This window comes from Aquimarina spongiae, assembly GCF_900141785.1.
Taxonomy (GTDB): domain Bacteria; phylum Bacteroidota; class Bacteroidia; order Flavobacteriales; family Flavobacteriaceae; genus Aquimarina; species Aquimarina spongiae.
Window position 1 is genome coordinate 1 of sequence record NZ_FQYP01000010.1, and the last position, 57,671, is coordinate 57,671.

48 protein-coding genes (1 of these 48 running past the window's edge) are annotated in these 57,671 nt (G+C 35.8%); 35 read left to right on the top strand and 13 right to left on the bottom strand.

Annotation, left to right across the window (positions count from 1 at the left end):
• Positions 1–357 precede the first annotated feature (357 nt).
• The 11 genes from thrS (at position 358) to BUE24_RS20180 (ending at position 13,311) form a co-directional block, all read left to right on the top strand.
• Positions 358–2,304: a threonine--tRNA ligase gene (thrS, locus tag BUE24_RS20130; RefSeq protein WP_073320313.1), complete on the top strand. Its 1,947-nt coding sequence runs from the start codon at positions 358–360 to the stop codon at positions 2,302–2,304.
• Between the two features lie 74 nt (positions 2,305–2,378).
• Complete coding sequence (infC, locus tag BUE24_RS20135; RefSeq protein WP_073320316.1) at positions 2,379–2,888, top strand: translation initiation factor IF-3; 510 nt, start codon at positions 2,379–2,381, stop codon at positions 2,886–2,888.
• Positions 2,889–2,952: 64 nt separating this feature from the next.
• Complete coding sequence (rpmI, locus tag BUE24_RS20140) at positions 2,953–3,150, top strand: 50S ribosomal protein L35 (RefSeq protein ID WP_027394180.1); 198 nt, start codon at positions 2,953–2,955, stop codon at positions 3,148–3,150.
• Between the two features lie 134 nt (positions 3,151–3,284).
• A complete protein-coding gene (gene rplT, locus BUE24_RS20145) occupies positions 3,285–3,629 on the top strand; it encodes a 50S ribosomal protein L20 (RefSeq protein WP_073320319.1) in 345 nt (114 codons plus the stop codon).
• Between the two features lie 176 nt (positions 3,630–3,805).
• Positions 3,806–4,210: a hypothetical protein gene (locus BUE24_RS20150; protein ID WP_073320322.1), complete on the top strand. Its 405-nt coding sequence runs from the start codon at positions 3,806–3,808 to the stop codon at positions 4,208–4,210.
• Between the two features lie 6 nt (positions 4,211–4,216).
• Positions 4,217–6,988 (top strand): ATP-binding protein, encoded by a 2,772-nt coding sequence (locus tag BUE24_RS20155; protein ID WP_073320325.1) that lies wholly within the window; start codon positions 4,217–4,219, stop codon positions 6,986–6,988.
• 38 nt (positions 6,989–7,026) lie between these two features.
• Positions 7,027–7,833, top strand: a complete 807-nt coding sequence (locus tag BUE24_RS20160; protein WP_073320327.1) for a TrmH family RNA methyltransferase — start codon at positions 7,027–7,029, stop codon at positions 7,831–7,833.
• Between the two features lie 99 nt (positions 7,834–7,932).
• Complete coding sequence (locus tag BUE24_RS20165) at positions 7,933–9,165, top strand: M48 family metallopeptidase (RefSeq protein WP_073320329.1); 1,233 nt, start codon at positions 7,933–7,935, stop codon at positions 9,163–9,165.
• Between the two features lie 172 nt (positions 9,166–9,337).
• Positions 9,338–11,542 (top strand): RelA/SpoT family protein, encoded by a 2,205-nt coding sequence (locus tag BUE24_RS20170; protein ID WP_073320331.1) that lies wholly within the window; start codon positions 9,338–9,340, stop codon positions 11,540–11,542.
• 30 nt (positions 11,543–11,572) lie between these two features.
• On the top strand, positions 11,573–12,040 hold the full coding sequence (locus tag BUE24_RS20175; RefSeq protein WP_073320333.1) for a Fur family transcriptional regulator: 468 nt from the start codon (positions 11,573–11,575) through the stop codon (positions 12,038–12,040).
• Positions 12,040–13,311: an adenylosuccinate synthase gene (locus BUE24_RS20180; RefSeq protein ID WP_073320335.1), complete on the top strand. Its 1,272-nt coding sequence runs from the start codon at positions 12,040–12,042 to the stop codon at positions 13,309–13,311. The genes BUE24_RS20175 and BUE24_RS20180 overlap by 1 nt, the downstream gene beginning before the upstream one ends.
• A gap of 76 nt (positions 13,312–13,387) precedes the next feature.
• Here the strand turns inward: BUE24_RS20180 and BUE24_RS20185 are convergent, their stop codons facing one another.
• Positions 13,388–14,536: a TolB family protein gene (locus BUE24_RS20185; protein ID WP_073320337.1), complete on the bottom strand. Its 1,149-nt coding sequence runs from the start codon at positions 14,534–14,536 to the stop codon at positions 13,388–13,390.
• A gap of 434 nt (positions 14,537–14,970) precedes the next feature.
• On the opposite strand from BUE24_RS20185, the gene BUE24_RS20190 reads away from it, so the two are divergent.
• The 9 genes from BUE24_RS20190 to BUE24_RS20230 all read left to right on the top strand — a co-directional run bounded on the left by BUE24_RS20190 (position 14,971) and on the right by BUE24_RS20230 (position 29,021).
• Positions 14,971–16,848 carry an OstA-like protein gene (locus tag BUE24_RS20190; protein ID WP_073320806.1) on the top strand — a complete coding sequence of 626 codons (1,878 nt, stop codon included), beginning with the start codon at positions 14,971–14,973 and terminating at the stop codon, positions 16,846–16,848.
• A gap of 17 nt (positions 16,849–16,865) precedes the next feature.
• Positions 16,866–18,068, top strand: coding sequence for an aspartate aminotransferase family protein (locus BUE24_RS20195; protein ID WP_073320338.1), 1,203 nt, complete (start codon positions 16,866–16,868; stop codon positions 18,066–18,068).
• Positions 18,069–18,384: 316 nt separating this feature from the next.
• The gene (locus BUE24_RS20200) at positions 18,385–19,776 is read left to right on the top strand and encodes a tetratricopeptide repeat protein (protein ID WP_073320340.1); all 1,392 of its coding nucleotides are present in this window, start codon (positions 18,385–18,387) and stop codon (positions 19,774–19,776) included.
• An 81-nt stretch (positions 19,777–19,857) separates the two neighbouring features.
• Complete coding sequence (locus tag BUE24_RS20205) at positions 19,858–20,823, top strand: DUF368 domain-containing protein (RefSeq protein ID WP_073320342.1); 966 nt, start codon at positions 19,858–19,860, stop codon at positions 20,821–20,823.
• 3 nt (positions 20,824–20,826) lie between these two features.
• On the top strand, positions 20,827–21,852 hold the full coding sequence (locus tag BUE24_RS20210; protein ID WP_073320344.1) for a DUF368 domain-containing protein: 1,026 nt from the start codon (positions 20,827–20,829) through the stop codon (positions 21,850–21,852).
• Entirely contained in the window at positions 21,849–22,580 is a 732-nt protein-coding gene (locus tag BUE24_RS20215) for a shikimate dehydrogenase family protein (RefSeq protein ID WP_073320347.1), read from the top strand. The genes BUE24_RS20210 and BUE24_RS20215 overlap by 4 nt, the downstream gene beginning before the upstream one ends.
• A 135-nt stretch (positions 22,581–22,715) precedes the next feature.
• Positions 22,716–24,749 (top strand): DUF349 domain-containing protein, encoded by a 2,034-nt coding sequence (locus BUE24_RS20220; RefSeq protein WP_084549635.1) that lies wholly within the window; start codon positions 22,716–22,718, stop codon positions 24,747–24,749.
• A 1-nt stretch (position 24,750) separates the two neighbouring features.
• Entirely contained in the window at positions 24,751–25,377 is a 627-nt protein-coding gene (locus tag BUE24_RS20225; RefSeq protein WP_073320352.1) for a class I SAM-dependent methyltransferase, read from the top strand.
• Positions 25,378–25,583: 206 nt separating this feature from the next.
• Complete coding sequence (locus tag BUE24_RS20230) at positions 25,584–29,021, top strand: starch-binding protein (protein ID WP_073320355.1); 3,438 nt, start codon at positions 25,584–25,586, stop codon at positions 29,019–29,021.
• Between the two features lie 89 nt (positions 29,022–29,110).
• On the opposite strand, the gene mazG is transcribed toward BUE24_RS20230, so the two are convergent.
• The 9 genes from mazG to ruvX form a co-directional block, all read right to left on the bottom strand.
• Positions 29,111–29,884, bottom strand: a complete 774-nt coding sequence (gene mazG / locus BUE24_RS20235; protein ID WP_073320358.1) for a nucleoside triphosphate pyrophosphohydrolase — start codon at positions 29,882–29,884, stop codon at positions 29,111–29,113.
• 8 nt (positions 29,885–29,892) lie between these two features.
• A complete protein-coding gene (locus tag BUE24_RS20240) occupies positions 29,893–30,837 on the bottom strand; it encodes an NAD(P)H-dependent flavin oxidoreductase (RefSeq protein ID WP_073320361.1) in 945 nt (314 codons plus the stop codon).
• Between the two features lie 79 nt (positions 30,838–30,916).
• Positions 30,917–32,104: a tRNA 2-thiouridine(34) synthase MnmA gene (mnmA, locus tag BUE24_RS20245; protein WP_073320364.1), complete on the bottom strand. Its 1,188-nt coding sequence runs from the start codon at positions 32,102–32,104 to the stop codon at positions 30,917–30,919.
• A gap of 140 nt (positions 32,105–32,244) precedes the next feature.
• Positions 32,245–32,928 carry a toxin-antitoxin system YwqK family antitoxin gene (locus BUE24_RS20250; RefSeq protein ID WP_073320367.1) on the bottom strand — a complete coding sequence of 228 codons (684 nt, stop codon included), beginning with the start codon at positions 32,926–32,928 and terminating at the stop codon, positions 32,245–32,247.
• 144 nt (positions 32,929–33,072) lie between these two features.
• A complete protein-coding gene (yidC, locus tag BUE24_RS20255; protein ID WP_073320370.1) occupies positions 33,073–34,971 on the bottom strand; it encodes a membrane protein insertase YidC in 1,899 nt (632 codons plus the stop codon).
• 98 nt (positions 34,972–35,069) lie between these two features.
• Positions 35,070–36,710 carry a CTP synthase gene (locus BUE24_RS20260; protein WP_073320373.1) on the bottom strand — a complete coding sequence of 547 codons (1,641 nt, stop codon included), beginning with the start codon at positions 36,708–36,710 and terminating at the stop codon, positions 35,070–35,072.
• Positions 36,711–36,911: 201 nt separating this feature from the next.
• Positions 36,912–37,334: a DUF5606 family protein gene (locus tag BUE24_RS20265; RefSeq protein ID WP_073320376.1), complete on the bottom strand. Its 423-nt coding sequence runs from the start codon at positions 37,332–37,334 to the stop codon at positions 36,912–36,914.
• 75 nt (positions 37,335–37,409) lie between these two features.
• The gene (gene def / locus BUE24_RS20270; protein ID WP_073320379.1) at positions 37,410–38,000 is read right to left on the bottom strand and encodes a peptide deformylase; all 591 of its coding nucleotides are present in this window, start codon (positions 37,998–38,000) and stop codon (positions 37,410–37,412) included.
• 22 nt (positions 38,001–38,022) lie between these two features.
• The gene (gene ruvX, locus BUE24_RS20275) at positions 38,023–38,433 is read right to left on the bottom strand and encodes a Holliday junction resolvase RuvX (protein WP_073320382.1); all 411 of its coding nucleotides are present in this window, start codon (positions 38,431–38,433) and stop codon (positions 38,023–38,025) included.
• A gap of 122 nt (positions 38,434–38,555) precedes the next feature.
• On the opposite strand from ruvX, the gene BUE24_RS20280 reads away from it, so the two are divergent.
• From BUE24_RS20280 to BUE24_RS20290, 3 genes are all read left to right on the top strand, one after another.
• Positions 38,556–39,371, top strand: a complete 816-nt coding sequence (locus BUE24_RS20280) for a 2,3,4,5-tetrahydropyridine-2,6-dicarboxylate N-succinyltransferase (RefSeq protein WP_073320385.1) — start codon at positions 38,556–38,558, stop codon at positions 39,369–39,371.
• Positions 39,372–39,440: 69 nt separating this feature from the next.
• A complete protein-coding gene (locus BUE24_RS20285) occupies positions 39,441–40,520 on the top strand; it encodes a glycosyltransferase family 9 protein (RefSeq protein ID WP_073320388.1) in 1,080 nt (359 codons plus the stop codon).
• Positions 40,521–40,622: 102 nt separating this feature from the next.
• Positions 40,623–41,390, top strand: a complete 768-nt coding sequence (locus tag BUE24_RS20290; protein WP_073320391.1) for a glycosyltransferase family 2 protein — start codon at positions 40,623–40,625, stop codon at positions 41,388–41,390.
• On the opposite strand, the gene BUE24_RS20295 is transcribed toward BUE24_RS20290, so the two are convergent.
• A complete protein-coding gene (locus BUE24_RS20295) occupies positions 41,365–42,162 on the bottom strand; it encodes a lipopolysaccharide kinase InaA family protein (RefSeq protein ID WP_073320394.1) in 798 nt (265 codons plus the stop codon). The genes BUE24_RS20290 and BUE24_RS20295 overlap by 26 nt on opposite strands.
• A 102-nt stretch (positions 42,163–42,264) precedes the next feature.
• Between BUE24_RS20295 and BUE24_RS20300 the strand changes: the two genes are divergently transcribed.
• Positions 42,265–43,059 carry a glycosyltransferase family 2 protein gene (locus BUE24_RS20300; RefSeq protein ID WP_073320397.1) on the top strand — a complete coding sequence of 265 codons (795 nt, stop codon included), beginning with the start codon at positions 42,265–42,267 and terminating at the stop codon, positions 43,057–43,059.
• 1 nt (position 43,060) lies between these two features.
• On the opposite strand, the gene BUE24_RS20305 is transcribed toward BUE24_RS20300, so the two are convergent.
• Positions 43,061–44,164 carry a glycosyltransferase gene (locus BUE24_RS20305; RefSeq protein ID WP_073320400.1) on the bottom strand — a complete coding sequence of 368 codons (1,104 nt, stop codon included), beginning with the start codon at positions 44,162–44,164 and terminating at the stop codon, positions 43,061–43,063.
• 70 nt (positions 44,165–44,234) lie between these two features.
• Here BUE24_RS20305 and BUE24_RS20310 point away from each other — a divergent pair, with 70 nt between their 5' ends.
• The 7 genes from BUE24_RS20310 (at position 44,235) to BUE24_RS20340 (ending at position 51,314) form a co-directional block, all read left to right on the top strand.
• Positions 44,235–44,804, top strand: a complete 570-nt coding sequence (locus tag BUE24_RS20310) for an L-threonylcarbamoyladenylate synthase (protein WP_073320403.1) — start codon at positions 44,235–44,237, stop codon at positions 44,802–44,804.
• Between the two features lie 8 nt (positions 44,805–44,812).
• Positions 44,813–46,237: a CCA tRNA nucleotidyltransferase gene (locus tag BUE24_RS20315; RefSeq protein ID WP_073320406.1), complete on the top strand. Its 1,425-nt coding sequence runs from the start codon at positions 44,813–44,815 to the stop codon at positions 46,235–46,237.
• A 47-nt stretch (positions 46,238–46,284) separates the two neighbouring features.
• Entirely contained in the window at positions 46,285–47,319 is a 1,035-nt protein-coding gene (locus BUE24_RS20320) for a COX15/CtaA family protein (RefSeq protein WP_073320408.1), read from the top strand.
• A gap of 70 nt (positions 47,320–47,389) precedes the next feature.
• Positions 47,390–47,908, top strand: coding sequence for an IS1096 element passenger TnpR family protein (locus tag BUE24_RS20325; protein WP_073320411.1), 519 nt, complete (start codon positions 47,390–47,392; stop codon positions 47,906–47,908).
• 28 nt (positions 47,909–47,936) lie between these two features.
• Entirely contained in the window at positions 47,937–48,995 is a 1,059-nt protein-coding gene (locus BUE24_RS20330) for a nucleoid-associated protein (protein WP_073320414.1), read from the top strand.
• A gap of 6 nt (positions 48,996–49,001) precedes the next feature.
• Positions 49,002–49,775 (top strand): sulfite exporter TauE/SafE family protein, encoded by a 774-nt coding sequence (locus tag BUE24_RS20335; RefSeq protein ID WP_073320417.1) that lies wholly within the window; start codon positions 49,002–49,004, stop codon positions 49,773–49,775.
• Between the two features lie 150 nt (positions 49,776–49,925).
• On the top strand, positions 49,926–51,314 hold the full coding sequence (locus BUE24_RS20340) for a tail fiber protein (RefSeq protein ID WP_073320420.1): 1,389 nt from the start codon (positions 49,926–49,928) through the stop codon (positions 51,312–51,314).
• 66 nt (positions 51,315–51,380) lie between these two features.
• Here the strand turns inward: BUE24_RS20340 and BUE24_RS20345 are convergent, their stop codons facing one another.
• Positions 51,381–52,448 carry a hypothetical protein gene (locus tag BUE24_RS20345; RefSeq protein ID WP_073320812.1) on the bottom strand — a complete coding sequence of 356 codons (1,068 nt, stop codon included), beginning with the start codon at positions 52,446–52,448 and terminating at the stop codon, positions 51,381–51,383.
• 137 nt (positions 52,449–52,585) lie between these two features.
• On the opposite strand from BUE24_RS20345, the gene BUE24_RS20350 reads away from it, so the two are divergent.
• From BUE24_RS20350 to BUE24_RS20365, 4 genes are all read left to right on the top strand, one after another.
• On the top strand, positions 52,586–53,485 hold the full coding sequence (locus BUE24_RS20350) for an ABC transporter ATP-binding protein (protein ID WP_073320423.1): 900 nt from the start codon (positions 52,586–52,588) through the stop codon (positions 53,483–53,485).
• A gap of 4 nt (positions 53,486–53,489) precedes the next feature.
• Entirely contained in the window at positions 53,490–54,329 is an 840-nt protein-coding gene (locus tag BUE24_RS20355) for an ABC transporter permease (RefSeq protein ID WP_073320426.1), read from the top strand.
• Between the two features lie 437 nt (positions 54,330–54,766).
• Entirely contained in the window at positions 54,767–56,773 is a 2,007-nt protein-coding gene (uvrB, locus tag BUE24_RS20360; protein WP_073320430.1) for an excinuclease ABC subunit UvrB, read from the top strand.
• Positions 56,774–56,808: 35 nt separating this feature from the next.
• On the top strand, positions 56,809–57,671 hold the 5' portion of the coding sequence (locus BUE24_RS20365; protein WP_073320433.1) for an adenosine deaminase. It continues 148 nt past the right edge of the window; 863 of the gene's 1,011 nt are visible here — the first part of the coding sequence; its start codon is at positions 56,809–56,811; its stop codon lies off the right edge, out of view.

The following is a 57,671-nucleotide window of genomic DNA, read 5'->3' on the forward strand; positions in this document are numbered from 1 at the left end:
CTTTTTTATCCACCAAAACTTTTTTGAAATATTTTTAAAAAGTTTTTCCGAAGCTGTCAATGAACATCACTAAACCAAATCTACCCTCAAATCTCCTCCCGTTTAGCGGCTGCAAACATACAGCCTTTTTAATTACCAACAAGACTTTTTTAAAGTTTTTTTAATCTTTTTTTAATCTAAAAACCCAACACTCTAATACACCATTACTTACAACTGAAAAAAATTAAAATGAATCGGCCCAACCCATCTTTAAGCCTTTCAAAACACTGAAAATTTATTTCCTATTAAATATCTACTTATAGTATTGTAAGGATTTTATTATCGTATTATCTTTGCAACTTTAATTTAATAAAAGAGATGATCAAAATTACGTTACCAGACGGTTCGGTTAGAGAATACGATAGCGGTATTACTGCTATGGGTGTTGCCAAAGATATTAGTGAAGGTTTTGCCAGAAATGTTATTTCAGCAAAGTTTAATGACACCACTATTGAAACCTCTACCACATTAACCACAGATGGTAACCTTGTTTTATATACCTGGAAAGACAAAGAAGGAAAAGCTGCCTTTTGGCATTCTTCTTCACATGTATTGGCACAGGCCTTAGAAGAGCTGTACCCTGGTGTAAAATTATCTATTGGGCCATCAATAGAGAATGGTTTCTACTATGATGTAGATCTTGGAGAGAATACTATTTCAGATAAAGACTTCAAAAAGATTGAAGACAAAATGCTGGAAATTGCCAGAGGTAAGCATGATTTCAAAATGAGATCGATTTCGAAAGCAGATGCCTTATCTAAATATCAAACTGAAGGAAACGAATACAAGACCGAGCTTATAGAGAATCTTGAAGATGGAACCATCACTTTTTGTGATCACGATTCCTTTACCGATTTATGTAGAGGTGGCCATATCCCTAATACAGGGATTATAAAAGCTGTAAAAATTATGAGTGTTGCTGGTGCCTATTGGCGAGGTGACGAAAACAACAAACAGCTCACTCGAGTATACGGTACTTCATTTCCAAAACAAAAGGAATTAAAAGAGTATCTTGAATTATTAGAAGAAGCCAAAAAAAGAGATCATCGCAAACTAGGAAAAGAATTAGGTCTTTTTACATTTTCTCAAAAAGTTGGTCAAGGTTTACCATTATGGCTTCCTAAAGGAGCTGCTTTGAGAGAACGCCTTGAACAATTTTTGAAAAAAGCGCAGAAAAAAGCGGGATACGAAATGGTGGTTACACCACATATAGGTCAAAAAGAACTATATGTAACTTCTGGTCACTATGCAAAGTACGGTGAAGATAGCTTTCAACCTATCAATACTCCCGCGGATGGTGAAGAGTTTTTACTAAAACCCATGAATTGCCCACACCACTGTGAAATTTATAAGAGTGAACCTTGGTCCTATCGAGATCTACCTATACGATACGCCGAGTTTGGTACAGTGTATAGATACGAACAAAGCGGAGAATTGCATGGATTAACAAGAGTAAGAGGTTTTACCCAGGATGACGCCCATATATTTTGTACTCCGGACCAATTGGATGAAGAATTTAAAAAAGTTATAGACTTAGTTCTTTATGTTTTTGGATCTTTAGGTTTTGAAAATTTTACAGCGCAAGTATCCGTACGGGATCTAGATAAACCAGAAAAATATATCGGTGATATAGAAAACTGGGAAAAGGCAGAAAATGCTATTATCAATGCCGCTAAAGACAAAGGCTTAGACTTTGTAGTAGAAAGCGGAGAAGCTGCATTTTACGGCCCTAAACTGGATTTTATGGTAAAAGATGCTCTTGGACGTAGCTGGCAACTAGGAACTATTCAGGTAGACTACAATCTGCCCGAACGTTTTGACCTTACTTATAAAGGAAGCGATAATGAATTACACAGACCGATAATGATACACAGAGCTCCCTTTGGAAGCATGGAAAGATTTATCGCTATCTTACTAGAACATACCGGAGGAAACTTCCCGCTGTGGCTTATGCCAGAACAAGCTATTGTTCTCTCTATCAGCGAGAAATATGAAAAATACTCCGAAAAAGTTTTAAATTTGTTAGAAAATGCCGAAATTCGCGCCCTTGCAGATGATAGAAATGAAACGATAGGAAAAAAGATTCGTGAAGCAGAAATGAATAAATTTCCTTATATTATAATCATCGGAGAACAAGAAGAAAAAGATCAAACCATATCTGTACGCAAGCACGGAGGTGAAGATCTAGGCGCTATTACGATAGCAGAGTTTAAAGAAATTGTAACAAAAGAAATTAATAATACACTAAAACCGTTTAACGGATAAGAAAATAAAGTTTAATTAAAAAAATTTAAGTCATAGCAATAAGAAGAAGAAAGTCTCAAAGGCCAGCCAGAATAATCAAAGAAGACGCTCACAGAATCAACAATAAAATACGTGTTGACGAAGTGAGATTAGTTGGTGACAATGTAGAGGTAGGTGTATACCCTACCAGAAAAGCATTGCAGATTGCAGAAGAGCAAGGGCTTGATCTTGTTGAGATATCGCCCAAAGCGAATCCACCTGTTTGTAAAATAATGGATTACAAAAAATTCCTTTACGAACAGAAAAAAAGAGAAAAAGCTCTTAAAGCCAAAGCAACCAAAGTAGTCATTAAAGAAATCCGTTTCGGACCAAACACAGATGAGCATGATTATGAATTCAAAAAGAAACATGCGATCAAATTCTTAAGTGAAGGTGCCAAATTAAAAGCATACGTTTTCTTTAAAGGCCGTTCTATTATATATAAGGATCAAGGACAAATTTTGTTGTTGAGACTTGCTCAAGAATTAGAAGAGTACGGAAAAGTGGAACAAATGCCTAAGCTAGAGGGTAAACGTATGATTATGTTTATCGCGCCAAAGAAATAAAACTAACATCCTTAAATAAACAAGGATTTAAGATAATAAGTGAGATTATAAAACTAAGGATACAATGCCTAAAATGAAAACAAAATCCAGTGCCAAGAAACGTTTTAAGTTGACAGGTACCGGTAAGATCAAAAGAAAGCACGCTTTTAAGAGTCACATCCTGACAAAAAAATCTAAAAAGCGTAAGCTAGCTTTAACGCACTCTACATTGGTGCACAAAAGCGATGAAAATAGTATTAAAGAGCAATTACGTTTGAAGTAATTACAATTTAATCAAGGTTAAAATTAATATAAACCCAGGAGTTAGGCTCTAAAAATTTGATTCGTAAATTATAAGGATCAAAAAACAAACAAAGTGTCGTTTATCGACCGCCTACTACTAAAAAATTTAAAATTATGCCAAGATCAGTTAATTCTGTTGCAAAAAGAGCTAGAAGAAAAAAGGTTCTTAAGCAAGCAAAAGGTTACTTTGGAAGACGTAAAAACGTTTGGACAGTAGCAAAAAATGCGGTTGACAAGGCGATGCAATATTCGTACAGAGACCGTAGAAACAAAAAAAGAACTTTCCGTGCTTTATGGATCACTCGTATTAATGCAGGTGCTCGTTTACACGGTATGTCTTATTCTCAATTCATGGGAAAAGTAAAAGCTAATAACATCGAATTGAACCGTAAGGTTCTTGCCGATTTAGCAATGAACAACCCTGAAGCTTTTAAAGCGATTGTAGAAAAAGTAAAGTAATTTTTTTATAACAATAAACGATCTCACTTATATAAAAAACCCGCGAATTTCGCGGGTTTTTCATTTTTACAGCTCCTTCAAATACGACTTTTATCGACAAAACCCTTCACTTTGTCTGTAAAAAATACCGAAAACAAGGATTTTTTCATTATTTTTATCAAAACCCCCAAAATAAAATGAAAAAATCTTACACTACTGCTGTACTGGTATTCCTCGGCACGCCCATAGGACTCTTTGCGCAAGAACATTCGGCGCATTCCAGTGACACACTTCAGGCGGAGCAAATATTTGGACTCTTAGAAATGCCCTTTCTAGCAATTGCATTGATATTTAGTTTTCTTACCGCCACACGATTAAAAGGCGGAAAATTTGGTTCGGGAATGACCCTCCTTGCATGGGGATTTGTAGTCATGGCTCTTGGGCACCTTCATATGCAAATTGCGCACATTTTTAATTTCAACATTTTTAAAAATCTTTTTGGGAATACTTTGGGCAACTACATTTGGTTTGTTGCTTTGATCCTTACATGGGCATTGTCGGCATTGGGCTTTTACAAAATATATAAAGCGAGTAAAATCTAGTAGTGAATGATCCAGTGGCTTAAAAGAATACTCTCCAGTAAAAAAGCCCAACTTCCAAAGAATCAAGAAGAACAACAAATCGTTGATCTGATCCATTCTTTAAGGAAGAAGATTGACATGTCTTCTATCGACTTCAATCTAGAAAACAAAATAAAAGCTTTCGAATTCCATTCCCTTCAAAAGAAGATAGAAACCCTACCAGAAACTTATTTATTTCTCGAAAAATATATCACTACCGAAACCCTAGATTCAGAATCGCTTCGAGAAAAAATACAGCACAAATATCCTTTTCTAAAACAATACCGAAGCTTTGAGCTAATATTTCATCCAGTCGATGAGCAAGAACTGATATTATGTAAAATTTTTCTGCTACGAGTACTGCAAAGATCTTCAGAATTGATTGGCAACTTTAATGATCCTAACATTATTGCCATAAAAACATATTTAGAATCCGCTTACGATTTTAATGCCATTGATGTTATAAAAGAAAGGAAAAGCCTTCTCGATTTTTCTAACGAGATTTATTCGAAGATAAAAGGCAGTTTAGGCATTAATGCCATTACCAACATTTATCTCAATATTTATAAAAAATACTTTCAGTCTTATCATCTGTTAGAATCTTTCACCTCTATACTCAATGTAATTCCGGAAGAAATCTTATCCAAAGACCTTATCACTTTCCCTAGCAAGCAACAAATGCTCAAAATGTTGCAAAAACAATTGTTCAGTCTAGAACAAATAAATGAAAGACTTACAGAAGAGATTATCGAAAAGAAAAAAGTCGAAGAAGAATTAAAACAAAGCGAACACCTTAAAACTATTATCTTGGAAACGGCTATGGATGGCACCATCCTAACCAACAGCCAGGGAACGGTTCTCAATTGGAATAAGCAAGCTGAGAATATTTTAGAATTAAAAAGGGAAGAAACTATTGGTAAAAGTATCTATTCTTTGGTTCCTTATAAACTACGCCAACAATTACGGAATAGCTTTGATAATTATATCGCCACCGGAGATGATGATTTGATCAACAAAAGGGTAGAAACCTCGGTAAACAGAAGAGATGGTAGTATCGTATATATAGAACTAACCATTGTTGCTATTGAAACTAAAGACGATTATCTTTTTAATGCATTTTTTAGAGATATTACCAACAAAAAAATCATTGATAACGAGATTAGAGAAGCCAAAGTAATGGCCGAAAAATCTGCCAAAGCAAAATCTGTCTTTCTTTCTAATATGAGTCATGAAATACGAACTCCACTAAATGTAATTTTGGGACTAACCGGAATTTTACAAAAGAGTGATTTCACGAATCCAATGGTAGATCAAAAAAATCTGGATGGTATTCAATTCTCTGCCGAAAATCTATTGGGTTTGATTAATGACATCTTAGACTTTTCTAAAATTGAAGCTGGTAAACTCACACTGCAAAAAACAGATTTTAACCTACATGAATTAATCTCTAACGTTTCGAGAGGTTTCAAAATAAAAGCAGACGAGAAAGGATTGGGATATAAAATGAAGATCGAATCATTGGTTCCCAAGTTCATTATTGGCGACCAACTCAGACTTAATCAAATCCTAATCAACCTACTGGGCAATGCCATTAAGTTTACACACGAAGGAGAAATCTCGATAGAGGTGAGTACAAAAAATATGACTTCAGGAAAAGTAGCACTACATTTCCAGGTAAAAGATACCGGTATCGGTATTCCCGAAGATAAACTAAACTCTATATTCGAGAGTTTTTACCAAGTACACAAACCAGGTAAAAACAAAATTGAAGGAACAGGCTTAGGGCTTTCGATATCAAAGCAGCTTATAGAAATGCAGGGTGGTACTTTAATTGCAAAAAGTAAGCCTGGCAAAGGATCTTCATTTGAATTTACCATTGAATATGAAATTAGCATCCTTAAACGAAATCTTAATCATCAAAAAGGCTCCGACAATCAACAAAAACACAGCGAATATTTATCAGGGTTAAAAGTATTGGTAGTTGAGGATAATAAAATGAATCAATTCTTTATACAACAATTGTTATCAAATTGGAACGTAGGTGTTCAAATGGCTGAAAACGGAAAAATCGCTGTAGAATTAGTCGCACAAGAAACCTATGATTTGATTTTGATGGATATGCATATGCCTGTAATGGATGGACCTGAGGCTGCGGCATTAATTAGAGCATCTAAAAACCCAAAAACTAGTCAAGTTCCAATTATTGCCTGCTCTGCAGATGTCTTCCCCGAATCCAAAAGAAGAGCTACAGAATCTGGAATGGATTTTTATTTAACAAAACCAATAAATGAAAATGAGTTAGAGGAAATTCTATTAAGTTTAAAACCGAATACTCATAACAGCACTATACCTAAAAAAGATCATGTTCATCTCAATTCTACTCCTGATTTACAAGAAAAAAAGGTTTTTCATGATTTATCTTTTTTAAAGAAAACTTTTGATAATGACACCGAAATCATCCATTCGGTTTTACAAATCTTTTTGGATGCGACCCCCACAGATTATCAAAAATTATCCGATGCCATCGCTTCAAAAGATCACACATTAACCCAACAGTTTGCGCATAAACTAAAATCCAGTTTCAAAACTATTGGCTTAACAAACCAAGCTTCACTTCTACAAACCATAGAAACCGCTGCCAGAGAAGAGCAAAAGTTTGATTTGATTCAAAAAGAGTTTGAAAACTTGGATCAGTCTTACCCAAATGTAATTGAGGAGATAAAAAAATGTGCAAAAGATTTTACTCCTTCTAACTCCTAATCTATTCTTTTCTGGTCGCTATTCTTATCTTTGCTTTTATGCAAAACACGATTACCAGCTTTCAAAATCCTAAAATAAAATTCCTAAATCAACTTAAAGAAAAATCAAGAGTTCGAAAGAAGGAAGGGCTTTTTGTTATTGAGGGACAGCGAGAGCTTTCCTTAGCATTAGAGGGAGGATACACCATTACACAACTGTACTACTGCTCCTCTATCATTCCCTCAGAAACTGTTGACACCATTCTAAGTCAGTTGCAATATCAAGTGTTGATATACGAAATTACTACTGAAATTTATCAAAAACTTTCTTACAGAACCACAACCGAAGGTATTATAGCTGTAGCGACTTTTAAGAATCTTGATATTCAAGATCTTGTTTTACCATCCAAAAACCCGTTGATTCTAGTTGCCGAAGCACCTGAAAAACCAGGAAATATCGGAGCCTTACTACGTACGGCTGATGCAGCCCAGTTGGATGCTGTATTAATTGCTAATCCGAAAACAGATGTATATAACCCAAACATCATAAGATCAAGTATTGGATGTCTATTTACTACCAATTTGGCTGTAGGTAGTTCTTCAGAGATTATCGATTTTCTTAAAAAACAACATATCATTATATACGGAGCAGCATTACGAGATGCTGTAGATTATCATATACAAGATTACACCCAACCAACCGCTATAGTAGTCGGTACAGAAGCTACTGGACTAAGCAATGTCTTTTTGACCAGTACAGACCAGAATATTAAAATCCCAATGAGTGGAGTGATCGACTCTATGAATGTTTCTGTAGCTGCAGGAATTTTGGTATTCGAAGCCAAACGTCAAAGAGATTTCATTTAGGAAAAGATTATAGTTTTATGTCATAAATAGATTTAAAATCACTACCTTACCCTCTCCTACTGACCCCAAGAAGGATTGAACGACTAATTGCTATAACTAATGACCCCAACCTCGCTGTTTTATTTACTCATTGCCATTATTGTTATTGTCTTTTTAATTGATTCTTTATTGGATATTCTTAATGCAAGACATTACAACGATAAAATTCCTGAAGAACTTTCTGATGTTTATCCCCAAAAAGAATATGAAGATTCTATTGCCTACAAACGGGCAAATTACAAGTTCAAACTAGTTTCTTCTGCTATTTCTTTGGTCATGATGCTCTTGTTCTTTTTTTTAGATGGGTTTGCCTGGGTGGATCGGCTAGCAAGAAGTTTTTCAGACAATCCTGTGGTCGTTGGTCTCATTTTCTTTGGAATCATTATGATCGGAAGCGATATCTTATCCACACCAACAGTGTACTACAAAATCTTTGTGATCGAGGAAAAATTTGGTTTTAACAAGACTACAAGAAAGACGTTTATCATCGATAAATTTAAAGGTATTATTATGATGATCATCGTAGGGGGAAGTCTGCTGGCATTGATCATGTGGTTTTATGAACTTACTGGAAAATCTTTTTGGATCTATGCCTGGACGTTGGTTTCAATTTTTACGGTAGCGATGAATATGTTTTATGCCAAATTGATCGTTCCCATTTTCAACAAACAAACACCTTTAGAACCTGGTGACCTAAGAAATACTATAGAGGCCTATTCTAAAAAAGTAGGATTTCAATTAAAAGATATTTTTGTGATTGACGGCTCCAAAAGAAGTACCAAGGCGAATGCATATTTCTCTGGATTTGGTAGTGAAAAAAGAATCACACTCTACGATACACTTATTAAAGATCTGGACAAGGAAGAAATTGTTGCTGTGCTTGCGCATGAAGTTGGACATTACAAGAAACGTCATGTAATCATTAATCTTTTACTATCAGTTGCGCTTACAGGCATCACCCTATGGTTCTTATCACTTTTTATCGCCAACCCTTTGTTGTCTGAAGCGCTTAAAGTAGATACCCCATCGTTTCATATTGGCCTTATCACTTTTGGTGTTTTATATAGTCCTATTTCTGAAATCACCGGTTTGATTATGAATGTGGTATCACGAGCTTTTGAGTATCAGGCCGATGATTATGCAAAAGAGACCTACAATAGCGAAGCACTTATCAATAGTCTTAAAAAACTTTCTAAAAATAATTTCAGTAATTTAACACCACATCCTGCTATGGTGTTTATCCATTACTCGCACCCTACTCTGCTTCAGCGAATAAGAAACCTGAGAAAATAAATCAATTATAAGTCCTTGGTGGTTACAATTCTTAATTGTATTTTTAATTATTATATGCCACAATTTCTGGTTGATTGACAATAATAGTGAAAGGCACAATTTTTGTCACTATATATCACAAGGGGATATCACACAAGACGCTAAATAGGGCTTTCTTAGAAAACTTTAAGTTATGACCGAAGCTGCTATCGAAGAAGAAAACAAACAGATTGCAAAGCAATACAAAGAGTTGCTTCGTATTAGTTATAGAGATCTTTCTAAAGAGGATAAAAAACTAATACGACAGGCTTTTGATGTTGCTGTAGATGCTCATAAAGATCAGAGACGCAAAAGTGGTGAAGCTTATATCTTTCACCCTATCGCCGTTGCCAAAATAGTAGCTAGCGAAATAGGCTTGGATGCAACATCTATCGCTGCGGCCTTACTTCACGATGTAGTAGAAGATACCGAGTATACCCTGGTAGATATCGAGCAGATGTTTGGAGAAACTGTAGCTCGTATTGTTGACGGACTTACCAAAATTTCTTCCTTAAAAAAAGATAAAGACATATCGCTGCAAGCAGAAAACTTCAGAAAAATGCTACTTACCCTTAATGATGATGTTCGGGTAATTATCATTAAGATTGCAGATCGATTACACAACATGCAAACTATGGATGCCATGCGACCTGATAAGCAAGTCAAAATTGCATCCGAAACTTTATACATTTACGCTCCTCTCGCCCATCGAATAGGGCTTTACAATATCAAAACAGAGCTTGAAGACCTAGGCCTCAAATACACCGAGCCTGAAGTTTATAAAGACATCCTAGAAAAAATAACGGAAAGCAAAGAAGAGCAAGATGCTTACATCAAGAGATTTTCCGACAAAATTAGGGAAGGACTTGATAGAGAAGGGTTAACCTACGATATCAAAGGTAGACCAAAGTCTATTTTTTCGATCCGAAGAAAAATGGTAAAGCAAAATATTTCATTTGATGAAGTATATGACAAATTTGCCATTCGGATTATTTACAAATCAGATTTTGAAAATGAAAAGTTCATTGCTTGGAAGATCTATACGGTTGTAACCGATTATTATCGTCCCAACCCTATTCGTTTAAGAGATTGGATTTCTCAACCCAAATCCACAGGATATGAAGCACTGCATATTACCGTAATCGGACCTGATAGTAAATGGGTAGAAGTACAAATACGTAGTGAGCGTATGCATGAAATTGCAGAAAAAGGATATGCTGCGCATTACAAATACAAAAATACTGAAGAGAAACAAGACCAGGGTCTTGATGGATGGCTAAATCGTCTACAAGAGGCTTTAGAAAACTCGGAAGCCAATGCTGTTGATTTTGTCGAAGAATTTAAACTTAACCTCTATTCTAAAGAAATATTTGTGTTTACTCCCGAGGGAGACCTTAAATCACTTCCAAAAGGAGCTACAGCACTAGACTTTGGTTTTAGCGTACATACCGAGGTAGGTCTTAGAACCAGAGGATCTCGAGTAAACGGAAAATTGGTACCGCTCAGTCACGAATTGAAAAGTGGTGATCAAGTAGAAATTATTACTTCTCCTAAATCTAAACCATCTTCGAGTTGGTTAGATTACGCTACCACAGCTAGAGCCAGATCAAAAATAAAATCTGCACTTAGAGACGAGAAAAAGCAAATTGCGGAAGAGGGTAAAGTGATTCTAAAACGAAAACTTCGTTCTCAAAAGATCACCATGAGCGAAAAAGTGGTCAACGAATTGGTGCTCTATTTTAAATTGAAAACAAGTCTGGATCTTTTCTACAGGGTTGGTATTGGTACTATAGATAACCAGAAAATTAAGGAATTTGCTACAACCCGAAGTAATGTTTTCATGAATTTTATCAAAAATAGAATTCGCCGAGGAAACGTGAAAGATGTAGACAAAGAAGAAATTACTTCGAAATATGATTTACTAGTTTTTGGTAAAGATTCTGAAAAACTGGAATATAAACTTTCCAACTGTTGTAATCCTATTCCCGGAGATGATGTTTTTGGTTTTATTACCGTAAACGAAGGTATTAAAGTACACAAAAACAATTGTCCAAACGCACTACAACTACAAAGTAATTATGCTTACCGCATCATGCCGGCAAAGTGGATCGATTCTTCGCAAGAAGAGTTTAAAGCCGTTATTAAATTGAATGGTATTGATAATATTGGAGTAGTAAATGAGGTAACACAAATCATTTCAAACAATATGCATTTGGCTATCTACAATATGAATTTTGATACTAATGATGGTGTATTTACAGGTAAAATTACCGTTGGAGTAAGAAATAAAGATACCCTAAAAACAGTAATGAAAAATCTTTCCAAAATAAGTGGTATTGATAAAGTAGTTCGTGAATAAAAAATAATGTAACTTTGCGTTTTTGAGCGTATGAGTACTAGAGCAACTACACAAAATGACCAAAACATCGTTAAGAACGTGTTTACCAGTTTCTTAGAAGAAAACGGACACCGTAAAACACCCGAACGATACGCAATTCTACAGGAAATTTATGAAAGTGACGAGCATTTTGACATAGAATCACTCTATATCAAAATGAAAAACAAAAATTATAGGGTAAGTCGTGCTACTCTATATAATACTATCGAACTTCTTTTGGAGTGCAAACTGGTTCGAAAACATCAATTTGGACAAAATCAGGCCCAGTATGAAAAATCATATTTTGACAGGCAACACGATCATTTGATTTTGACCGATACCGGAGATGTTCTTGAGTTTTGTGATCCTAGAATTCAATCCATTAAAAAAACAATAGAAGAAATATTTGACGTGGATATCACTAACCACTCACTATATTTTTACGGAACTAAAAAGAAACCAACTAATCAAGACAACTAATGGCGGTAAATTTATTGCTAGGTCTTCAATGGGGAGACGAAGGTAAAGGAAAAATTGTAGACGTTCTTACCAAAGATTATGATATTATTGCACGATTTCAAGGAGGTCCAAATGCAGGACATACTTTAGAATTTGATGGTATCAAACATGTATTGCATACGATCCCAAGTGGGATTTTTCATGACAAAGCCATTAATTTGGTTGGAAACGGAGTCGTAATTGACCCTGTAATTTTCAAGAAAGAATTAGATAACCTAAATAAGTTCAATCTGGATTATAAATCCAAATTACTTATCTCTAGAAAAGCACATTTAATTTTACCTACCCATAGAATTTTGGATGCCGCTTCTGAAGCATCTAAAGGAAAAGCAAAAATCGGTTCTACTCTTAAAGGAATTGGTCCTACTTATATGGACAAAACCGGAAGAAACGGTATTCGCGTTGGTGATTTAGAGCTTGATGACTGGAAAGAACGTTATCGTAATCTAGCCAACAAACATGAAGCCATGATCGATTTCTATGATGCTAAAATCGAGTACGATTTGGTAGAATTAGAAAATGAATTCTTCGAAGCCGTTGAAACCTTAAAAACCCTTACTTTTATTGATAGTGAAGAATACTTGCATCAAGCACAAAAGGAAGGAAAAACAATTTTGGCAGAAGGCGCACAAGGATCACTTCTAGACATTGATTTTGGAACGTATCCATTTGTTACCTCTTCGAACACCACTGCTGCTGGAGCATGTACAGGTCTTGGAATTGCTCCAAACAAAATCAAAGATGTGTTTGGTATATTCAAAGCGTATACGACTCGAGTGGGTAGCGGTCCTTTCCCTACAGAATTATTTGATGATAACGGAGAAACAATGGCTCGTGTAGGTCATGAGTTTGGGGCTACTACTGGTCGACCTAGAAGATGTGGATGGCTTGATTTGGTAGCTTTAAAATATGCAGTTCACGTGAATGGTGTTACCAAGCTAATGATGATGAAAGGCGATGTATTAAGCGGTTTTGATATGCTTAAAGTTTGTACTGCCTACTCTTACAAAGGAAAAACGATCGATCACCTTCCATATAATATTGAACCAGAAAATGTAACTCCAATTTATACAGAGATGAAGGGATGGTCAGAAGATCTTACTCAAATGACTGAGGCTTCTCAACTTCCTAAAGAATTGAATGAATACATTGCATTTTTGGAAAAGGAGCTAGAAACTCCGATTACTATTGTTTCTGTCGGACCAGATAGAAAACAAACCATCCATAGATAAAAAGATATAACTAGTATCATATAAAAAAGCTGCCTTGAAGGGCAGCTTTTTCTTTTATATAACCAAGAAATAAAAATTACCAGGAAGTAATTTCTACATCTTTTTCTTTGATATTCATGATACGTTCCATTTTTTTCATGGTTTTAGGTTTGTTTAGACCCGACTCTGGAAATGGTACAAGCTTCCTAAATCCGTAAATATCGTCATTACCTTCGCCTCCATCCCGATTACTAGCAAAATATCCAACTTTATTTTCTTCGTTAATCACAAATGTAAAATCATCTTTAGGTCCATTAATTGGATAACCCAAATTATATGCTTTAGACATAGCATTTTCATCTTGCAATACCATATAAACATCAAGATTTCCATAGCCAATATGCCCATCACTAGCGAAAAACAAATTTCCTTTATCACTGACAAATGGAAATGTTTCTCTACCTGGTGTGTTAATTTGCTCTCCTAAATTATAGGGAGTACCAAATGTTCCATCCTCAAAAATTTCTACCGCATATAAATCAGACTTACCATAACTTCCAGGCATATCGCTTGCAAAGTATAGCACCTTTCCATCGGCAGACAACGCAGGATGCGCAACCGAATACTCATCACTACAAAAGGGCAACTCTTCTACATTTACCCATTTCCCATTTTTATTAGTGGCTTTATAAATTTTTAGAAGTACTTCGCCTTCAGCATTAGCACTCCATCTATGATTGACGTAATTATTCCTTGTAAAATACACAGTTGTTCCATCCTCACTAAATACCGCAGAAGATTCATGAAATCTGGTATTTATGTTTCCTTTTACCTTTTTGATGACCTCCTTATCAGATTTATTCGAAGCTATATATAAATCTGAAAAAGGCTGTTTATTTTCTTCATCGTAAGATTTTGAAATACTCCTTGTATTTCTAGAAGAAGAAAACACAAGCTCCTCATTATGAAAGTAGGGAGCATAATCCGAATTTTTGGAGTTGATGTTTAAAATATGGAGTTCATATCCTTCTGACTCGATGGCTAATGAAGTAAAGCTATCCAACAAATCCACATAGTCATTTGATGTAGCTTCATTTTCTTCTACCAATGTAAAAGTAAATTGATTATCATCATACTCATAATCAGCAAGATTCTGATGTACCAACTCCAATTGTTTCCCCTGGGAATACAATATCCCACAAAACGAGAAAAAAAACAGCCCCAAATGGTTTTTTCTCAAAAACATATTTTATTTTTTTGTTGAGTGTATTACAACTTTAGTCTCCTTTTATTCAAACACATAACATAGCTTCTCAAAAGGTATTTCCCGCACCTTCTAAAAATTAAATAATTGAATCGTAAAAGAAGTGTCGATCAATACTATCCCCATAGTATTGATTCATGATTTTTTGTTAGCGAAGGACAATTTACTGATACTTAAATATATATAATGTTAAAAAAACCGAAAATTTCAATTTCTGTAAAAAAAACTGCAAACACTCCCCTTTCTAAAATGAGGGATACCCCATATATATTAGGGTGATAAAGGACAAAAAACTTTCTTGTTTGGGACATTGAAAAAACTAAATTTGATGCAACACCAAAAACAAGAATAAGTATTTACTATTTGAACAATCATTAGATACAATTTTCGTTATTTTGCATACAAATTTGAAATACTTGAAAAATACATTTCTCTATATTGTTTTTTGTCTTCTGTTGAGTGCTTTATCCTTTGCTCAGGAAGGAAAACCGATAAAAGTACAATCCGATCGTACCATTAAGGATCAAAACAGATTTCCTGGTGCCACTATCCTTGCCAAAGTAGATGAGCAGGTATATATGCAACATGAAGGTATTGAAATCTGGTGTGATCAAGCCATTCATTATAGTGAGGATAGATTCGTGAAAGCCTTAGGAAATGTAAAAATGATCCAAGGGGATACGATTACCATGACTAGCACATATGCAGAATACAATGGGGATACACAATTTGCATATGCCAGTGAAAATGTATTTATGGAGACTCCTTCGAATACTTTAAGAACAGACACCTTATTCTTTGATCGATTACGACAACAGGCCTATTACCGTAGCGGGGGCACAGTAAGGGATTCTTCGAACACATTAACTAGTCGTATTGGACGCTATTTTATGGATAGAAAACAATACTCGTTTAATACCGATGTAAAAATTGTAAACCCAGAAAACACTGTAGATTCGGATCGATTAGATTATTACACAGAAAACGGACATGCTTATTTGTATGGCCCCTCTACAGTAAAGGGAAAAGAAAGTACGCTCTATTGTGAGCGCGGGTTCTATGACACCAAAGTAAAAACAGGATATGCTATCAAAAACGCACGTATTGATTATGACAATCGAACAGTTTTTGGAGATAGTATTTTTTATAATAGCGCCATTCAATTTGCTTCAGCCACGAACAACATAAAAGTTCTTGACACTGCTAACAATTCAGTAATTACAGGGCATTATGCCGAAGTTTTCAAAGACAAGGATTCCGTATTTATCACAAAAAGAGCGCTTGCGGCTACCTTACAAGAAAACGATTCGATTTATATCCATAGTGATACTTTGATGGTAACCGGAAAACCCGAACATCGGATCATGAATGGCTTTTATGATGTAAGGATCTATAAGAGTAATATGAGCGGTAAAAGTGATTCTATTAATGTAGATCAAACTACGGGGTATACCAAAATGATCGGAAGGCCTATCATTTGGTCTCAAAGAAATCAAATGACTGGAGATACTATAAAAATTATCTCTAACAAAGAAACCGAAAAACTAGATTCATTACTAGTCTATCAAAATGCTTTTTTGGTCCAAGAAGATACTTTAAAAGCTGGATTTAATCAGGTAAAAGGACAAACACTTTATGGTCTGTTTAAGGATAATGAAATCTATCAGGTAGATATTGATAAAAACACCGAAACTATCTTTTATCAAAGAGAAAGCGAGGGAGATCTTAAGCTTATTGGTATCAACAAAGTATTATCCAGTTCTATTAAATTGTTATTAGAACAAAGAGAAATCGTAGATGTCTACTATTATCAAAACGTTGATGGAACCTTGTACCGAGAAATTGATTTGCCAGAAAATGCTAGAGAATTATCTGGGTTTCATTGGCGGGGTGATGAAAGAATTAACAGCAAGGCAGATCTATTTCGAGGAGAAAAACCTCCTAAATTAACTAAAATAACTGGAATCCCTTTACCAAAAGATGAAGCAGATTTCTTTGATGAGGAAACGGTAAAACGTTTGGAAGAAAGTAAATCAGAAGGCTCTCGCTTGCTAGAGCAGGAGTTAAAAGATGCTGAATTGAAAAAAACCAACGAAGAGTTGGATTCCATTTCTTCTCCTGTACAGCAAAAGATACAGGAAGAAATTGATACACAAAAAAAAGACACTAAGAAAAAGAGTTCTTTTATCGACATGGATCTGCAACGTACGGCTAGACAGAGAGATAGTATTACGGTTACTACGCTAAAACATGTCAAGCAAAAGGATAGCTTGCAAAGGTTATCCAACAATTAATGTAAGACCATTGCATCTTGAAAAAGGACTTTTTCAAATATCAGGCACAAACCACACCTCACCCATTGGCCATGGAAATATCACATGCCGAGGGTTCTTATATCTATAATCGTGCTGGTAAAAAATATTTGGATTTTGTAGCCGGAGTATCGGCGTGTAGTTTGGGACACAGGCACCCTAGAGTTGTAGAATCCGTAAAGGAGCAACTTGATAAATATCTTCATGTAATGGTGTACGGTGAGTATATCCAGGAACCAGCGGTAGCATTGACTAAATTACTCGCCCATCACCTACCCTCTTCTTTATCAAAAACGTATTTAACCAACTCAGGTACCGAAGCTATTGAAGGTTCTCTAAAATTAGCACGCAGGGTTACCGGACGAAGTGAAATCATTGCAGCAAAGCATGCCTATCATGGAAACACCATGGGATCCATGAGTGTTATGGGGTATGAAGAACGCAAACAAGCATTTAGACCTTTGATACCCGATGTCAAATTCATCACGTTTAATAACGAACAAGAACTTGAGCAGATTACTACAAGTACGGCTGGAGTAATTTTGGAAACGATACAGGGAGGTGCCGGTTTTATTACTCCGAGTAATGACTATCTCAAAAAAGTCAGTAAACGCTGTCATGAAGTTGGAGCACTTCTGATACTGGATGAAATACAACCAGGGTTTGGGAGAACTGGTAAGCTATTTGGTTTTCAAAATTATGGACTTACTCCGGATATTGTGGTTATGGGTAAAGGTATGGGAGGAGGACTACCTATTGGAGCTTTTACTGCTTCGGAAGACCACATGAATACTTTACAAGATCAACCAAAACTAGGTCATATTACCACTTTTGGAGGCAATCCGGTTATTGCTTCAGCTGCATTGGCAACACTACAAGAAATTACCGAGAGTGACTTAATGGCAGAAACGCTAGAAAAAGAAAAATTATTCAGGTCCTTACTGGTACACCCTTTGATTGAAGAAATTAGAGGAATCGGACTCATGTTAGCTTTTATGACTCCTTCTTCAGAAATTACGAACGAAGTAGTACTACGATGTCAGGATAAAGGGCTTATCTTATTCTGGTTGTTATTTGAGCCAAGAGCAGTACGCATTACCCCTCCTCTTACCATTTCTACAGCAGAAATAAAAGAAGGTTGTGCCATCATCATCTCTGTATTAGATGAGCTCTTACAAGAAAGAAAACTAGCTAAAAATTAGCATTTTGTCCTCAAAAATGTTATCTTAAACCTACTATTCCAACTAAACACACAATCCTTACTCTTTTCTAAAAACTCATAGTGACTGACAAAATATGGTCATTTTACAAATGGTACATATTTTGTTAATTAGTTTGTTAAAAACAATTGATTGCTCAAGTTAAAACATGCAATTTCATTTGTAATTTTAATACTGAGGAAATCAATAGTGCGAAAATAAATGAAGTATGGGATGTATTAATTATTCGTTTTTGTTGGGGAAAACAAAATCAGTTTGACATTACTGTCCATTTATTGAGCATCTTTAATCAACGTGTATGAAATTTAACCACGAAGAAGAAAACAATTTCTCAATTACTCGATATGAGTCTATGCTGAGATCTAATGATGTGAAGTTTTTTGATTCTGATGAATTTGAGTCTATTATCCATCATTATCTTGAAAACGGAAAAATTGCCAAAGCTAAAAAAGCGATCTCTTTAGGACTTTCTCAACACCCATCTTCTGTAAACTTGAAATTACTACAAGTAGAAGTATTGGTTTTTGAAGATCGATTGGAAAAAGCGGATAATTTGCTAGCGCAATTGCACGCCATAGAACCAGAGAATGAAGAAATCTATATCCAAAAAGCAAATATTTTATCCAAACAAAACGAACATAAAAAAGCCATAGAATTATTAAACATGGCACTTCAATATACGAATGACCCTGCAGATGTTTATTCATTGATAGGAATGGAATATCTGTTTATGGACGATTTTGAAAATGCCAAAACAAATTTCATGAGATGTCTCGAAGCAGACGATCAAGATTACTCTGCTTTATACAATGTGATTTATTGTTTTGATTTTCTGGAACAACACGAGGAGGCCATTGATTACCTCAATATGTTTCTGGACAAAAATCCTTATTGCGAAGTAGCATGGCATCAGGTTGGAAAACAATATTTTGATTTAAAAGATTATGAAAAGGCCTTAGCAGCTTTTGACTTTGCTATTATTAGTGATGAATATTTTATTGGAGCTTATCTGGAAAAAGGAAAAGTGCTAGAAAAGCTAAACCGGAATAACGAAGCTATAGAAAATTATAGAATCACCCTAGAATTAGATGACCCTACTTCTTTTGCCTTATTGCGTATCGGTAAATGTTTTGAAAAATTAGGTAATGATGATTTAGCACTTCAGCATTATACCAAAACGGTGCACGAAGATCCTTTATTAGATAAAGGGTGGATTGCAATCACCGATTTCTATATGAGAAAACGTAATTACCAGAAAGCACTATACTATATCAATAAAGCCATCAATATAGATTCAGAAAACGTGTTGTATTGGAAACGATATGCAAAAATCAATAATAAGCTTGCGTTTTTTGAAGAAGCAGAAAGAGGATATCGTAAAGCCATCGAATTGGGTAATTATGAACTGGAAACCTGGAACAACAGATCTGATATTTTACGTTTTTTGGGAGAGCCCAAAGCAGCTATTCAAAACCTGCACCAAGCGGTAGAATTTTATCCCGAAAATGCTGAAATTCATTATCGATTAGCCGGGCTGTATTATGAAAACGCCGATTTTGAAAAAGGAGAATTCCATTTGAGAAAAGGGCTCGCTACGGATCATGAATATCTAATCGTATTAGAGGAATTATTCGAAAAAGTATACAACCTTACCCTGGTAAAAAATATCGTCTCAGAATACAGCAAGTAAAAGAAATAAACACCTTTTTTTCTTCTCGTATTCCATCATAAAAATGCATACATTTGTTTGACTATAACCAAAACAAAAAGAATGCATAGAAATCTTAAGGACTACCTAGTGATTTCGGTTAAAGGGCTAGCCATGGGCGCAGCAGATGTTGTACCTGGTGTTTCTGGAGGAACCATCGCCTTTATATCTGGTATTTATGAAGAATTAATTGAAACCATCAACTCGCTTGATCTTGGTTTCTTCAAAACCTGGAAAAAAGAAGGTTTTCTGGTATCGTGGAAAAAATACAACCTATCTTTTTTAGTAGCTTTATTTTTGGGTATAGCTATTAGTATTCTTTCTTTAGCCAAACTCATCAAATGGTTATTACACAATCAACCCTTATTACTCTGGGCGTTTTTCTTTGGTTTGGTAATTGCTAGTATATTTTACATAGGAAAACAAATCACCAAATGGACCCCAAAAGTATGGATAGGAGTCATTATTGCTGGGGTAGTTTCTTATTTTATTACCATAGCAGAACCTTTTGCTTCTCCAGATAGCAATTGGTACCTGATTTTTTGCGGATTCATTGCAATTATTGCTATGATCTTGCCGGGTGTCTCTGGTGCTTTTATCCTATTAATCTTAGGAGCCTATCAAACATTTATTGATATTCTAAATCAATTTAGAGATGGTATTGTAAATTTTGATTGGGAGCTATTATACCAGGCAATTCTAAAAATTTTATTGATTGCCCTCGGTGCTATCGCCGGATTGAAATTGTTTTCGAAAGTCCTTAACTGGATGTTCAAAAATCATAAAAATACCACCTTAGCCATCCTTACAGGATTCATGATTGGATCCCTTAATAAGTTATGGCCCTGGAAAAAAGTACTCTCTTGGCGTACCAACTCTGAAGGAATACAAGTTCCTTTTATAGAAAAAAGCATTCTTCCTAGTCACTTTGATGGAGATCCAAAAATATTGTTGGTAATACTATTTATAATTATTGGTTTTTTATTAATTTTTACTCTTGAGCGTCTAGCTACAAAAAAGGCCAATTGATATATGCAACAAAGCACCAGAACGATTACAGATAGGATATTCCTTATTATAAAGGGCTTAGCTATGGGAGCGGCTAATAAGGTACCTGGAGTTTCTGGTGGGGTGGTAGCGTTTGTAGCTGGTTTTTATGAAGAATTTATCTATTCGCTGCAAAAAATAAACTTTAAGGCATTTAAACTTTTTACCAACTTTAGGTTCAAAAGCTTTTGGAGATATATCAACGGACGATTTCTGGGATTATTAATTCTGGGGATGTTGATTAGTTATTTTAGTGTCTCCAAAATTCTGGATTACTTAATCATTCATTACGAACTTTATGTATGGGCTTGTTTTTTTGGAATGATCATAGGCTCCATCTACTATATTGTAAAAGATTTTGATGATTGGAGTAGGCGAAACATCCTTTTAATTACCTTAGGAACCATTGTTGGAGTGGCTATTAGTCTTTTGGATCCCGCCAAAGAAAATGACAACCTTATTTTTGTTTTTATTTGTGGGATCATAGGTGTATCCGGAATGACATTACCCGGTTTATCGGGTTCTTTTATTTTAATCCTTTTAGGGAATTATGTATTACTTCTGGTAGACTCTGTCAATGCCTTATACGACACTATAGCTGATCTTGTTCGATGGGATCTTTCTTTTATCGAAAACGCAAAAAGAATGAGGCTATTAAAAGTTTTGGTGGTATTTAGCCTTGGTTCTCTGATGGGATTAGTAACCTGGTCACATTTCCTTGGATACGTATTGAAACGTTATAAGACTGCTACTTTTGCAGTGATTATTGGATTTATCACGGGTTCCCTCGGTGTAGTTTGGCCATGGAAAAATAAAATTTACAAAGCAGATACTTTAGGTAATACTTTATTGGATGCCCAGGGAAATCCTATTTTGGACAACTACGACCGCTTTTTCCCTGATGTAACTTCTTTACAAACATATATCGCCTTAGTCTATATTCTGGTGGGTATAGGAATAGTACTTTGGCTAGAATGGTATGGTAAAAAAACGATCAAAACTTCAAAATGACAAAAATATACGGACTGTTAGGTAGGGATATCGGGTATTCATTCTCAAGAGGCTTTTTTTCTGAAAAATTCGAAAAAGAACATCTGGATTGCTCCTATCAAAACTTTGATCTCAAACAAATTGAAGATTTAAAGGATGTTCTTACCTCTTCCAATATTTCGGGCTTAAATGTAACCATACCGTATAAGGAAGATGTGATATCTTATCTGGATGAACTTGATCCAGTGGCAAAAAACATTGGAGCAGTAAATGTGATTAGATTTGACAACGATAAACTGATAGGATATAACAGCGATTATTATGGATTTACCGAATCCCTAAAACCTCTCCTTCATAGCAATATCAAAAAAGCATTAATTCTCGGAACCGGAGGAGCTTCAAAAGCCATAGCATATTCCTTGAGTCAGTTGGATATTTCTTACACATTTGTCTCAAGAAATCCCGATTTTAACGAAATGAGTTATAATCAACTTGATGAAGACATCATTCGGGAGTTTAAACTCATCGTTAATTGCACCCCTTTGGGCACACATCCTAATGTTGACAATTACCCAAACATTCCTTACGAATATATAACAAAGGATCACGTTTTGTTTGACCTTATTTACAATCCCAGCGAAACGGTATTCCTAAAAAAAGGAAAAGAAAAAGGTGCACAAACCGCGAATGGGCTGCAAATGTTAATATTTCAGGCGCAAAAAGCTTGGGAGATTTGGAACAGCCTGTAAAACCTGATTTTGTCTTAAAATTCTTACTTCATATACATTTGGTTATTCCTAAAACACCCTCAATCCCTTTGAGGTTACCTAATATGTTAGTATCTTAGTGATGTTTAAGCTCAGACAAACAAAAACGTTCGCACAATGTCAACACAGGATAACCTGCCTAAAGCAGATGGAGATAAAGAAAATAAGATAGATATTCTTGAAACAAAGATTGAAGATCCAGTACATCAAGATCAAGAAGATCAGGTGACAACATCAGAAACCGAAGTCCCTGAAAATACTGAACCTGAAATAACTGATCCTACCTCGAATACAGAAAACGAAAGTACCGAAGAAACATCTGCTCAAGAAACAACATCTGAAACCAGTGTTGAAAAAGAAGACCATGTCCAGAATCAAATGGACGAAGCCGTAGCAGAACACAGCGAAGACGAAAGCACTCTTGAAAGTCACGACATCGAAAAGAAAGATTACCATGCAATGAGCAAAGAAGAGCTCATTAAAGAGTTACGTTTTTTGGTAAAAAATGAAAAAGTGCAAGCTATCAAAGAACATGTTGAAGAAATCAGAAATGAGTTTAGCGCAAAATTTAACGAAGAAGTAGAACAAAAAAAGGAAGAGTTTCTTGCTGATGGAGGTGATATTATAGACTTCTACTACTCTACTCCGGAGAAAAAAGAATTCAACTCTGTTTATTTTGATTATAAAGAAAAACGCAATGCGTATTACCAAAACTTAAAAAGAGATCTCCAGGAAAATCTTAATCGAAGATTAGATCTAATCGAGGAGCTCAAAGGACTCCTGAATGTAGATGAAAATATAAATACAACCTACAATCATTTCAAAAGTATTCAGGAAAGATGGCGTAATGCAGGACCCATACCTCGAGATAAATACAATACAGTATGGAATACCTATCATCATCATACCGAAAACTTTTATGATTTTCTGCATTTGAACCGAGAGTTCAGAGACCTTGATTTTAAACATAATCTTGAGCAAAAACTAAAAATCATTGAAAGAGCTACAGAATTGGCTCAAGAAACTGATGTGAATAGAGCTTTTAGAGAATTACAGCTACTTCACAAAATGTGGAAAGAAGATCTTGGTCCAGTAGGTAAAGAATACAGAGAACCGATCTGGGAGAAGTTTAGTGGCCTTACCAAACAAATTCATGAAAATCGTCAGCAATACTTTAAGGAGCTAGATAAGGTATATGAAGTAAACCTTGAAAAGAAACAAGAAATTATCCAAAAAATCATTGCGGTAGGTTCTGATCACCCAAGGAATCATAGTGGATGGCAACAAAAGATAAAAGAGATTGAAGCTTTAAGGGAAGAATTTTTCAAGGCAGGAAAAGTTCCATCTGCGGTTAACGAACAAACTTGGAGCGAATTTAAAACTGCGGTAAGAGAGTTTAACCGAAACAAAAATGCCTTTTATAAGAGCCTGAAAAAAGAGCAGTTCGAAAATCTAAATAAAAAGATGGAACTGATCAAAATTGCGGAAGACAATAAGGATAATGAAGACCTGAGTACCACGACTCCGTTGATGAAAAAAATTCAAGCGGATTGGAAAAAAATAGGTCATGTGCCGCGAAAAGATAGTGATCGCATATGGAAACGCTTTAAAGATGCTTGTAATGCTTATTTTGATCGTTTGCATGCCGAGCGAAATGAAGCTAACAAGGAAGAACTGGTCGCTCTAGAAAAGAAGCAAGCACATATTGAAGCTATCTCTTCGATTAAACTTGTTGGAGATCCTGAAGCAGACTTACAATCCATAAAAGACAATATTGCACAGTGGAAAACACTGGGTAGAGTACCATACAAACACAAGAACATAGAATCCGAATACAATAAAATATTAGACGGACTTTTTGCACAGCTAAACTTAACACGTACCGAAACCGAGCTTATCAAATACGAAAACAAACTTAATTCTTTATCTAATCAAAGTGATGATAGAGCGCTACGTAATGAGCAAAACTTTATTCGTAAGAAAATTGATGATGTAAATGGTGAAATACGACAGCTGGAGAATAATCTTCAATTCTTTAAAAACGCAAAAGACGACAACCCTCTGGTTCAGGAAGTACAGAAAAACATTGCAAAGCATCGTGAAAACTTAGAAGTGTGGAAAGCTAAATTGAAAAAGATCAAACAATTGTAGCATGCACTGTCCGCTTTGTCAATCACAAAGTCAACCTTTTTCTGAAACACACCAAAGAATATACTATCGCTGTACAGTATGCGATGGTATTTTTCTGGATCCCTCTTTCTTATTATCCGAAGAAAAAGAAAAAGAGCGTTATCAATTGCATCAAAACGATGTCAATGACGAAGGGTATCAGAACTTTGTATCTCCGCTTGTCGATGCTGTTTTGAATAATTTTGAGGCAGATGATTTAGGACTAGATTTTGGCTCAGGAACAAATTCAGTAATTACATCACTTCTAAAAAAGAAAGGATATAACATCGAAACTTATGATCCTTTTTTTGATCCAAACACCAACGCTTTAGAACACATCTATGATTATATCGTTTCCTGTGAGGTTATAGAGCACTTTTATCAACCATCAAAGGAATTTGCACTGTTGTATTCCCTACTAAAGCCAGGAGGAATTTTATTCTGCAAAACCAATCTCTATTCGTCCTCTATAAATTTCGAATCCTGGTGGTATAAAAATGACGCTACTCACGTGTTTTTTTATTCTGAAAAAACAGCACAATGGATCAACGAACACTTTGATTATCAGAAGTTAAAGATTCTTAAAACATATTTCTATTTAAAAAAATAGCACTTCTTTTATTTTTTTATACATGTAAAAAAACATGAAGTTTCTGTGATTTATCAACACGAAAACGTTTTCGCATACATGGCCATTCTAACAGCCCTAAGATTTTACCTAAATTGCTAAATCAATATTTATTGATAAGATTAATTATGTAATTCACAATTATATGGTTAATTTTTTTACACACAATCAACACAAGAACAACACTAATGAAAAAGTTATTACTCAAAGCGACAGCTATACTTAGTTGTTGCACGGTTTATTTTGTTCCACTTATTACGCAAGGACAAACAGATTTCAGAGAAGAAACCATTTACTTTTTGATGACCACCCGTTTTTTTGACGGGGATCAAAGTAACAATGCTCCTACCGAATGGTCTTCGTACAATCCCGACCCTACAATTAATCCTTCAATCACAGATCCCAACGATGTGACCTGGCGAGGAGATTTCAAAGGGTTGATTCAAAAACTAGATTATATAAAAGATCTTGGTTTTACCGCTATTTGGATTACTCCTATCGTTCATAACCGTAGTCCCCTGGATTATCATGGCTATCACGCCTGGGATTTTACCAAAGTAGATCCCAGATTAGAATCTCCCGGTGCCACTTTTCAGGATTTAATCAATGAGATCCATGCCAGGGATATGAAAATCGTTTTGGATGTTGTTACCAACCATGCAGGAAGGTTTGGAATCAAAGATGTGGCGGAAATTAAATACAATACAGATCCCGATGCAAGCTGGTATGCTCCAGATAATCCCAATTGGGAATATGATGGACTAACCCCTAATCCAGAAGATGGATTGATATGGAGTAGAGCCAATCTGGCCAAAATGCCTCCACCGTATAACCAAAATCTAGCAGCATTTAATTTCCCTAGTAAAGAAAACTATGTAGACACTTCTGATCCTGATTGGTACCACCATTCAGGAAATGGTTTTGCACAAGGATTTGATGATATAGAAAATCTATATAACAGGGCATTGGCAGGTGATACGCCCGATTTAAACACAGGTAGTCAAGCGGTTCGAGACTATCTCGTAAATGCCTACGCAACTTTTATCAATATGGGAGTAGACGCATTTCGATGGGATACTATAAAACACATGAGTAGAGAGGATGTCATCTATTTCTATGACGCTTTTAAAGCAATCAACCCAGATCTCTTCATTTTCGGAGAAGTCGCGCAAAAAAGACATGAGTTACATCCCGTTGAGGAGATCAACCCACATTATTATACCTGGAGAGGAGTCGTAAACAACTCTGCACCTCTTGATATGGCTGTTCTTGATTTTTATGGAGAAGCCACTTTTCATGGTACTTTTGAAGAAGGTCAATCCTTCTCTACTGTAAAAGCAGCAGCTAGATATGACCATCTTTATAGTGACCCTTCGACATTAGTTACCTGGCTAGACAATCATGATTTTGGACCTAATAATGATTGGAATAGACGGTATGGGGGTAGTGATGAAAACCTAGCCGCTTGTATGAATTTTATGTTCACCTGGAGAGGTATTCCATCGGTATATTATGGCACCGAAATGCGTTTTAAAGCAGGAGAATTTGCAGATATTCATGATGCTTCGGGGATACAAAGATCTATTAATGAAACGGGTAGAGCCTACTATGGAGATGTTATTGATCAGGCCTCTAGCCATACCATATACCAACATATCAAAAAGCTAAATGCCATCCGTAAAGCAGTTCCCGCGTTGCAAAAAGGAGCATGGAGCTGGAAAGATGCCCCGGGAAATGCTGTAGCCTACAGAAGAGTATATCAAAATAGTGAAGTCGCTGTCGGACTTGCAAAAGACGGAGGTGCTTCTTTTTCAATTTCAGGAATGACAAACGGAATCTATAGAGATGCCGTGACAGGTCGTGAAATTGCCTCTTCTAACGGAACGCTAAATTTTTCGGTTACCTCGGGATCTGCCGGGATATATGTGCTCAATGGTCCGGGATTAATAGGAAGTTGTGGCGGTGGTTTTTTTGAGAATTGCGTTAATGGCCCCTCGAATCCAATAGCAGTAGTGAATCCAAACACAAGTCGTTCTGAGGATCCCATAGAGATCTCTATGGAAGGGTTTGGTGGAGCCGGAGGGCCTTATGATATCTTTTACACTACCGATGGGAGCAATCCGAATGCGTCTAGCACACGATATACAGGACGCTTTACTATAACAGAATCTACAACCATTAAGGCAGTCGTATTTGACACCAACGGTACTGCATCCGATATTATTACCAAAAACTATACGATTGGCCCTATAGAAGGTCTTCATATTTATTTTAAAAAACCTGCGAGTTGGTCGCAAGTAAATGTGCATTATTGGAACGAATCTCCCGATGTACTCCCTCCTAGTAACTGGCCAGGGCCTGTAATGACACAAGTAGGCAATTCGGAATGGTATGAATACATTTTTGAAGGTGTCAATAGTACTAATCTGTTGTTTAGTGATAACGCCAGTAATAAAACCCCAGATCTTTCTAGAGATAGAGACGGTTGGTATGATAACGGAACATGGTACGACACCCAACCTGGCGGGAATACAAATACTCCTCCTACTTTGGCCATGTCCCCAGAAGGAGGATCTTTTGTTGAAGGCGAAAATGTGACCATAACGCTTACCGCAAGTGACAACAATCCTAGTGGTGTTACTATTTATTACACCACCAACGGTGACGAACCTTCTACTTCTTCCAATGTATACTCGTCTACCATTACACTGGATCAAAATACCACCTTAAAAGCAATTGCATACGATAGCGAAGGTCTATCGTCTTCTGTAGTTGAAAATACTTTTACCTTTCAGCCAAGTTCAGGTGGTATGACCATCTACTATAAAGGCAATCTTAATACTCCCGAAATATACTTTTGGAATACCAGTCCGGTAGATATTTCTACAAGCTGGCCGGGAGAATCGATGCAAGATATTGGGAACGGTTGGTTTAGTTATACCTTAGCCAATGTAAGTTGTACCAATTTGATTTTTAGCGATAACGGAAGTAATCAAACCACTGATCAAAATCGATGCGGAAACGGTTGGTATTTTAATGGTGTATGGTATGACTCTAATCCCGAAGAAGCAGGTAGTGATCTGACTGTATATTTTAAATCGGATACTTTTAGTAATCCATCTATTTATTACTGGAATACTACGCCATCTGCACTTACTACTTCCTGGCCGGGAGAGGCTATGATAGAAGATACTGAAGGATGGTACAAATACACATTTGCGAATACCAACTGTGCAAATATCATATTCAGCAATAGTGGTTCCTCGCAAACAGGAGATCTTAATCGTTGTACAGATGGATGGTATTATAATGGTGTTTGGCATGATACAAAACCTAGTACTACCAAAACAGATGAAACTGGTCTTTTAACCAACACCTTCAATATCAGTCCTAATCCTGTTACCGCTAACTCAACGCTATCATGGTACACCAAAACCGAAAAAAGTGCAATCACTATAGAGCTTATTAATTTGTATGGTGCTTCAGAAGTAATTTTCGATGCAGTAGTAAAACAAGGTAAACATAGTATTGATTTGGGAAGTAATCAAATACGTTCTTCTGGAATTTACCTTTGTAAGATTACCATCGATGGTCGTACACAAATCAAAAAGATTTTCAAACCGTAATCCTTAACATGCCCCCTTTATATATGAAGTTCCCCATCGTTACTATATGATATCGATGGGGAACTATTTTATTTGTAGTCTATATAAATTTATAATTTCTTGGCTTCCTCCCAATACACGTCCATTTCTGATAATGTCATATCCTTAAGGCTTTTATTGAGTTCTTTAGCTTTTTGCTCAAGATATTGGAATCGTTTTATGAATTTTTTGTTTGTGCGTTCTAGTGCATCCTCAGGATTAACATTCAAAAACCTGGCGTAATTGACCATAGAAAACATTACGTCTCCAAATTCTGATTCCATTTTTTCGGCATCTCCAACTTTTATTTCATGCTGCAGTTCTTCTAACTCTTCTTTCAACTTATCAAACACCTGATGCGGTTCTTCCCAATCAAATCCTACCCCCGCAACTTTATCTTGAATCCTACTTGCTTTTACTACTGCTGGTAATGATTTCGGCACCCCCTCTAGCACGCTCTTTTTTCCTTCTTTGAGCTTCAAGTTTTCCCAATTTCGTTTCACATCCTCTTCATCAATCACTTCCACATCACCATAAATATGAGGATGTCTGTTGATCAATTTTTCACAAATTTCATTGGCAACATCCGCAATATCAAAATCTTGTGTTTCGCTTCCTATTTTTGCATAAAAAACAATATGGAGTAACAGATCACCTAGCTCTTTTTTTACTTCTTCAAGATCATTATCCAGTATAGCATCCCCTAGCTCATACGTTTCTTCTATCGTAAGATGTCGCAATGATTGTAACGTTTGTTTTTTATCCCAGGGGCATTGCTCCCTAAGTTCATCCATTATGGTTAATAACCTATCAAATGCCTGTAATTGGTCCTTTCTAGAGTTCATAAGAGTTCTTAGATAGCGAGTTGATCCATTTTGTTTTTGGTATTCTTGAATTCAGATATCATATCCTGAATAATCTCTGCAGCAGGTTTGATATCATGTATCAATCCAGAAACTTGTCCTATTTCGAGCTCTCCTTCTTCAAGATCTCCCTCGAACATACCACGCTTTGCTCTGGCTCTACCCAATAAGTTTTTTAAGTCTTCTACAGAAGGGCCTTGGGTATACAACTCGGCAACATCTTGATAAAACTTATTCTTAAGCATTCGCACGGGTGCCAATTCCTTTAATGTAAGCTGTGTATCTCCTTCTTTGGCATCTACCACCATTTTTTTGAAATCCATATGAGAAGAAGCTTCATCACTAGCAACAAAACGACTTCCTACTTGTACTCCATTAGCCCCCAAAGCCATAACCGCATACATTGCAGCTCCAGTGGCAATACCCCCAGCAGCAATTAGAGGAATATGTATTTTTTCTTTTACCATTGGGATTAAAGCCAATGTGGTAGTTTCATCTCTACCATTATGACCTCCAGCTTCGAAGCCTTCGGCCACAATAGCATCTACTCCGGCATCCTGAGCTTTTAGGGCAAATTTAAGGCTACTCACCACATGAACCACAGTGATCCCCTGATCCTTAAGATGCTTGGTGTATGTTTTTGGGTTTCCGGCAGAAGTAAATACAATCTTCACCCCTTCTTCTATAATGATCTGTATAATTTCTTCAAGATTGGGATACAACATCGGAACATTTACTCCAAAAGGTTTGCTCGTAGCTTCTTTGCATTTTTGGATGTGTTCTCTTAAAACGTTTGGGTACATTGACCCTGCCCCAATAAGTCCTAATCCTCCAGCATTACTCACTGCACTAGCCAGTCTCCATCCGCTCGCCCAGATCATTCCGCCTTGTACTATTGGATATTCAATATTAAATAGTGATTTGATGGTATTCATACATTAATATTTAAAAACCCCAAAGGTATTTAAATCCTTTGGGGTCTCATATAGCTTTATGATTTTTTATGAACTGTGATTACGAAATCACTCCAGAACCTACTAACTCGTCTTCGAGGTACCAGGCTACAAACTGTCCTTCTGTGATAGCACTTTGAGGGTTTTCAAAAACCACATACATTCCTGAATCCACTTGATATAATCGAGCTTTCTCTAAAGGCTGTCTGTAACGGATACGTGCCATTACTTCCATCTCCTCATCTACTTCCAATGAAAGATCTTCTCGCACCCAATGCAATTCTTCGTTTGAGACAAACAATGCTTTTCTGTACAACCCAGGATGATCTTTTCCCTGCCCCGTATAAATCACATTAGTAGCTACATCGGTTTCAATTACAAAAAGTGGTTCTGGTGTACCTCCAACTGCTAACCCTTTACGTTGTCCTTTGGTAAAGTAATGGGCTCCTTGATGCTTTCCTACCACCTTTCCTTCAGTAGTTTCGTATTTATACTTGGTGGACAAAAACTCTAACTCTTCTACTTTGGAATTGAATTGAGGTATGGTTTGTACATACTTATCTTCTTCTGAAGAAATTTCTATGATATCCCCTTGCTTAGGTTGTAGTTTCTGTTGAAGAAACTCTGGCAAACGTACCTTACCAATAAAACACAACCCTTGTGAATCTTTTTTCTCTGCTGTTACTAAATCCTGTGCAGCTGCAATTTCTCGTACTTCGGGCTTTAATAATTCTCCTACAGGAAACAATGTTTTGGACAACTGCTCTTGAGACAACTGACATAAAAAATAAGATTGATCCTTATTAGGATCTTTTCCAGCCATTAAGCGATGAACTTCTTTCCCATCTTGTAGGATGGTTTCTTTGCGACAATAATGACCTGTTGCCACATAATCGGCACCAAGAGATAGGGCTATCTTTAAGAAAACATCAAACTTAATCTCTCGATTACATAAAACATCCGGATTAGGCGTACGCCCTCTCTCGTATTCGTTAAACATGTAATCCACAATCCTTTCCTTATACTGTTCACTTAGATCTACTGTTTGGAAAGGAATTCCTAGTTTCTCTGCCACTAATAATGCATCATTACTATCATCTAGCCAAGGGCACTCGTCGGAGATAGTCACAGAATCATCGTGCCAGTTTTTCATAAACAGACCAATCACCTCGTATCCTTGCTCTTTAAGCAAATACGCCGCTACACTGGAATCAACTCCTCCCGAAAGGCCTACAATTACTCTCTTCATTTAAAAAACTCTTTGATTTTATGCTATAAAATCGATTTGTTAACTTTTTATACTGCAAAAATACTAAATAAAAAAAGCAATACGGAAGTATCACTTTTTGGTTTTATCTATAGGTGTATATTATAAATCAATACTAGAAATCAACCTCCGTTTTGTAGTGGAAACTTTTTCTGTTCCGTCAATTTCCCGTCGGTATAATATTTCCAGATCCCATCTTTACGATCTCTTTTATAATTTCCCTCGATAATCAAGTTACCATCAGTATCATAATATTTGGTCAACCCATGTAATTGATCATTTTCGTAAGTAAACTCTTTAAGCATTAATCCCTTTTCAGAATAAATTAATCGTTTACCATTTCGTTTCCCGAGGGTATAAGTTGTTTTTTCGGTGAGCTTACCATTGGTGAAATAGGTAAGTTGTTCTCCATGTAATTTCCCTGCTTTGTATTCTTCGGACATCATGATTTTATCGGATCCGTTATGATAATATTTCCATAACCCTACACGATCTTTTAACACCATGTTTCCTTCACTAATGACCTTTCCTTTTTGGCTATAGTACTTAACCAAAACGGTATCATTATCTTTAGAAAATGTCTTTATCGCCGTTGGTTTATTTCCTCCTGAAGGTTTGTAGAATTTGAACTCCCCTATTTCTTTACCATGTTCAAAGGTACCTTCGTAACGGATCTGATCACTATTGTCGTATCGCTTTCGCCACTTTCCATGCCTTTTTCCATCGGCATCGAACTGATTATATTCCTGTCCGCTTACAGCAATACCAACAAAAGCACAAATACAAAATAAAAACGCATTTCGCATAACTAACTCATTTGGGACTTTATTTCAACGAATGTAATTTCCAAAAAGTATACCAATCTTTCATTTTTTAAAAGTATAAAATATTTCAAAATATAAAAAAGCTCCTCAAAAAAAGGAGCTTTCTATATTATGATCGGTAAGAAACTACTTCTTCTTAGCTTTTTGCTGTTGTTTTTTTTGTTCTTCTGCCTGCTCCATCAATTCTTTCATCTTCTTCTGGAACCTACCCTGTTTCTTAGGTTTCTTCTTATTCTCCTGGATTTTGGCATGTATTTTATCTTCATCGATAATTACATTTTTGATCACCAACATAATCCCTATTGTAATCAAGTTTGAAACAAAATAGTATAGTGATAATCCACTTGCATAATTATTAAAGAAAAATAACATCATCAGTGGAGACAAATACATGATGAATTTCATATTAGGCATCCCCGGTTGTTGCGTTTGCATGGTTTGCCCAGTAGTCATCATCATATAAATAAAGATCGCTATCGAAGCCAATATTGGGAATAAACTAATATGATCTCCGTAGAACGGAATTTCAAAAGGTAAATTCGCTATCGTATCGTAACTCGATAAATCATCTGCCCACAAAAAGCTCTTTTGTCTTAATTCAAAAGCACTAGGGAAGAAGTTGAATAAGGCATAGAACACAGGAATTTGCATTAAAGCCGGTAAACAACCACTCATAGGATTCACCCCTGCTTTACTGTATAACGCCATAGTCTCCTGTTGCTTTTTCATGGCATTATCTTTATGTTTTTCGTTAATCTCGGTTATCTCCGGACGTAGCACCTTCATTTTAGCTTGAGACAAATACGATTTGTAGGTCACCGGAGAAAGAAGAATACGTACGATAATCGTTAAAGCGATAATAGCTAAGCCTGGAGCCAAGAAACTTCTTAAAATGTCAAAAAATGGAATAAATAAATACTTGTTAATCACCCCAAAGATTCCCCATCCAAGAGGTACTACCTCATCAAGATTCCTTTTGTAATCATTCAGGATTCTATAATCGGTAGGTCCATAGTACCAATCCATGGCATAATTTAGTTCTCCTCCTTGAAGCTCTAGCGGCATTGTAGCAGAAAACTCTTTGGTCACTGTAATCTCTTTATCTGCCAAATCACTAGCATTGGCAATATTTTTTGAGGTAAAAGAAGCGTTCTTAAATGGAGTGTCTGTAAGCAAAATTGAAGTGAAGAAATGTTGTTTAAAGGCCACCCAAGACACATTCTCTTCTTCGTCATCTGTAAATTCTCCCTGACCTAAATAATCGTCTTTATCTCCATCATATTCGTATACGATTTCGGTATATCTATTCTCATACGCAGCACTTTTGGCATGACGCATTCCTTGTAGTTTCCAATCCATGTTGATGGTTTGGCTACTATTGAAAACTTGTTGCAACCCTTGAGATCTGATCGTGAAATCAACCATATACTCATTAGGCTTAAGCTCATATCTATATTCTAAATACTTTGAATCCGATACTTTAAGCCTCATAGATAATACGGTATTGTCCCCATTTTTGGTTACCGTTGGCTCAAAAAACAGATCTTTTGTATTTAAGATTCTATTATCAGTAGTCCCAAAATTAAGATTAAAAGAAGCATTCTTACCATCTTTGATTAAATATACAGGAACTGAATCGTAAGTTTTGAAGTTTTTCAGCAATGCTTCAGAAATATATCCACCTCTATTATTCACTTTAAGTAGTAATACATCATTTTCGACCGTAGTACTATGATCTTTTGCCGAAGGAAGGCTTGCAGAATATGCAAAAGCTCCTAATTGTCCTTTTGCTTGTTCCAAAGCTACCGAATCCTGAGGATTCACGGTGATAGCTTCGCTCTGAGTAACAAAATCGGTGGTTTTATTTGGTGTTTGTTGTTGCTGTGCCTCAACTTGCTCTTGTTTTGCTTTTTCTGCCTCAATTTCTTCTGGAGTCGGTTGATTTAGATAAAACATCCAAATGATGATTCCAAAAATAAGTGCAAATCCAATAATCGAATTAAGGTCAAATTTCTTTTCTTCCATGTATGATATGTATAACTCCCTTTATGCTGAAAAAAAACAGAAAAGGACTGACTTTACAATTTTATATTACTTTTTATTGTCAATTACCTCGCCAATTCCTAACCCTGTGACACTTTGGCACTTTTACCACTTTTGGAGTATGCCACAGCTGCTTTTACAAAAGCGATAAAAAGTGGGTGTGGATTAGCCACTGTACTTTTATATTCGGGATGATACTGCACTCCCACAAACCAAGGGTGATCAGGTATTTCTATAATCTCTACAAGACCAGTTTTAGGATTTATTCCAGTAGTTTTTAACCCAGCATTTTCCAGTTGCTCTTTGTAATTATTATTGTATTCATAACGATGACGGTGACGTTCTTTGATAGCCGTTTCTCCATAGGCTTCAAAAACCTTACTATCTTCCATTAATTCACAATCCCAAGCTCCTAAACGCATGGTTCCTCCCATATCGGTAATACTTTTCTGCTCCTCCATCAAGTCGATAACCGGGTGTTCTGTGTTCTCATCTACCTCTGAAGAGCTAGCACTCTTCAACCCTAATACATTTCTAGAATATTCGATTACTGCCATTTGCATTCCCAAACAGATTCCAAAAAATGGTAACCCATTTTCTCTGGCAAATTGCACGGCTTTGATTTTACCTTCGGTACCACGTTCTCCAAAACCTGGAGCTACCAAAATACCATCCAAATGTGCTATCTTTTCTTTGATAGTAGCATCATCTATATATTCCGAATGTATACTTTCTACATTGACCTTTACTTCATTTTCTGCTCCTGCATGAATAAAGGCTTCTAGAATCGACTTATAAGAATCCTGCAATTCTACATACTTACCAATTAATCCGATGGTGATTTCACACTTTGGATTTTTATGTCGTGCTAAAAACTTATTCCAATTTTCCAGATCAGGCGTATTGTCTTCTCGTAAAACCAATTGTTTAAGCACTACAGAATCCAATCCCTCCTCTAGCATTAGATTAGGAACATCATAAATAGTTGAAGCATCTATAGATTGAATTACCGCTTCTTGTTTTACATTACAAAACAGTGCTAATTTTCTTCTAAGATCATCTGATAATTCGTGCTCTGTACGGCAAACCAAAACGTCTGCTTTTATACCACTTTCCATTAAGGTTTTTACGCTATGTTGGGTAGGTTTGGTTTTCAACTCCCCAGCTGCTGATAAATATGGTATTAAGGTTAAGTGAATAACAATGGCGTTGGTATCTCCCAATTCCCATTTTAACTGACGCACTGCTTCGATATAAGGTAGGGACTCAATATCACCTACGGTACCTCCTATTTCGGTAATTACAATATCGTAATCTCCACTTTTTCCTAAAATCTGAATTCTTTCTTTAATCTCATTGGTAATATGAGGAACGACCTGTACCGTTTTTCCTAAAAACTCTCCTCTGCGTTCTTTCTCAATTACGCTTTGATAAATTCTACCAGTAGTCACATTATTAGCTTGCGAGGTAGCTCTATTTAAAAAACGCTCATAGTGTCCTAAATCAAGATCTGTTTCGGCGCCATCGTCGGTTACATAGCATTCTCCATGTTCGTAAGGGTTAAGGGTTCCTGGATCCACATTAATATAAGGATCTAATTTTTGTATAGTAACCCTGTAACCTCTTGCTTGAAGTAATTTTGCCAATGAGGCGGCAATGATTCCTTTTCCTAAAGAAGAGGAAACACCCCCGGTTACGAAAACATATTTGGTATTAGCCATGTAAACTAAAAATTTATTTGTTGTGCCTAAAATTTTGCGCAAAAATACAAAGAAGTCCCGAAAAGCTACATCGAAAATGGAGCAATATTTAGGAACTTATTCATAATCCATTAACAACCCAAAAAAAGAAAAAAGTAATTGCAAAAAATAAATCCCGTTTTTCAACGGGACTTAAATGTCTATAATTATTTCGCTTTTCAGTTACTCTTCTTCTGTAGTAGCTTTATCTTCCTCGGCCTCAGAGAAGTCCGTTATCCCTTTAGATTGGAGGATATTGTACCATTGTATTACTTTCTTCATATCGCTTACATATACCCTATCTTCATCATAGTCTGGCAATACCTCAGAAAAATATGCTTCTAACTTGTTTTTGGACTCCTTATGACTGATCGCTTGCTCTCCGCTTTCTTTTTCCTGAATCTTCAGAAAAATTTCGCGTAGTGGCACTTCTTCAGTAAATGTGTAAATCGCAATTTCACTTAGCACGCTAACATTATGTCTGATGCTCACCGACAGTCTTTTCCCGTCTAGTAAAGATTCTGCCAAAAAACCAGTTCTTGTTTGTGCTTTTAATTCGTACAATCCTGGTTTCCCTGAAATTGCTAATATTTTATCTAAACCCATAAATTTTATCTTCAAAGTTGGCAAATATCTGTAGTTCGTTTTAAAAAATCAAACATTACCAAGTATAAAAATTAGTTATCTTCCTTTTTTTGCTAGAGGAAAACGCATGCGGTAATCAGCATTTACTTTTCCTTTAGATATATTTGATAATTTTCCTTTAATCAAACGCTTTTTTAGGCTGGATAGTTTATCCGTAAACAAAATCCCTTCGATATGATCATATTCGTGTTGAATCACTCTTGCTGCCAATCCTCCATAAGTCTCGGTATGCTCTTTAAAATTCTCATCAAAATATTTGATCACAATTGTCTCGTTGCGAAATACATCTTCGCGTATATCAGGAATACTTAAACAACCTTCTGTAAATGCCCATTCATCATCTTTTTCTTCCAAAATGGTCGCGTTAATAAACACCTTTTTGAAATTTTTTAACTGTTTTGCTTCTTCTTCAGACAATTCTTCATCTTCCGAAAATGGCTCGGCATCGACAATAAATATTCTGATCGGCAGTCCAATCTGAGGAGCTGCCAACCCCACTCCATGTGCATTATACATGGTCTCAAACATATTTTCAATAAGCTTATCAAGCTCCGGATAATCTTTATCAATCTCTTTTGCCTTTTTCTTCAATACTGGATCTCCGTACGCTACAATTGGGTAAATCATATGATTCTTGTTAATGTTATAATTATCGATTATACAAATAATCCTGTAGTATAATCGTTGCACTGATTTGATCTACCAGAGCCTTGTTTCTTCGTTTCTTTTTGGATATTCCACTTTCGATCATAGTGTTAAAAGCAATTTTTGAAGTAAAACGTTCATCAATTCTTTTAACCGGGATATCCGAAAATTTCTGATTAAGCTTCTTCAAGAAAGGAGTAATTAACTTTTCACTCTCAGATGGTTCTCCATGTAGTCTTTTAGGTTCTCCTACCACAAAAAGCTCTACTTCTTCATCTCCCATATACTCTTCTAACCAAGACAGCAAATCTTTTGTATCTACTGTGGTAAGTCCAGAAGCGATGATCTGAGATTCGTCGGTTACCGCAATCCCACATCGTTTTGCTCCATAATCAATTGCTAATATCCTTGCCATTTTTTTTTTGCAAAAGTATGATTTTATTATAAAAAGTCCTTATTTATTAATGGTTTCCTAAAATATGGTTTATCCGTATTTTTTTCGATATAAGCTGTTATATTTACCAAAATTTTTGATCGATGAACCAACTAAAAGAAACTATAGAAAAAGCATGGGATAACAGAGAGCTTCTAAAAGAAGCTGCCACCCAAGATGCCATAAGGCAAGTTGTTAATTTACTAGATGCAGGAGAGCTAAGAGTAGCCGAGCCTATCGAAGGAGGTTGGCAAGTAAATGAATGGGTAAAAAAAGGAGTTGTTTTATATTTCCCTATTCAAAAAATGGAAACGCTTGAGGCTGGAATTTTTGAATATCATGACAAAATACCTCTTAAAAAAGGGTATGAATCGAAAGGCATTCGTGTAGTTCCTAATGCTGTTGCTCGCCACGGAGCTTATATCTCACCAGGAACCATCTTGATGCCTAGTTATGTAAACATTGGAGCTTATGTTGACGAAGGCACTATGGTAGACACCTGGGCAACGGTAGGAAGTTGTGCTCAAATTGGAAAAAATGTTCACCTTAGTGGAGGTGTTGGTATCGGAGGGGTATTAGAACCTTTACAAGCCGCTCCCGTTATTATTGAAGACAATGCATTTATCGGGTCTCGTTGTATAGTTGTAGAAGGAGTTCGAGTTGAAAAAGAAGCCGTACTTGGTGCCAATGTAGTACTAACAGCCTCTACCAAAATTATTGACGTTACTGGTGATACTCCTGTAGAGCGCAAAGGTGTAGTTCCTTCTGGATCAGTAGTAATCCCGGGAAGCTACACTAAAAAATTTGCAGCTGGAGAATATAATGTACCTTGCGCATTAATTATTGGAAAACGTAAAGAAAGTACCGATAAGAAAACTTCTCTAAATGATGCACTTCGCGAATATGATGTTGCGGTATAAGAAGTTAGCTCTATAAAAAATTGAGCTTGTCTCTGGTTAGACAGGCTCAACTATTTTGATCAATCATATATGAAAATTCTTGTTGTTCAACAGAAAATGATAGGTGATGTTCTCACAAGCACTGTAATTTGTGAGAGCCTTAAAAAAGAGTATCCTGATAGTATTGTTGACTACTTGGTCTATTCTAATGCCAAACCAGTTATCAAGAATAACCCTTTTTTTGATAACATTATTGAATTCAAACAAGAATACAGAGATAGCAAAAAAGCACTCTATCGCTTTTTGAAACAGATTCGAAAAGAAAAATATGACATGGTCATCGATGCATTCGGCAAATTAGAAAGTAATCTGATTGCTTTATTTTCTGGGGCACCAGAGAGAATCTCCTTTTACAAGTGGTACACACAACTTTTGTACACACAAGTTATACATAGAAAATCCGAACCGCTTACCAATGCTAGCACTGCAATCGAAAACAGATTACGATTGATTATTCCAGAACATCGGATAGCTTCTGAAATACTGAAACCTAAAATCTTTCTTGACAAGGAAGAAATAGCAACTGCCAAAGAATTTTTGGCTTCTAATGGTATCAATTGTAATGACCCCTTGATCATGATCAGTGTTTTGGGTAGTGAAGAAAGAAAAACACTACCGCCAAAATACATGGCCAAAATAATAGATGAAGTTGCGGGGATCACAGAAGCAAATATTCTTTTTAACTATATCCCTAGTCAGGAAAAAGAGGCTAAAGCTATATATGATCTCACATTACCGAGAACACAACAACGTATTCATTTTAATGTATATGCGAAAAGTTTACGAGGTTTTATTGCTATATTATTTCATTGTAATGCTCTGATTGGAAATGAAGGAGGCGCTGTAAACATGGCTAAAGCACTTGATGTCCCAACCTTCACTATTTTTTCGCCTTGGATCGTAAAGAAAGACTGGAATATGTTTGAGGATGGTGTTGAACATGACTCGATACACCTTGTAGATGTCAGACCTGATTTGTTCACCCAACCACCAAACAAAGCTCTTAAAGACAGAGCTATAGAATTGTATCAACATTTTTCTTCTGAATCTATCATACCGAAGCTGAAAAATTATTTAGTCCAACTTTTCAACAATGACGAATTCAGTTAGCAAAAAACAGAAATCAAATTTTGATCTTTCCAGTAATAGCTGGGAACAACAGTATAATTTAGTTATTTTTAAAGACCAAATTTAACACACAGAACATCAACTATGATAAAACTCTCTGGAGTCATCATCACCTTTAATGAGGAAAGAAAAATCGAGGCTTGTCTAGCATCACTTAAAAATGTTGTAGACGAAATTATCGTGGTAGATTCTTTCTCTACAGATCGCACCGAAGAGATTTGTCTTAGTTATGGTGCGACCTTTATAAAACAAGAATTCTTAGGATATAAAGACCAAAAGAACTTTGCTGTTGCACAAGCTACTTATGATCATATCATTTCTTTGGATGGTGACGAAGCACTTTCGCCCGAACTTCAAGAATCAATCTTAGCTCTGAAATCGAATTGGACCAAGGATGGTTATTACATGAATCGATTCAATAACTATTGTGGACAATGGATCAACCATTCTGATTGGTATCCAGATAAAAAACTAAGAGCATTTATAAGAGGTAAGGGAGAATGGACAGGAAATAGAATTCATGAAAAGTTTAAACTATACAACAATAAAGCTAGCGGAAAATTAAAAGGTGATATTTTGCACTGGAACTATCCTACTTACAGTGCTCATAACTTACAAATTGAAAAGTTTTCTTCTATTTCTGCACGATCCTACTATGAGTTAGGAAAAAAAGCGACCTTATGGAACATTCTCTTTAATCCTACTTGGGCATTTTTTAAAGCGTATTTCTTAAGGTTAGGATTCCTAGATGGCGTAAACGGATTTATTATCTGTGCTCAAACGGCTAATCTTACATTTTTAAAATATATTAAACTGCGAGAAATTATCAAATCGGAGAATCAGAAACCATAGTTTTGTACTTTTTCTTCCAAAAGAAAATTCTTTTTTTCATTCTTATTTTACGATAATATCGATGTTGAAATTCACGTGTGGACTCCCACATCAAATCGAATATCTCTTTTTCATCTTCTCCTGTACATTTTGCATATTCATTACTCATAATCTCTACCATAAACTTATGAATAGTCAATTTAGCAAAGTTCTTTACCCTAGTTTCAAAATCCATCTTACCAAACTCCATACGATTTAGGTCCACTAAAAAGAAATCATATCCGTTCTCATTACTTTTTATTAGGGTATTTCCCGGAGAATGATCCAAAAAGTTGACTCCATTTACATGGAGTTGATAGGTAAATCTAGTAAAAGCTCTTAATATCTCTTCATGATTTTCTATATCAAAATCTGTAGTCAACTCTCTGTAGGTAAGTTCACAATCCACCAACTCACTAATGTAGTAGCTTCTTTTAAACAACAAGGGAGTCGTCTGTATTTCATAAGCTACCGGAAAAGGAGTATTAATCCCTAAGTCCAGCAATTTAGTAGCATATTCATAAGATCGTTCAGCCTTAGATTTTCTCAAAAACCTATAAGCAATCTGATTAAAAATATTGGGAATTTTAAACGATTTTATTGTATGCTTTTTATCTTCAATTTCGACAATTTTAATTACGTTACGTTCTGCCGCTCCAAGAACTTCCGTGTAATTTTCAAAATTAAGAATAACACCTTTTACTGCAGACTCTAAAGATCTGTATGAAGGGTGAATGATGAATTTACTTAACATACAGACAAAGGTAGGTATTTAAGTTTTTTTAAAACAAGTGCTTGTTTTAAAAAATCCTTCAATAGAATTATGTTACTTTGCAAAACAAATAATTCTTCAACTATGACATATCCTAAATGTTCTTTGGTAACCCCTACTTATAATTGGCCAGAAGCTTTGGAGTTATTACTTTTAAGTATAAAAAATCAAACCCACCTCCCAGATGAAGTAATTATTGCCGACGATGGTTCCAAAAATGACACTACTGCTCTTATCAAAAAAATGCAAAACGACTTTCCAGTTCCATTGCATCATATTTGGCATGAAGATAAAAAAAACAGAAAACCTGCTATCATGAATAAGGCAATAGCGAGTGCCAAATATGAATACATCATTGAAATTGATGGAGATATTATTATGCATAAAGATTTTGTGAAGGATCATCTATCCTTGGCTCAACAAGGTACTTTTTTGTATGGTAGTCGGGTCAATATTCAAGAAAATTATTTGAATACACTTTTTAAAACAAAACAGACAAAATTTAATTTCTTTTCCAAAGGAATCAAAAAAAGAGGAAGAACTATTAGAATCCCATTTTTGGCTAATTTATATAAAACCGAAGACAAGAGATCATCAAAATTACGGGGTTGTAACATGTCTTTTTGGCGTTCTGATTTCTTGAAAGTTAATGGTTTTAATGAGGCTCTTACTGGCTGGGGAATTGATGATAGTGAGATGATTCAACGGTTAATCAATATGGGAATAAAGGGTAGAAGATTAAAGTTCAAAGGTCTTGTATATCATATTTATCACAAAGAGCAAGACAAAAGTCATATTCATCTTAATCAGGTTATAGAGGACGAAACTACAAATAAGAAAATTACCTATATAGAAAAAGGCGTAGATCAGTACCTTTAAATTAATTTAAGACTTCACGGTATACTTTAAAGGTTTCGGCGCCTAGTTTCTCGGTAGTATATAGATTTAGAAAATTCTGAAAAGAGCGCTCTGCAAAGGTGCTTTTTAGCTCATGATCTTTAATCAACACCTCAATTTTGTCAGCTAAAGATGCATAATCTCCTATAGAGGTCACAAAACCATTTTCTCCATCGGTAATTGCCTCGCCTACTACACCTACCCTGGTAGAAACAACGGCTACTTTTTTATAAAATGCCTCTAGAACCGTAGTAGGCCCACCTTCTCTTTCTGAAGTCATTAAATATATATCAAACTGAGGTAAAAAAGAGGACGCTTTTTTTCTAAAACCGACAAATGTAATATACTTTTCGAGCCCCAATGCTAACACCATATCTTTAAGTTCTTGAGTACGTTTTGAAAATTCTCCCATTTGCACAAGATGTATATCTTTTTGATGTTTCTTGTTAACTAAAACATCTAAAGTTTTAATCAGTGTTTTAAGATCTTTCGCCTTGGTATGATTTGCAATATTACCGATAACTTTAATCTCTTCTGGCAAATTTAGTTCTTCTCTGATATTAGATTCCACCTCTATACTCCCATCCTCAACCTGAACTCCATCATACACCACGCAAAGTTTTGAATGATTTTTCACATACAACACTTCTCTAAAGTGCTCATAAACCACTTTGGAAACACATAATATCTTATCAATATTCCTATAATTATACTTCTGTTTACTCAAAAAACTTACTTTTCGACTTACTCCCTTCTTAGAAAAAACTGTTTTTGTTTTTAACCCCTTCAAAAGGTCTGTCAACACGTAACCTGTAACAGAGTCACTTGTATGCAAATGCAAAAGATCAAAACTATGGGCTACTACTGTTTTTTTTAGTGATTCCCTGTACCCCTTTTTATGAGGTTTTATATATGGGATGGCAATTACTTGGATATCTAAGTTTTGCACAATTTCAAAAAGAGGTGTGCTCTCATAACAAAATAAAGATTGAACAACATTATATTTTTTCAACTCCTGAATTAAGTATATAAGTTGTTGTTCATTGCCTCCCCAACTACGGGCTCCAGATATATGTAAAACCTTCATAAATTAAGATACGGATACATTGACAAATATATAGTAATTTTGAGGCATCCAAAAAATAAAAAATTAACCCATGGCGGATCAAAATATAGAAATCAGTAATACAATTTCAGTTTTAAAAAAAGGAGGCATTATTCTCTACCCAACAGATACTGTTTGGGGTATCGGTTGTGACGCAACAAATGCCGACGCTATCGATAAAATCTTTGCGCTCAAAAAACGAGCAGAAAGCAAATCTATGATCTGTTTGGTAAGTGACTTTAAAATGCTACAACAATATGTAGAAGAAGTACCTGAGGTGGCTTATGACATCTTAAAACATGCTGTAAAACCCACCACAATTATTTATGACCGACCGCTTCGCGTTGCAGAAAACCTCATCGCCCAAGACAACACATTGGCTATTCGCGTAGCAAGAGATCCTTTTTGTGGAAAGCTGATCCGTAAATTCAAAAGACCTATTGTATCTACCTCTGCTAATCTTAGTGGATCTCCTACTCCAAAAAACTTTAAAGAAATTGACAAAGCGATTTTGGAAGGCGTAGACTATGTCGTAAATTTGCCCTTACAAAAAAAGGGAGTAAAACCTTCTTCGATTATTAAAATCGGAAACGACAGTACTGTAAAAATTATCAGGAAGTAAATTGATTCATGTCTGAAGATAAAACGTTTAATCAAGCCTTACAAAACCCCATTTTTAAGACCATAGCTCAAGCTGCGGGGAATCTTGAACTCGACTGTTATGTAATTGGTGGATTTGTAAGAGACTATATCCTCAAAAGAGGTAATCCAAAGGATATTGATATTGTTGCCGTAGGAAGCGGTATACAATTAGCTCAGGAAGTATCTCGACTTTTACCCAATCAACCCAAAGTACAGGTTTTTAAAACCTATGGTACGGCAATGCTCAAAACAGAGGATCTAGAGGTAGAATTTGTTGGTGCCCGCAAGGAATCTTATGCAGCCCATAGTCGAAATCCAATAGTGGAAAATGGTACTCTAGAAGATGATCAAAATCGTCGAGACTTTACCATTAATGCGCTGGCTATTTCACTTTCCAAAGACCAGTACGGGGAGCTTCTTGATCCTTTTAATGGGATTGAAGATCTAAGTTCCAAAATCATTCGTACGCCTTTGGATCCTGACATCACTTATTCTGATGACCCTTTACGAATGATGAGGGCAATTCGTTTCGCTTCTCAATTACATTTCAAAATAGAAGAGCAATCGCTAGATGCCATTACAAGAAATAAGGAACGAATCAAAATAATTACCAAAGAACGCATCGTTGAAGAAATCAATAAGATTTTATTAAGTGATCGTCCTTCTGTAGGGTTTAAATTACTTGAAAAGACAGGGCTTTTGCAATACATTTTACCCGAATTGATTGCGTTAAAAGGTATTGATGAAATCGAGGGACAACGACATAAAGATAATTTCTTTCACACACTGGAAGTAGTAGACAACATCGCCGAAAATACCGATGACCTTTGGTTACGATGGGCAGCTTTGTTACACGATATCGGAAAAGCTCCTACTAAAAAGTTCAGCAAAAAAGTAGGTTGGACATTTCATGGACACGAATTTGTTGGGTCCAAAATGGTATTTAAGCTTTTTAAAAGATTGAAAATGCCTTTGAATGAAAAAATGAAATTCGTTCAAAAGATGGTGTTGATGAGTTCAAGACCTATCGTTATTGCCTCAGATGTCACTGACTCTGCGGTAAGAAGACTAGTTTTTGATGCAGGAGACCATATTGAAGAGTTAATGACACTTTGCGAAGCAGACATCACTACCAAGAATCCAAAGCGATTTAAAAAATACCACAATAATTTCAAAATTGTTCGACAAAAAATGGTGGAAGTCGAAGAACGAGATCATGTTAGAAATTTTCAACCTCCGGTTACAGGAGAAGAGATCATGAAAACTTTTAACATCAAACCCTCTCGAGAAATTGGTATCATAAAAGAAGCTATCAAAGAAGCTATTCTGGAAGGTGAAATCCCCAATGAACATGAAGCTGCTTATCAGTTTATGCTTAGAAAAGGTGAAGAACTAGGATTAGAAAGCAACTAGAATCGGTTGTACATAAAAAAGGAGTCGCAAAAATGCGGTTATAGACTATGAAGAAATATTTTAGACCTCTAGTAGTAACATCAATTATTTTTATATACTTAATCATTATTGCAGGTGCTGTAGTACGAATGACAGGATCTGGAATGGGATGCCCAGACTGGCCAAAATGTTTTGGATATTACATTCCCCCTACCGAGGAAGCACAAATTCAGTGGCAACCCAATCATGAGTATCAAAAAGGATTCATCGTGATTATAGCTGATGAACTACGTATCGCTCCAAAGGATTTCACTTCGGGGCAGACTTTTGAGGAAAACAATTGGGAGCGATATACTAAACATGATTATGCAAAATTTAATGTTTTGCATACCTGGATAGAGTATATCAATAGATTAGTATCTGTATTATCTGGAATCCCAATTTTATTGATGTTTTTCGTTTCTTTTACTTTCTGGAAAAAAAACAAACAGATTCCAATACTAGCTTTTATCATTATCCTAGCTATGGGATTTCAGGCATGGTTGGGCAAAGTCGTTGTAGACTCAAATTTATTACCGCTTAGAATAACCATCCATATGATAATGGCATTTGTGATCCTTGCTATTCTTATTGTCTTGTTATATCAAATTAGACCCAAAAACCTAGCTATTACCTTTTCTCCTACCTTCAAAATTGTTTTATCGGTGTCGGTACTACTTACCCTAATACAGGTAGCACTGGGAACGCAAGTTCGACAACATATCGACGAACAAATAAAATTGGTGGGAGAAGCACAAAAATCACAATGGTTGAATCCTCCTACAATCATGTTCTATGTACACCGATCTTTTTCCATTTTGGTCGTATTGATAAACACCTGGTTGTTTCTGCAATACAAAAAACTAAACCTGGATATCACTAAAATGATTTGGGTACTGATTTTTATAGGACTGGAAGCATTTACAGGAATTTTAATGTATTACTTTGATTTTCCATTCTTATCGCAACCCATACATTTGGTATTAGCCTCTTTACTGTTTGGAGTGCAATTTTTTATTCTTTTAGAAGTTTTTAGATCAAAACCTATTGTTGAAAAGCAGTAAAAACTACATCAGTAAAATCCAGAATTTGTCGCAAACTTGTTTGTATCTTTGCAAACCTAATTAGTCAATAATGATTTATCGCTTTAGAGTTATATTAGACACCGAAGAGGATGTTTTTAGAGATATTGAAATTGAGCAAGATGCCACCTTGGAGCAGTTTCATAATGTGATCACGCAGTCTTTTGGTTTTGATGGCACCGAAATGGCTTCTTTTTATATCAGTGATGAGCAGTGGAATCAAGGAGAAGAAATCTCGCTGTTTGATATGAGTGATGGTATGCAACCTATTCGATTAATGAATGAAACCACTTTGATCGATGTGGTACATGAAGCGTCTCCAAAACTGATCTATATTTATGATTTTTTAAGCATGTGGACATTCTTGGTAGAACTTGCCGAAATAGCTGAATATGAAAGTGGAAGAGAATATCCTAATATCATGTTCGTACATGGTCAAATACCAGACCAAGCTCCTGATAAAGAATTTACTGCTGATGATTCGGATATGCTAGACGATGATGATCAAGAAGATAGTTTTCTTGATCTAGACGACTATGATGAACTTGGTTTTGACGAACATTGGAATTAGAATTACACAACCCTGAAAAGAAAAAAGTATGATCAATTTATATAGCACGCAGATAGAATCTCTTTCTGTTCATAAAATTGGAAACAAAAGTAGAAACGAAAACATTTTCCTTTCTGATTCTCCTTATACTCTAAATGATGAGCTTACCGCACTATTGAAAGAGTATTTTTTCAAACCATTCAGAGAAAAAGAAGAAAATTATTTTCAGTTTGCTAATGAAGTAGACATAGAATTTAATCCTCTATATAAAATCACTACCGAAATTTTTGACAATCCATCGTCGGTACATGAAAAATCCAAAAGAATCGCTTCTTTGTTGTATGAGCAGTCTCAGCACCCTCATATCAAAAGTGGCGAAGTCTATGTAGTCTATTTGGACAACCTAACTATTGATCAGGAAAAGGTAGACGCTATTGGGATTTTCAAATCAGAATTAAAACACGATTTCCTACAATTTGCAGAAAAAGAAACGGATATCGAATTATTGATTCAACAAGGTGTAAATCTGAATAAATTGGATAAAGGCTGTCTAATTTTTAATCATAAAAAAGAAGAAGGCTACAAGATCCTTTCTGTGGATTCCAATAAATATGACACAAAATATTGGCTGGAACATTTCTTGGGAGTTGAAGCTTTTGCCGATGAGAATTTTTACACCAAAAAGTACATGAAGTTCTGCCAGGATTTTGCCAAAGATGTGATTCTTCCTGCCGAGGATAAGAAAGAGGAAGTGATGTTTATGAATAGAGCGGTAAATCACTTTGCCAAAAATGATGATTTTGAAGAATCTGCTTTCCTAAATGAGGTGATCGATAATCCTGATCTAATCCCAGAATTCAAACATTACAAAGTAGAAAAGGCACCAAAATATCAGATCGAAGATCTTACCTCCTTCCCTATTGCGAATAATGCGGTTACCGCGGCTCGTAAAAAAATGAAAAATGTAATCAGTCTGGATACCAACGTACAGATAAAAATGGATTTTATCAATCCCGAATCTGCAGAGAAGTTTGTAGAAAAAGGATGGGACGAAGAAAAACAAATGTACTATTATCTGGTATATTTCAACAAAGAGCAAAAAACCTAATATACTGTGGAGTATATTCTGGTAGGAATAGTAGCATTGTTAGGTTCTGGACTCACCTTTTTTTCAGGCTTTGGGTTGGGAACCTTATTAATGCCAGTATTTGCTCTATTTTTCCCTATCGATATTGCGATAGCATTAACTGCAATTGTACATTTGCTGAATAACTTATTCAAGCTTACTTTAATCGGAAAAGCAGCACATCTCAAAACCATACTCAAATTTGGAATACCTGCAATACTTTTTGCTTTTTTGGGCGCTTACCTTCTTGGAAAACTTACAGAAACCAATCCATTGTACATTTATCATATTGGGGATACAGAACACGAAATCACCTGGGTAAAAGTTTGTATTGCTTCTCTTTTGATTTTCTTCTCATTCTTTGATTTAATCCCAAAGTTGAAGCGGTTAGAAATAGACACCAAACACTTACCAGTAGGAGGAGCTCTTAGTGGATTTTTTGGAGGATTATCAGGGCATCAGGGTGCGCTTCGAACAGCTTTTTTGATTCGTGCAAAACTATCCAAGGAAGCTTTTATTGCTACAGGAGTGGTCATTGCCTGTTGTATTGATGTCTCCCGAATTTCTATCTACGCACAAGATATTTTTGAATTAAAAAACCAACTGAATTATCCTATGCTAATTACTGCTTCTTTAATGGCCTTTATCGGGGCATATATCGGCAATAAATTTCTACAGAAAATCACCATCAATACCATTCAGACTGTGGTAGGGGTATTATTGATCATCTTTTCTGTTCTACTAGGTATTGGTATTATTTAATGAAATGATAAACAAATCTTCCGTTTTATCAACATCCTACATCGCCTAAATACACTTTTATTTATTTTCGCATTTTTTCTGAAATCAGAAGTAACATTTTAATTCTTCGAGACACTTAACTATATAAACAACTAAAGTCAATCTATCGCAATGAAAAAAATAACAATCTTGCTTTCCACGGCATTTCTCTTCATATCAATAACGGGGCTGTCTCAAACGGAAACGTCTAACAATGAAAAAATAAATCTACAATCTACAACCGGAGTAAGCTTGTTTCAGAGTAATTCTAGCAATGGAATTTGGGCGACTGGTACAATAACCTCTGATCGCTTTGGTATTTTTGAAGATGCAACGAGCGCGAAAGAAAGATTAACTGTACTTTCTGGAGGGAATGTGGGTATAGGAACTTCAAATCCTTCTTCAAGACTTGATATCCTATCTAACACCGGGCAAACCGAAAGCCTATTAAGACTAAAGGTTTCCGATGCGCCATCTGATTATTTTCAGATTGCTAATACAACCGGAACATCTGGACAATTTATCCCTTTACTAAAAGGTTATCACGAAACAGACAACAGAACCACTCTTGCTATAATGGGATCTTCTTCAGATGCCATGGATAATGGGAGTAATGCATTAATCAATTTCAATGCTAGAAGAACAAACAGTCCAATCCAAAACCGACCTCTATTTGTCTGGACCAATTATTCTCAAAAAATGATGACAATGGCTGCTGACGGAAACTTAGGAATAGGAGTGACAAATCCTACATCAAAACTTGAAGTAAGAGGTGTAATAAAAACTTCCAATAGTGATGACAGATATGTCAATCTCTTAACCTCAGGAGATGGAAACAGCTATATGAATATCGTTGGAGGCTCAGCTTCATCAAGATTTGGGTTTCAAGTAGATGGCAGTAGTAAAATGTCTATTATGAAAAATGGTAGTGTAGGCATTGGAACATCTACCCCAGTTGCTAACACAAAGTTAACCGTCGTTGGGCATGTCAATATAGGTGGAAGTGAAAATTATAGATTGCGTTCCCGACATATTGATGGGAAACATTATTCTAATAGTGGTTTAGACGACCTTTATCTTAATTATAACACTGGAAAACATGTGCGTGTAGGTTTCGGAGGTCAAAATTCCAATCTCTACGTTAGTGGACGTGTTGGTATTGGTACCAATAATCCTGATGCAGATTTAACCGTGAAAGGTAAAATACACACCCAAGAAGTAAAAGTAGATCTCAACGGTGCCGTAGCTCCAGATTATGTATTCCTGAAAGATTATGACCTTAAAACTATCAACGAAGTAGAAAATTATATTGAAAAAGAAGGGCATTTACCCAACATCCCTTCTGCCAAAGAAATGGAACAAAACGGAATCGAATTGAAAACAATGAACTTGAAACTATTGGAAAAAATTGAAGAGCTAACACTCTATATGATCGAGCAAAACAAAAAAACCGAACTTCTTCGACAAGAAATTGTTTTGTTGAAAGAAAAAAACAAAGAACTGGAAGGAAAAATAAAGTAACAAAGTATCGTCAAACACAAAAAACCTGGGTAATTCTATCCAGGTTTTTTTATTTTTCCTATACTACTATCTGTCCAATAGGTTTTTCATATTTACATTCTCATAATTACGTCGTACAAAATCCAAAGCCGTTTTCAAGACATCACCCATAGATTCACTCCTTCTGAATTTAAGATCTAATGTAAAATTATAAAGATGTTCTCGCAATTCTTCTAAGTTTTCTGCTGTAGAAATATCATCTGCGCACATACATTCGATCAGGTTTTCATACCTAGATCTTGACGCCAAAACGCGTTTTGCCAGAATAGAGCGTTCTTCTTTCTTATACTGTTCTATAGAGTTAGGTTGTAATTTTTTCATTACAATATCCACCATACTGAAGTTTTCTTTAAAAAACTGTGGTTGATACACCTTTAACTTACCTTCGTAGCACTGTTGATCAAAATCAATTGCTCTGATTTTATATTCCACATGATCAAAATCATGTATAGGGATAATCACATAGTTGTAGGAACGCATATCCCCCAACAACCGCATTTGGCAACGCTCATTAAACTTCACAAACTCCTTGGCAATCTGTGATTTGGCCTGATCACTTAAATCTGGTAAGAAATCTTTAATAAAAACATCTCCGGGAATACCCGCGATATGCTCTTCGATCAAGGTATTTTTATAAACCAAAAAGTTAATCCGATTAGGAGAGAACATATGTTCTAACTCCAATCCATAAATACGAGAAGCATCTGCTTTCTTTACATAAATATAGGTGTAATTGTCATTCAGGATATTTCTCACCTTTACTCGAAAAGGCTTAGAATTACCAAAAGTACAGTAGTCGATGGCATCAATATTCAAAAATTCGATAGCATCTTCATTTCCATCAGAATGCAATATCGTATACACTTTTTTTAAACTGGATTCGATCTCAGGTCGTTCATGCTCCTCATAATACACTCGAACCCACAATGTATCTTCATCATTGCTATCATACACCACAACAGACCCCGAAAAGCGTAGCAAATCATCATAAAATACAGGAATTTTGATTTTACGATTGCATTGCTTTAAATACGCATCAAGTGCTTCACTTATAGGATACGTGGGTTTCTTTTTCGACATTAATTTTTCTTCCATAACCATCTGTCATTAGTGCGGAGCAAGGTACGAATAACAATCTTGAAACACCAAAAACGCAATATCATAACCTTAAGTTTGTAACAAAAAACCAAGCCAATCGTCTACTTTAATATAACCGCCAAAAAAGAAAACCATTGGAAAACATACTCACATTAAATAATCTGACCAAAAAATTTGGCCATATTACTGCTGTAAAAGATCTTTCTTTTTCAATAAAAAAAGGTAATGTATATGGTATTTTAGGTCCGAATGGAAGTGGAAAATCTACCACACTAGGTATTGTACTCAATGTTGTCAATAAGACTTCGGGGAATTTTACCTGGTTTGATGGAAACACATCTACACATCAAGCCTTAAAAAAAGTTGGAGCGATCATAGAACGGCCAAACTTTTACCCGTATATGACTGCAGCTCAAAACTTAAAACTAGTTTGTCAAATTAAAGAAGTTCCTGCTGACAAAATTGAGGAAAAGTTAGAGCTAGTAGGATTACTGGATCGTAAGGACAGTAAATTCAGAACATTTTCTTTGGGTATGAAACAACGCCTTGCGATTGCATCAGCCTTATTAAATGACCCTGAAATCCTAATCTTAGATGAACCTACCAATGGGCTTGATCCCCAAGGGATTCATCAAATACGAGAAATCATAAAAAAGATAGCCTCGCAGGGCACAACTATTCTTTTGGCTTCTCACCTTTTGGATGAAGTAGAAAAAGTATGTAGTCATGTAGTAATCATCAGAAAAGGGATCAAATTGTATTCTGGCCCCGTAGATGAAATGAATGCCAGTCATGGCTTTTTTGAATTAAAAAGTAATCAAAATTCTGTTTTAAAAGAGTGGTTATCAAAACAAGATAATTTCAAAAATTTCAAAGAAGAAGGTGATAAGATTATCGCTTTCCTCGCACATGAGTTGGATGAAGAAAGTCTGAATAGACAATTATTTAAAGAAGGCATCGTGCTTACCCATTTGGTAAAACGAAAAGAAAGTCTTGAAGAACAATTCTTACAATTAACCAACAATTTAAACTAGAAACATGTTACGATTACTCAATATAGAATTTCAGAAATTAAAGTATAATAAAGCGGCAAAAGTACTTACGATCACATATTTTGTGCTTATTACCGCTATTGCACTAATTGCTTCCTACGAATTTAAATTTGGTGGAGTAAACTTCCGTCTGGCAGATCAGGGGATCTTCAATTTCCCATACATATGGCATTTTAACGCCTACATTGCGGCTTGGTTAAAGCTATTTTTGGCTATTGTGATTGTATCCATAATGGCTAATGAATATACCAACAGAACCCTTAAGCAAAATTTAATTGATGGCTTAAGCAAAAAAGAGTTTCTCGCTTCAAAATTTTTAACGGTACTAGTATTTTCATTTATATCTACGCTATTCTTATTTCTTGTATCTTTAATTTTAGGGTTGATTTTTTCGGATTACAATGAACCTTCAATCATTTTCTCCGGGTTAGAATTTATTTTTGCCTACTTCTTAAAACTTGTCGGGTTCTTTTCGTTCTGTATGTTTTTGGGAATACTTATCAAACGATCAGCATTTGCATTGGGATTCTTGATATTCTGGCAAATCATCGAGTTACTATTCAGGCTAATTTCAGGATTGTTTAAATGGAAATTCGAAACGGATGTTATCGATAAAATAATTCCATTCCTTCCATTAGACAGTATGAGTAATTTGGTGAACGAACCTTTTAGCAGACTAAATTTTATCCAATCGGCTGCTAATCAGTTAGGAGAAAATTTCCAAAGAGATTATGCCGTGCATTGGTACGAAATACTAATTGTACTGGTATGGACTGCCATTTTTGTGAGATGGTCATACGTGCTACTTAAAAAGAGAGATCTATAAATATCGTTTACTCGTTTGAGCCGAGTCGATGAGATCATTACTTATTTTTCTTTTTTTATTTACCGTTAACACCTTAGCAATTTATAGTCATGGAGAGGCAAACAATTGGTGTTTTCTGACAAAAAACTGGGATAAGTTTTAACACGACACCTCCCAGCACATTAACGGATGAAGGAATAGATACCTTAGAAGGCTGTACCACCATATTTGATGCAAAACAGGACAACTTTTGTTTTATACGAATGGTATTACCATCTGGGGTCGATTTAATAACATTATGCAAAATGGCACTAGGCCGAAGGGAGACTCATACCTTATGCAGAATATTGGTTTAGAGTACAGTTAGAAGATGGTAGAATAGTTACCGGAAGTTTCTCTTTAATTCCATAAATCTATACCTTCTATTACGTATCTTTATCTTGCAAAAGAACGGATACATGAAGTTTAAGTTAGAATCAGAATTTAAGCCCACCGGGGACCAACCGGAAGCTATCAGACAATTGGCAGAAGGGATAGAAGCAGAAGAAAAATATCAAACCTTATTGGGAGTTACAGGATCGGGAAAAACCTTTACCGCTGCCAATGTTATACAAAAGGTACAGCGGCCAACTTTGGTTTTGGCACATAATAAAACACTGGCCGCTCAGCTCTATTCTGAGTTCAAACAGTTTTTCCCGGATAATGCTATCGAGTATTTTGTGTCTTACTATGATTACTATCAACCCGAAGCCTACATTCCTACTACAGGAACTTATATAGAAAAAGACCTTTCGATCAATGATGAGATTGAAAAATTGAGATTAAGCACTACCTCATCCTTATTATCAGGAAGAAGGGATGTTTTGGTAGTAGCATCCGTTTCTTGTTTGTATGGTATTGGAAATCCAGCAGAGTTTCAGAAAAACGTGATCTCTATACAACAAGGGCAATTTGTATCGAGAACTGCCCTACTGCATCGACTAGTACAAAGTTTATATTCCAGAACAGAAGGAGAATTTAAGCATGGTAATTTCAGAATTAAAGGAGATACTGTAGATATTTTCCCAGGATATGCAGATGATGCTTATAGAGTTCATTTCTTTGGAGATGAAATCGAAGAAATTGAAGCTTTTGATGTGCAGACCAATGAAGTAGTCGAAAAATATGACCGCTTAAACATCTATCCAGCCAATATGTTTGTAACCTCCCCGGAGGTTTTGAATAATGCTATTGATCAAATTGCTCTGGACCTTGGAAAACAAGTAGAATATTTTAAAGATATCGGAAAACATCTTGAAGCCAAACGGCTGGAAGAACGCACGAATTTCGATCTTGAAATGATCAAAGAATTGGGCTATTGCTCGGGTATTGAAAATTACTCTCGTTACCTCGATGGCCGAGAACCCGGAACTCGACCTTTCTGTTTGTTGGATTATTTCCCCGATGATTATCTAATGATAGTAGATGAAAGTCATGTTACTATACCACAAACTCATGCCATGTATGGTGGAGACCGGTCACGAAAAGAGAACCTGGTAGAGTTTGGATTTCGATTACCAGCAGCAATGGATAACAGGCCATTAAAATTCGAAGAATTTGAAGCCTTACAAAATCAAGTTATTTACATAAGTGCTACTCCAGCTGACTATGAACTACAAAAAAGTGAAGGAACTTTTGTAGAGCAAATTATTAGACCAACCGGATTACTTGATCCAGAAATTGAAGTTCGGCCTAGTCTTAATCAAATTGATGACTTGATTGAAGAAATGCAGCAACGTATCGATAAAGATGAACGAATTTTGGTGACTACGCTGACCAAAAGAATGGCCGAAGAATTAACCAAGTATTTGACTCGAATTGATATTCGATGTAGATATATCCATAGTGATGTAGATACTCTGGAACGTGTAGAGATCATGCAAGACCTTCGAAAAGGGATTTTTGATGTATTGATCGGGGTCAACCTATTACGTGAAGGTCTTGATTTACCAGAGGTATCTTTGGTCGCTATACTTGATGCGGATAAGGAAGGTTTTTTAAGAAATAAAAGATCTCTGGTACAAACTGTAGGAAGAGCCGCACGAAACGTCAATGGAAAAGCCATCATGTATGCTGATAAGATTACGGACAGTATGCAAAAAACTATTGATGCTACAGAATATCGCCGTGAGAAGCAAATTGCCTATAATACTAAACATGGTATTACTCCAAAAGCGATTAAAAAGAAATTAGATAATGCCCTAGCTGGAAAAAAGGTGGAACCATATACCTTTGAGAATGCACCAACCTTGAAAGCTGCAGAAGAAGAAACTGCTTATTACACCATTGAACAATTAGAGACTAGAATTCGAAATGTAAGAAAGGAAATGGAAAAAGCTGCTAAAGAACTCGATTTTATGACTGCAGCGCGACTAAGAGATGAAATCAAAATGCTTCAGGGGAAAATTCAAGATCAAAAAGTTTAATTTTTTCTTGTAGACCCGATTAAAACGACATATTCATGACTATAGAAGAGTTTATCAAAAAAATACCAAAGACCGAGCTTCATTTACATATAGAGGGCACTTTTGAACCTGAATTGATGTTTGAAATCGCTAAAAGAAATAACAAAATCATTAATTACTCTTCTGTAGAAGAATTAAAAAAAGCCTATCATTTTAATAACCTACAGGAATTTTTGGATATTTATTATGAAGGTGCTAATGTACTGATTACAGAACAGGATTTTTATGATCTTACCTGGGCTTATCTCACTAAAGTGTATTCACAAAATATCGTACACGTCGAAATCTTTTTTGATCCTCAAACGCATACCGATCGTGGGATCGCTTTTGAAACTGTCATTAATGGGATCTATAAAGCTCTTGAAGATAGCCAACAAGAATATGGGATTACCTTTAAATTAATCATGTCGTTTTTGAGGCATTTGGATGAAGCGTCTGCTTTCAAAACTCTGGAAGAAGCGCTACCCTATAAAGATTGGATTAGTGGCGTAGGATTAGATTCTTCAGAAGTAGGAAATCCACCTTCAAAGTTCGAGCGAGTTTTTGCAAAAGCCCTAGAAGAAGGTTTTATCACTGTAGCACATGCTGGTGAAGAAGGACCCGCTGAGTATATTTGGGAAGCTCTTGATTTATTAAAAGTGACCCGAATCGATCATGGGAATCGATGTTTGGATGATGAAAATCTCGTACAAAAGCTTGTGGATTTACAAATACCCCTTACCCTATGCCCGCTATCAAATTTGGAACTAAAAGTGGTACAAGATCTAAAAGAACACCCTTTACCAAAAATGATGGAGAAAAACCTTTTGGTTACCATCAATTCTGATGATCCGGCTTATTTTGGAGGTTATATGAATGA

What these genes read in the sequence shown, in the direction of transcription:
- thrS (WP_073320313.1), top strand. Translation starts at nt 358, where the DNA reads ATGATCAAAATTACGTTACCAGACGGTTCGGTTAGAGAATACGATAGC.
- rpmI (WP_027394180.1), top strand. Translation starts at nt 2,953, where the DNA reads ATGCCTAAAATGAAAACAAAATCCAGTGCCAAGAAACGTTTTAAGTTG.
- rplT (WP_073320319.1), top strand. Translation starts at nt 3,285, where the DNA reads ATGCCAAGATCAGTTAATTCTGTTGCAAAAAGAGCTAGAAGAAAAAAG.
- BUE24_RS20150 (WP_073320322.1), top strand. Translation starts at nt 3,806, where the DNA reads ATGAAAAAATCTTACACTACTGCTGTACTGGTATTCCTCGGCACGCCC.
- BUE24_RS20155 (WP_073320325.1), top strand. Translation starts at nt 4,217, where the DNA reads ATGATCCAGTGGCTTAAAAGAATACTCTCCAGTAAAAAAGCCCAACTT.
- BUE24_RS20160 (WP_073320327.1), top strand. Translation starts at nt 7,027, where the DNA reads ATGCAAAACACGATTACCAGCTTTCAAAATCCTAAAATAAAATTCCTA.
- BUE24_RS20165 (WP_073320329.1), top strand. Translation starts at nt 7,933, where the DNA reads ATGACCCCAACCTCGCTGTTTTATTTACTCATTGCCATTATTGTTATT.
- BUE24_RS20170 (WP_073320331.1), top strand. Translation starts at nt 9,338, where the DNA reads ATGACCGAAGCTGCTATCGAAGAAGAAAACAAACAGATTGCAAAGCAA.
- BUE24_RS20175 (WP_073320333.1), top strand. Translation starts at nt 11,573, where the DNA reads ATGAGTACTAGAGCAACTACACAAAATGACCAAAACATCGTTAAGAAC.
- BUE24_RS20180 (WP_073320335.1), top strand. Translation starts at nt 12,040, where the DNA reads ATGGCGGTAAATTTATTGCTAGGTCTTCAATGGGGAGACGAAGGTAAA.
- BUE24_RS20185 (WP_073320337.1), bottom strand. Translation starts at nt 14,536, where the DNA reads ATGTTTTTGAGAAAAAACCATTTGGGGCTGTTTTTTTTCTCGTTTTGT.
- BUE24_RS20200 (WP_073320340.1), top strand. Translation starts at nt 18,385, where the DNA reads ATGAAATTTAACCACGAAGAAGAAAACAATTTCTCAATTACTCGATAT.
- BUE24_RS20205 (WP_073320342.1), top strand. Translation starts at nt 19,858, where the DNA reads ATGCATAGAAATCTTAAGGACTACCTAGTGATTTCGGTTAAAGGGCTA.
- BUE24_RS20210 (WP_073320344.1), top strand. Translation starts at nt 20,827, where the DNA reads ATGCAACAAAGCACCAGAACGATTACAGATAGGATATTCCTTATTATA.
- BUE24_RS20215 (WP_073320347.1), top strand. Translation starts at nt 21,849, where the DNA reads ATGACAAAAATATACGGACTGTTAGGTAGGGATATCGGGTATTCATTC.
- BUE24_RS20220 (WP_084549635.1), top strand. Translation starts at nt 22,716, where the DNA reads ATGTCAACACAGGATAACCTGCCTAAAGCAGATGGAGATAAAGAAAAT.
- BUE24_RS20225 (WP_073320352.1), top strand. Translation starts at nt 24,751, where the DNA reads ATGCACTGTCCGCTTTGTCAATCACAAAGTCAACCTTTTTCTGAAACA.
- BUE24_RS20230 (WP_073320355.1), top strand. Translation starts at nt 25,584, where the DNA reads ATGAAAAAGTTATTACTCAAAGCGACAGCTATACTTAGTTGTTGCACG.
- mazG (WP_073320358.1), bottom strand. Translation starts at nt 29,884, where the DNA reads ATGAACTCTAGAAAGGACCAATTACAGGCATTTGATAGGTTATTAACC.
- BUE24_RS20240 (WP_073320361.1), bottom strand. Translation starts at nt 30,837, where the DNA reads ATGAATACCATCAAATCACTATTTAATATTGAATATCCAATAGTACAA.
- mnmA (WP_073320364.1), bottom strand. Translation starts at nt 32,104, where the DNA reads ATGAAGAGAGTAATTGTAGGCCTTTCGGGAGGAGTTGATTCCAGTGTA.
- BUE24_RS20250 (WP_073320367.1), bottom strand. Translation starts at nt 32,928, where the DNA reads ATGCGAAATGCGTTTTTATTTTGTATTTGTGCTTTTGTTGGTATTGCT.
- yidC (WP_073320370.1), bottom strand. Translation starts at nt 34,971, where the DNA reads ATGGAAGAAAAGAAATTTGACCTTAATTCGATTATTGGATTTGCACTT.
- BUE24_RS20260 (WP_073320373.1), bottom strand. Translation starts at nt 36,710, where the DNA reads ATGGCTAATACCAAATATGTTTTCGTAACCGGGGGTGTTTCCTCTTCT.
- BUE24_RS20265 (WP_073320376.1), bottom strand. Translation starts at nt 37,334, where the DNA reads ATGGGTTTAGATAAAATATTAGCAATTTCAGGGAAACCAGGATTGTAC.
- def (WP_073320379.1), bottom strand. Translation starts at nt 38,000, where the DNA reads ATGATTTACCCAATTGTAGCGTACGGAGATCCAGTATTGAAGAAAAAG.
- ruvX (WP_073320382.1), bottom strand. Translation starts at nt 38,433, where the DNA reads ATGGCAAGGATATTAGCAATTGATTATGGAGCAAAACGATGTGGGATT.
- BUE24_RS20280 (WP_073320385.1), top strand. Translation starts at nt 38,556, where the DNA reads ATGAACCAACTAAAAGAAACTATAGAAAAAGCATGGGATAACAGAGAG.
- BUE24_RS20285 (WP_073320388.1), top strand. Translation starts at nt 39,441, where the DNA reads ATGAAAATTCTTGTTGTTCAACAGAAAATGATAGGTGATGTTCTCACA.
- BUE24_RS20290 (WP_073320391.1), top strand. Translation starts at nt 40,623, where the DNA reads ATGATAAAACTCTCTGGAGTCATCATCACCTTTAATGAGGAAAGAAAA.
- BUE24_RS20295 (WP_073320394.1), bottom strand. Translation starts at nt 42,162, where the DNA reads ATGTTAAGTAAATTCATCATTCACCCTTCATACAGATCTTTAGAGTCT.
- BUE24_RS20300 (WP_073320397.1), top strand. Translation starts at nt 42,265, where the DNA reads ATGACATATCCTAAATGTTCTTTGGTAACCCCTACTTATAATTGGCCA.
- BUE24_RS20305 (WP_073320400.1), bottom strand. Translation starts at nt 44,164, where the DNA reads ATGAAGGTTTTACATATATCTGGAGCCCGTAGTTGGGGAGGCAATGAA.
- BUE24_RS20310 (WP_073320403.1), top strand. Translation starts at nt 44,235, where the DNA reads ATGGCGGATCAAAATATAGAAATCAGTAATACAATTTCAGTTTTAAAA.
- BUE24_RS20315 (WP_073320406.1), top strand. Translation starts at nt 44,813, where the DNA reads ATGTCTGAAGATAAAACGTTTAATCAAGCCTTACAAAACCCCATTTTT.
- BUE24_RS20320 (WP_073320408.1), top strand. Translation starts at nt 46,285, where the DNA reads ATGAAGAAATATTTTAGACCTCTAGTAGTAACATCAATTATTTTTATA.
- BUE24_RS20325 (WP_073320411.1), top strand. Translation starts at nt 47,390, where the DNA reads ATGATTTATCGCTTTAGAGTTATATTAGACACCGAAGAGGATGTTTTT.
- BUE24_RS20330 (WP_073320414.1), top strand. Translation starts at nt 47,937, where the DNA reads ATGATCAATTTATATAGCACGCAGATAGAATCTCTTTCTGTTCATAAA.
- BUE24_RS20340 (WP_073320420.1), top strand. Translation starts at nt 49,926, where the DNA reads ATGAAAAAAATAACAATCTTGCTTTCCACGGCATTTCTCTTCATATCA.
- BUE24_RS20345 (WP_073320812.1), bottom strand. Translation starts at nt 52,448, where the DNA reads ATGGAAGAAAAATTAATGTCGAAAAAGAAACCCACGTATCCTATAAGT.
- BUE24_RS20355 (WP_073320426.1), top strand. Translation starts at nt 53,490, where the DNA reads ATGTTACGATTACTCAATATAGAATTTCAGAAATTAAAGTATAATAAA.
- uvrB (WP_073320430.1), top strand. Translation starts at nt 54,767, where the DNA reads ATGAAGTTTAAGTTAGAATCAGAATTTAAGCCCACCGGGGACCAACCG.